Here is a 57,671-nt window from a genome sequence, read left to right on the forward strand (position 1 = left end):
TGTGGATTGTCACGGCGCGAACCTCGGTGGCAACGTGATGTTCGATGATCCTGCCATCGGTCGGCTTGCGGCGCCGAATCTCACGCTGGGCGGTCGCGGCAAAGAGCTGGAGCCGCGCGATTGGGAACGAGCAGTGCGACACGGTGTACGTCGCGACGGCTTGCCACTTCGCGTGATGCCTGCGCAAGAGTTTACGACGATGGCGGACGACGAACTCGAGGCCATTGCGAGCTACGCTCGCAGCGTGCCCGCGATGACATCGTCGCAGCCGGGCCCGCGGGTTGGGCCCATCATTCGCGCGCTATTCGTCGTGGGGCAGGTGTCGCTGTTGCCGGCCGAGTTGATTGACCATGCGAAGTCGCATGCGCCACACGTGGAGCCGGAGCCGACGGCGAAGTACGGCGAATATCTCGCGATTGGTTGTAGCGGCTGTCACGGCCCAACGTTTTCAGGCGGCAAGATTCCGGGCGGGCCGCCGGGCTGGAAGCCAGCGGCGAACATCACTCCAGCTGGAATCAGCAGATACTCGGAGGTGGACTTCATCCGTGTACTCCGCGAGGGGAAGCGGCCTGATGGGTCAGCCGTGGATTCGCTGATGCCGTGGCGATTGACGAAGTCGATGACGGATGTTGAATTGAAGGCCGTATACGCGTATCTCAAGACGGTGCCTGCCAAGGCCTACGGCGGGAGATAGCAACCATTCGCGATGGGGAGGCGGCGATGCGTCGCACGCTGAGTGTTCTGGGACTCACGCTGTTCTCTCTGTCGCTGACTGGCGCCGAGTCGGCAAGGCCGGCTGCTCGTTTCTTCCTCCCGGCAATCGTGATTCTTCGCGGCGAAGGACTGAAGGCGCCCGTAGTTCTGAATCATGCGGGAGCGATGCTGATGAACCTGTCCAAGGACACCATCGCCATCGTCTACCAATCGCTGAAACCGTACGCGCCGAACTCAGCGGCCGCAGTGCGACGCCGGCGTTTTGTCGACGTCGCCGAGTTCATGGGGCCGGAGTTCATGTCCTATCCGACCGGAACCCTGCCGCCGTTGGAGAAGGCGACTCACGTCTCGCGCATCTATCTGCCCGCAGGCGAGGATCCCGCGCTGTGGGACCGTCCAATCGTTGTATTCAACCGCGACAATACGCCGTTCTACGAATTGGGCGAACCCGCCATGCGCGCGCTCGAAGCACGCGGCCTCAAACTCCGCTTACCGTCACATCCGAACGGCTAGGACTCCAATCAGGGCGCCGACTCCAACCACGCCGGCCACCTTCGTCATTCGCTCCTTCCACGACGAGTCGCTGGGTGGATGGACCTTGGGTTTTGTCCAGATGACAATGCTTCCACACCCGGTGATCGTGCCTCCGGGCTGTGCAACACCGCCCAATCCCGTGCTGAATTGCGGCGGAACCGCCACTCCGACGTAAATCTCGATGCCTGCCACCTCGTCGGGGTTGGCGAAATTGTCGATCTCATCCGCCGAGAGTGAATACATGTAACTCCCGTTGAGATAGACGGCCGGCGAGCAGCGCGCGTCAAACGTCCCGCGCATCGAGATGGTTCCATCACGATCCGTCTCGAGTCCCGGCACCATTCGGAAAAGGTCAGACGTCCTCAGCGGATTCCGCTTGGCAATGTCTGCCTCGGTCAGGAATCGTCCCATGCCGCTCGACCGTCGGCGTTGTTCGAAACCACGCATGTTGAGATCGACGCTCCGTGACGACGAGATCCTCACCGTGTCCAGCACGGCCTTCATCGTCGCCAGCGCAATGCGAACAGGCGCCGCACCCGAAACGACATCGACTGCTTCGTGATCTGGGAAGTAGCCCACTGCGCGAACGTTGAGCATCCGTGTCCCGGCCGGCACGTCTACGAGTGTCCATTCACCGCGCTCATTCGCGCGAGCCTGCGGCCCGTTGAAAATGCTTACTTGAGCTCCGGCCAGTGGCCGCCCGCCCTCGCTAGCGACGATGACGCCGCTCAAACGACCGCGGTTCGCGGCGCTGGTGTCATGTGCGGCTCCAAGGTATAGATCGCGTCGCAACAAACCCGTCGACGGAATCGGCACGTCGACGACATCCGTACTATCCGCGCCGCGACTTGCCATGAGCGCGATCGTTCCTGCGTTCGGAATATCACAGACAACGAACCAACCACTCGTTGTCGTCGTTGCGTCGAGGTGCGCAGTTCGGCTTCCGATCGTCTTCAGCCCGATCGCGAACTCACGCCACTGCACTGTCACCGTCGCTCCAGCCACCGGCGCTCGGCCACTCGCATCGCCTACGACGCCGATGACGAATGCACCCGAGTCCGCGGCGGATCGCGAGCCGCAGACGGCTGTACGTATCCGCCCCGCTGACGGAATCGCCAAGTCGGCACGCACAGGCCGATCACCACTCACCGACACCTCATGCATCGTCGGTGCAAGGCCGAGTGAATCGAGCAGCGGATGGAGAAACGCGATCATATACCGGCCGACGGGGACATCGGCAAATGCGAACTGCCCCAATGAATCGGAGGAGACGGTGTTGCCGAATCGGCCAAGGCTGTCCGATGCGACGAGTTGGACGAGAGCGCCGGCGAGCGGCGCTCGTGCTACGCTGTCGTAGACGACGCCACTGACCGTCGCCTTCGACAGTCGACCCTTGATGTCGGGAGCCTGTGCCGAAGACGTTCGCGCGAGCAGGGCGACACAGATGATAATTAGAATTCGCATATGCCGATCCACTGACAGCCAGAGAATGGATACGACAACATATTACAAACCTCACAAAGCGTGAGAGGCTCGACCCTCACGACTCGAAAGCCGCCCTCCCGAACCACCAGCGCGCGCCATGGGCTTCACGCCCCGGTTCTGGCGAAGCACCCGGGCCAAGTGCGCCGCCCCCCACCGGCCGCCGGTAGGAGCACGTCTACGCCGTCGGATTTCAATGGAGGCGCATAAATCCCGCGGGGTGGAAGGCGCATTCAGGAAACTTGGTGTTATCTCGCCGCCTACGGCCAAGTCAGACTCGTAGGCGACAATGGAAACCTCTCTTACCGCCCCGCGCGGTATACAAAGCACACGGATCACGAACCTCGATGCCGCTCGCGGCGCCGCGATGGTTCTCGTGTGCCTGTCGCATTTCACCCAGGTGTACCTGGAACGGACGGCTTTCGGAGATTCCGGCGTCGTCCCGTACTTCTATGACATCGGGATGATTGCGTCGCCCACCTTCGTGGTGGTCAGCGGCACCATTCTTGGGCTCCTGTACTCCGTCAAACGCGCGAGCTTCGCCAGGCTCCGCCTCAAGCTGCTCGACCGAGCGCTCTTTCTGTTGACGGTGGCCCATGTGCTGATCGCGTGCTCGCGCCTCGCGTACCAGCAGCACCCGATCGACGCACTACGAATGACGTTCATGACTGATGCGATCGCGGTCAGCGTCATTGCCGGCTCGCTGCTCATCACGCAGACATCGCGCGTGATGCGATGCTTCCTCGGCCTGTTCTGTTTTGGCTTTGCCTGGCGCCTTCTCAGTTCCTGGACGCCAACGGACATGGCCGTCGAATTGCTCAGAGAGCTTTTGGTCGGTGGGTCGCCGCTTCGCGTTCTCACCTATGCCGTACCGGTTCTCCCCTGGTTCGGTGTCTATATCGCATGCACGGCGTTCGGAGAGTACCTCGGCGATCTCTATCGGGCCAACGACATCAAGGGTGTCGAGCGCGCGCTGCTCGCCTGCGGCGGTGCCGCCATCGCCGTGTCGTTCATCGTTTACAAGCTCAAGTGGATCGTTACCGATGCCGTTCGCGGCGATCCACAAGACGCAGCGCTGTGGAAGATGTTCTTCTCGCCGTGGTCAAAGCTGCCGCCTGGACCCGAGTACGTGCTCTTCTTCGGCGGGATCGGGATGGTGATGCTCTGGGCCGTCACGTTCATCGACCATCGATCGCGCTTCGTCTGGCTCACGCGTCAAGCAGCGACTCTCGGCCGAAGCTCGCTCGCCGTTTTCACGTTTCAGTTCTACGTGTTCTACACGTTCCTCGCCGCATTGCACCTGCCGAAGACGTCATTCTGGCCGCTGATCTTCGTTGCATGCGTGGGAGTGATTCTCGTTTTCGCGCGCTGGTGGGACCGCAACGGTCTCAATCGCTTTCTCACGGTGGGCCTGGAACGTCTGCCACCAGTCCGGGCTTGGGCTCATGATTCTGCACCCGCTACTCAGTAGTTCGGCGCGTGGCCTCGCTGGCATCAGTGTCGGCGCATGGCTTCTGCTTGTTGGCACCGGCGTATCCAGTATCCAGTCAGCAATCGCCGGCATTGGTCGTAACAGACCTGCGCGCTCGTTATCGCAGACACGATCAAACGCTCAGTTCGCTGAGCAAGCGCAACCGGGACTCGTGAGTGTGATCATCCCGACATACAATCGGGAACACATCCTCAGCCGTGCAATCGACGCGGCGCTCGCGCAGACCTATCCCGACATTCAAGTCGTCGTGGCCGACGATGGATCGACCGACAACACACGTGCGCTCGTCGAGAAGTACGGTTCACGCGTGACGTATGTACGTCAGGAAAACGCCGGCGTATCGGCGGCACGTAACTTCGGAATACGACACGCGCGCGGCGAGTTCATCGCCTTTCTGGATTCCGACGACAGTTGGCAGCCGTGGAAGGTCGAAGCGCAGGTATCCGCCCTCACGCGTCACGGCGATGCGGGCGTCGTCTGGACGGACATGTCCGCCACGGACGAAATCGGCAACGTCATACGCGAGCGATATCTACGCACGATGTACTCGGCGTACGACTCCGTGCGGATCGAAGACATCCTCGCGACCGTGGACACACTTGGCGCGTTGACGACGAATGCGCCGAGCGTGCTTGCGACGTCATCGGTGCGCGAGGGCGATCTGTTCAGCGCCATTCTGCTCGGCAATCTGTTGCACACGTCCACGGTGCTCATGCGTCGATCACGCCTCGAGTTGACAGGTGGCTTCGACGAATCGTTCGCTCGCACGGGCGAAGACTACGAGTTCTACGTGCGCCTGTGCTCCGCGGGTCCGGTGCTGTTCATCGACGCACCGTCCGTGGCATATCGAGTCGGAGCGGCCGACCAGCTCACTCGTCCATCGATGACGCTGGAAATGGCGCGCAACAATCTGCGCACCGTGCAGAAGTGGATTCCGGAATCTGCGGCGCACATCGATCTCAAACCGCAGATCGTCCAGCGTCGTTTCGCGGAGTCGCTCGCTTGGGTTGGTGAAGCCGAGCTCGATGTTGGCAATCGCGGCCAGGCCGCTCGCCGGCTCTGGCAGAGCCTGGTGACACTTCCTCGTTTCGATCGCCGCGTCGCACTGCTCGGCGTCAGCGTGCTTCCTCGCGCATTGACTGATCGCCTGCGTGCCGCGCGGCGCGCTCTGTCATAAGCAACGCGCGCGCGTAACACGCATTCGCGCGCAGGTCAGGTCGCGCTGCCGCTCACGTCCGAGCCGCAAACCGTCCCGCTGAGCGACTTGGCGCCCTGCGGTGTTACCGTCACGGTGTAATCGAGCGTGCAGCTTCCGCCGGTCCACGTGAATGTGCCGCCAGCTTTCCATACGAAGTTTGACGACAGAGCATTGTTCGTGAACGACGCAGCAAACGTGTACGTGTAGCTGCCGTCGGTCGTGATCGTTCGCTGACCAGTCGACACGTTGCACTTCGCCGCAGCAACAGTGACGGAACCGGACCTCGTTCCCGTTCCCGCCGAATTCACGTCATTCGTAAAGACGTAACTTCCGGTGAGAGTGCCGCCGCCTGAGCACGTCGCATTGATGGTCGCGGAAACGGTGGGTACCGTCGCGGACGACTGTGCCGACGGCGTCGTCGATGATGACGGTGTTTGAGATCCGACCGCTGCGGCAATATTGCCGAAGAGCGCAGAGGCGACCACGCGCGCTTCCGCCGGCGACAGAGAATTCGAGTTGGAAGGACTCGTCGAGTCGCTGCTGCAAGCCGTTACGGCTCCGAGAGCGAGAACAGCGAGACCGCAGGATGCATGTGAAAATCGGCGCATATCGAAACCCGGCGTTGAAGAAGCTCTGCCGCTCGCGTTCGAACGGCGTAACGCCGGGTTACTGAAGCAAGAAGCCCGCCGACTCGGCTTCTACCGTGTGATGATGATCACACTGCGACTTCGCATGCAGCATCGGTGCATGAGAATACTACTGCTACTTCGTGCTGCACTCAGCCTTGGTCGCAAGCCATTTCATTGCTGCCGCAACAACCGCGTCATCCGTCGCCGGATATGACGCGATGGCAATGGGTTGATCCGGTGGAATGCGCAGCGAATAGCGAGCGCCATTGCGATCAGTATCCACTGAGATCGTCAGCACGAGCACCGCGCCATCGGGAAGACGATAGCCTGCGTTGCCTGTGGCCACGCCGTACGTAGCAGCGCCAAAACTCCTTGCTCGTGTCAGTCCGCGAAACGCCAGCGCAACCGCTTCACCGGAACTCGCAGTCAGTGAATCCGTCAGAATCGCGACCGGCGGATTCGGATGTCGCAGCACGTAGAATGGCTGACTCGGTGCTGCGAGTATCAGTCGCTCGCCGCTTGGTTCGACGTAACCCGCCATGCCCTTGCTGTAGTACCACGGCTTGGACACACTGTCTGCATCGACGAAGGCGCCGACACGCTCGTCGTCTCCGAGAAGTGGCCCAATGCCGGCGAGCATCGGCCACATGTTGCCGCCGAGATTGTGCCGAACGTCAACGATCCACCCGCACGGCGCGCTCGCGTCCACTGTTCGCACGCCGGCTTGCAGTGCGTCGACAAAGTCGCTCGCATTCGCTCCGCGCGGCGGGCTGTATGATGGAACGTGAATGTATCCATACCGCCCGTCGAGCACCTCCGCGCCGATCGAATCGATTGGATGTCCGGCGATGAACGAAGACGTGCCCAACGCCGCCGTTGGTCCAATGAGCGTGGTCGCCGGAAGAATGAGAGAACTATGACGATCGCCGAGTGCGCCAAGCGCGACCTTGATTGCGGCGTACGTTTCCGCCGGCACGATCGCGTTCGCTGCCATGACATGCGCGTTGGCGCGGATTGAATCCCACTTCACGCGACGACGATAGAACGCCTGCGTCTGCATGAGCGTAATAGCGCTGTCGAGATACGCACGCGCGGCAGCGCGAGCCTCTGGCGGTGATGCGGCAGGCGCAGGGCTGTCAGAACTGCAGGCCGCTACGGCGACCATGGGCGCGAACACGACGCGACGCCACCACGCGCGAAGCGTGGAGGCGATGCGGCCTGATCGTCGTGCTGTCAGTAAATCGTTCACGGTTGCGCGTTGTCGCCGCGGTAGGGGCTGGCCAGAGTATGCCTAACTGCGCGCGACTACCGCAAGGCGCTACGTCACGTCGCTATTCGGCGCGCAGCACTGTGTTTGGGTCCGCTCGGGTCGCGCGCAAAGCGGGCATCGCGCTCGCCGCCCCAGCGACACATAGTAAGAGAACGCTCACGCTGGCAAGCACGACCGGATCGCGGGCCGATTGTTGGAAGAGTAGCGGCTGAATCCAACGCGAGGCGCCGACTGCGAGTACGGCACCAGCACCCACGCCGAGAGTGGCCAGGCGGAGGCCTTCGCCAACGACGAGACGGATGACATCTGCACTCTGGGCGCCTAGTGCGATGCGCACACCTAGTTCGTGCATCCGTTGCGCCACCATGTAGGCAATCACTCCATACAATCCCACCGACGCAACAACGAGCGCCAGGACGCCAAACGCGACGAACATCGTCGCACCGACCTCCCAAGAGCGACGTTGCACGTCTAGCAGGTTCGTCATGGGTTGAACGGTGATGTACTGCTGGCCAGGCATCGCCGCCTGCAACGCGCGCCGAACGCCTTCGACCACGGCGTCGGGGCGCTGGTGCATACGCAACACGAGTAGCGATCCACCCTCGGTCGGCGCTTGTTCCATCGGCAGATAAAAGCGGAGTCGCTGATCGGCAACAGGATCATGCACCGCATCCTCAGCGATGCCAACGACGGTGCTGCACGGCATGGTGTCGGCTCCTGCTTGGATGCACTGGCCCAATGCTTCGCGTCCAGGCCAGAGCGTGCGCGCCATGCTTTCGCTGATGACGACGACGGGCGGGGCACCGACGATATCGCCAGTCGTGAACGAGCGACCGCGAAGGATGCGTGTTCCGATCGCGCTGAAATAGTCCGCACTCGCGGTCTGATAGGTAAACCGGCCGAGCTTGGCGACCGAGTCGATGCCAGGAACCACAAGCGGCATCGTCGACGTGCCCTCGAGTGGGACGTTGCTGACGAACGCCGCCGTCTCCACACCTGGAATGGCGCGCGCAACGTCGAGCAAGCGCCGACGGAACGCAACGCGCTCCGGTGTTGTCATCTGTGCGCCGCGCCGCTGCCATCGCGCCATCAACACCGGGTTCACGTCGTACCCTAGATGCATGTCGCGGACACGATCGAGACTACGGACGAACAGTCCTGCACCCACCAGCAACGCCACGGACAGTGCTCCCTGAATGACCAGCAGAGACGAACGCAATCGCGAGCGCTGATATGTGCTCTCGCGCATGCCAGCCTTGAGCGTACTCGTGACGTTGCTGCGCCCAGCGAGAAGCACCGGCGCAATGCTCGTCACGGCTGCGGCGATCATCGCGGCGCCAAGCGCCACGGCAAGCGTTCGCCAGTCGATGCCCACATCGAGCGACGTTGCTTCCGGAAGCACGAGGCGACGAATGGCCGTGCTTCCCCACGCGGTGATCGCGATTCCCAGCGCGCAGCCGATCAGCGACAGGACGAGACTCTCTGTCAGCGACTGCGCGATCAATCGACCGCGACTCACGCCGAGTGCAAGTCGCAACGCCGTCTCTCTCCGACGACGCAGCGCACGAGCGAGAAAGAGATTCGCTACGTTCGAGCACGCGATGAGCAACACGATCACGGCAACGCCCGTGACCCAGGACAGTGTTCGTGCCTCGAGACCTGGGTACGGTCCGGCCGCCGTCTTGAGCGCTCCGGCGACGGCAACTGGGCGCGTCTTATCCTTGGGTGGCATCCACGAGTGAATCACGCGCGCCGCGTCGCGACTCCCGATGTACGCGAGCGTCAAGTCGGCGTTGGCTTGTGCCATCGTCACGCCTGGCTTCAGGCGCACCATCATCTCGGCCCAGTCCCACGTGTATCGCCGCCAGTATTCGACCGACGATCCACCCGGCTGATGACCGCCGTACGTCGTGATCGGCACGAACACCGTTGGTGCACTCCCGTCGGCGACTCCAGTAAATCCGTCGGGCGCCACGCCAATGATCGTGCAGAGAAAGTTGTCGACCTGAATCGATTCGCCTCTAACGTCGCGACCGCCGAATTCTGCTTTCCAGAACGCGAAACTCAGTACCGCCACCTGCGCACCACTTGGCGTGGTGTCTTCGGCCGCGACGAAATAGCGGCCGAGCACCGGGCGGGCATTAAAGAAGTCGAAATAGCTGGCGGACACCGCGGCGATGGGTCGTTCGCGCGACGCCTCGCCGCTCCCAACCGCAACCGTGACGGGAACGAAGGCCGCCGCCTGCGAGAACGATGTCGTTCCGTTCTTCAGATCGAGATATCGCGCGTAGGGGAACGACTCACGCGCGTTCAACCGCATTGCGCCCGGAATGCGAAGATAGACGCGCCGCGCCGTTCCAGGATCGCGGAGGTAGCGGTACGGCCGGAACATCAGCTGGTCGATGACATTGAACATCGCCGCATTGGCGCCGATGCCGAGACCGAGGGTCAGCACGACGGCGGCGGTAAAGCCGGGCGACCGCCGGAGGCCGCGAAGCGCATAGCGCGCGTCGTGCAGGAGGTGTTCGCCGAAGCGGCTGAGGAGCTCGCGCATGCGTCCGGTGTGAGAGAAACCGTCGACGAATGGACAGTCGGTCGGTCGGGCTGGTTTGAATAGGTCTTGACTTAACTACTGTGTTAATTAACATGATAGTTAAATGACTCTCCTCGACTCGACCTTCGCCGCACTCGCCGACCCCACCCGGCGCGCTATCCTCAGCCGGCTCGCCGACGGCGACGCCACCGTTGGCGAGCTTGCCGCGCCGTTCTCGGTATCACTGCCAGCTATCTCTCGACACCTCAAGGTGTTGGAGGATGCCGACCTCATCGAACGAGAGAGAGAAGGGAAGCATCGCCGCTGTCGCCTCAAAGCTGCGCCGCTAAAGGCGGCAGCCGACCACCTCGACCACTACGCCCGCTTTTGGAGCGGCGCGTTCGATCGACTCGACGCACACCTCAAGAAGAATCCTGAGAGGAAAAAGCCATGATTGCGACCACCGCACCCGCCGACATCACTGTTCTGGAGATCACCCGCCTGTTCGACGCTCCGCCCGAGTTCGTGTTCGATGCGTGGACGGTGCGTGAGCAATGGGAGAGTTGGATCGGTCCCGAAGGCATCGACTGCCAAGTGCCCCATCTCGACGCGCGCGTCGGCGGCCGCTACAAGGTCATCATGCATCTCACCGACGGTCGGATCGTCCCCGTCGTCGGCACGTTTCGGGAGGTCGATCGGCCGAAGCGATTGGCATTCACGTGGACGTGGGAGGGCGAAACGACCGACGAGAACGACACGCTCGTCACCCTAACCTTTCGCGACCTCGGCGGGAAAACCGAACTGACGCTACGTCACGAGGGTCTGCGCACCATCGAGAATCGCGACAGTCACGGCAAGGGCTGGAACAGCGCGCTCAACAAGCTCGCCGCATATCTCGTCAAGTAAAAGCATCACGGAGTTCGTAGTTAGCTTTCGAACATGAAAACTCTCGGACTCATCGGTGGAACGAGTTGGATCTCGACGATCGAATATTATCGTTTGCTCAACGAGCGAATCAATGAACGGCTCGGCGGGCTGAACTTTGCCCGCTGTGTCGTTTATTCGCTCAACTATGCCGACATCGCTGAGATCAACAAGCGTCAGGATTGGGACGCGATGTTCGAGCTGGTTGGCAGCGCCGCAGAAGGTGTTCGTAACGCCGGTGCCGAAGCAATTCTGCTGGGCGCGAACACCATTCACCTCGTGGCTGAGCGAGTCGAGGATCGCGTGAAGGTTCCGGTGATTCACATCGCCGACGCAACAGCGCGGGCCATTCGCGCTGCCGGTCTCGATCGCGTGACGCTGCTCGGCACGCGATACACGATGGAGAAGGAATTCTTCAAGAGCCGACTCACCGCTCACGGGATCACGGCGGTGATTCCGAACGACGACGAGCGCGCCTTCATTCACGCGACGATCTTCGACGAACTGGGGAAGGGAATCTTTCTGCCCGAGTCGAAGTCTCGGTATCTCGAGATCATCGATCGCCTCGTCGCCGATGGCGCACAGGGCGCAATTCTCGGCTGCACCGAGATTCCGCTACTACTCAACCAGAGCGACACCTCTGTTCCGGTGTTCGACACGACGTCGCTTCACGTCGACGCCGCGGTCGAGTTCGCCCTGGCCTAGTCGTTCAATTCTGCAGCGACCACGTGATGGCGAATCGGTTGTCGCCGAGTGGCATCACGTTGGTCCCGAGTAGAAACTGATCGAGCTTGGAACGGCGATGGCTGTGCGCGTAGTGCACGACCTTGGTGCCGATCAACGTTCCGACGAACGCGCCAGACGCGATGTCGCTCGCCCAGTGCTGGTTGAGGTACACTCGCGTAATGCCGGGTACGAGCGCAGCGCCGAAGAGAAGCGGGCCCGCGTACCACGTAGCACTGGGGTTTCGTTCGCGGATTTCACCGAAGAGCGACGCCGCTGTTGCGAATGCCGACGACGAATGGAGTGAGGGAAACGACCGCTCGTCGAAGTGGGTGAATCCGCCCCAGAAGTGGAAGACGAACGCGTCGTTGGCGGTTACCCGCGGCCGCGACCGTCCGATTGGTCCGCGGATGACTTCGCTGACGACATCGGTCAGCACCAGCGACTGTGTCGCGTGGAGTCCGATGTCGGCCACGGTTTTCATCCGGCCCAGCCGACCGACGCCATAAGTAGCCAGGGCGCCGAGGGTGAGCGGCGTTTCATTGATGTGCGTGAGCCAGTCGACGGTGGACCGACGCGTGGTGCCGCCCTGAACCGTTGGTGACTGTGCCCAGTGTGCGATCCGCTCATCGAATGGGGCGATCGCGAGGGTTCCGGCGATTGCAAACCCGGTCAGGACAGCGTCGCGTCGAGTAAAGAAAGTCTTGTCAACGTGGCCGGAGTCGTTGTAGGGAACCGGGAGCTTGTCTTGGGCGTACGAGACACTGATCGGGGCAACCTGGAGCAATGTCAAAACCAGGCTGGCGAGCGGCAAACGCGTAGTAGTCATTGCGATGCCAGCCGTAGCACGAAACGCTCCAATGGCGAGGGATGGGTCGTGGACTCAACCGCCACAGCCTGAGCGCCTTACAACGTCGGCCCGCTTTCGCGCGTACTTCAGGTTGTAAGCACGAGGCGGCGCCCCCCGTCCGGGGGCGCCGTTTTGCTTCCCCCTGACCAGAGCGACACCGGCCCGTAGCTTAGTTCCATATAGTATGCACGCCCCGTCGGGTGAGACCGGCGCCCCCCACCAAACTCTTTGTCACCAATGTCTTTTCGCCGTATTTCGCTCTTCATTGTCGCGACGACGACCGTCGCGTGTCAGGCCAAATCGGCGGCAGTTGTCGAGCTGCCGACCACGACCGTCACGCGCGGTGATATTGCCGTTCGCGTTCAAGCGACCGGCGTCGTCGAGCCTATCAATCCCGTCGACATCAAGTCGAAGGCGGGTGGTGCGGTCATTCAGGAGCCTGTCGAAGTCGGAACCATCGTCAAGAAGGGTGATCTCCTCGCGCAGATCGATCCGCGCGACGTGAAGAACAAGTTCGATCAAGCCATTGCCGACGACGTTGTGTCGTCCGCTGGTCTCGAGCGCGCGATCCGCGATCGTGCGCGCAAGGACTCGCTCTTCAAGTACCGCGTCATCACGGCCGCCGCGAACGACAGCACGAAGTCGACGTATACGGCAGCTATCTCCGACCTCATTTCGAAGCGCGCGGCCCTCGACCTCGCCCGACAGGGACTCGAGGACGCAACCGTCAAGGCGCCGATCGGTGGCACCATCGTTTCGCGTCCGGTCACGCAGGGTCAGATCATTACCGCGGCAACAGCGGCCAACGGTGGCACCACGCTCATGAGCATCGCCGATCTTGGTCGGGTGCGCATGCGCGTGACGATCGACGAAGTGGAAATGGGCAACGTTCGCATCAACCTGCCCGCGACCGTGGCAGTCGACGCGTTCTCCGGTCGCAATTTCGACGGCATTCTCGAAAAGATCGAACCGCAGGCCGTCGTGACGCAGGGCGTCACGTTCTTCCCAGTGGAAGTGAGCATCAGCAACAAGGAAGGCCTGCTCATGCCGGGAATGAACGGCGAGGTGACGGTCAAAGCCGCGGACCTCAAGAACGTTCTGCAGGTACCGATTGATGCGATCCGCGCGACGAACGAGCTTGCACCGGTGTCGCGCATGTTCGGCCTGTCCGTCGACACGCTTGGCGCGTTGCTTCGTCGCGATCTCGTTTCGACCGAAGGCAAGACGGGAATTCCGGGGCGGTACGTCGTGATCGAGCTGCCCAACAAGACATATGAAATGCGCCTGATCAAGACCGGACCGACCGACCTCAAGGTCGCGCAGGTTCTCGACGGTCTGAAGGAAGGCGACAAGGTAGTTACCCTCGGCGCAGTGCTCGCGGCGAAGCCAGAAATTCCGCCGAAGCTCATGATCGCCGACAACATGAAGCGCGGCGCTGTCGTGTCCCGTGCCACTCAGGCTGGCGAAGCAGCGCCGCCAGCATCACAGCCGAAGCAGGCAGCCAAGCCAGCTCAGTTGGGGAAGGCAAAGAAACCGTGAAGCGAAGGGCGCACGCAATCGCGATCGTAGCGGCGTGGGCAGTTGCGTGTAGACACGCCCCGCCGTCGATCGACGGTGTTGCGCCTACACCGGCCTCATCCAGTACGAAGTGGACTCCATCGCCGAGCGTCGTTCGCGCCGCTCGGCTCGACACTGCGGGAACGACCGTGCTGCCCGATTCGATCGCGCGCCGGCTCACCCTCCCCGAGATTGTCGATCTTGCGCTGAGAAATAGCCCGGCGACGAAAACGTCGTGGGCACAGGCGCGCTCTGCGGCCGATGCATACGGCTCGAGCCAAGGTCGGCTGTATCCGAATCTTTCCGCGGGCTTAGGCCTCACTCGCCAACTCGCGGCGCCCATTCCGGGTCGTCCCGGTCAGGAGCGTGTGCAGGTCGGGCCTTCTCTAAACCTCGCGTACACCGTGCTCGACTTCGGTGGTCGCTCCGGTTCGATCGACGTGGCGCGACAGAACGCGATTGCTGCCGACCTCACGCACAACACGACCGTCGAGAACACAATTCTCCAGGTCGAGACAGCTGCGTTCGGTTACCTGTCCACGCGTGCGCAACGTGACGCGGCCAAGGCGACGCTCGACGAAGCCACCAAATCGCTGGACGTCGCCAACGAGCGTCACCGCGTCGGCCTCGCGACGATCGCTGATGTGCTGCAGGCGCGTACGGCCAGATCGCAAGCCGAGCTTCAGTTGCAGACGCTCGAAGGACTGCTGCTTGTGACGCGCGGCGGGCTCGCCGTGGCCATGGGCCTTCCGGCGAATACCACGTTCGACGTTCCCGACGTGCCGGCAACTGATTCGGTGCATTTCGTCGTCGAGTCGGTCGACACGTTGATCGAAGTGGCGGTCCGCAACCGCCCGGAGCTGGCAACGGCGCGCGCGCAGGCCGCGGCGGCGCAGTCGCAGATCAAGGTCGCCAGATCGGCCTATCTACCGTCGCTGTCCCTCAGCGCGACGGGCGCCTCGAACAGCTCGAATGTTGCAGGTTACGCTGGACGAACCTATCTCCTCAATTTTGGCGTACAGGTTCCGGTATTCACCGGATTTTCAAACCAGTACGACGAACAGGCGGCCAACGAGCAGTATCAAGCAGCACTCGCTCGCTCGACGGCCGCCAAGCAACAGGTCATTCAACAGGTGTTCACCGCGTACTACACGCTTCGCACGTCCACCGATCGCGTTCGCACGTCGCGCGATTTATTGGCCAGCGCCACGCAATCGGAAACGGTTGCGCGCGAGCGATATCGTGAAGGCGTCGGAAACATCGTTGACCTGTTGATCGCGCAGAGCGCGTTGGCCAATGCCCGAGCGCAGTCGGTTGATGCGCGCTGGGAATGGCGATCGGCGCTCGCGCAGCTCGCGCATGACGTTGGCGTTCTCAACGCGCGCGGCGACACTTCCTTTGCCCCGCTCACCCCGGCCCCCAACATTCGGCCGGAAAGATGATGATTCGTATATCAACGTTCGCTCTCATTGGAACCGCTGCGGCTGGTGTCGCCTGCTCCAAGCCCAACGTCCAACAAACTCCATCCATACCGGTACGGACTGCGTCAGTCACGAAGATCTCGGCGCCGGTCAACATCGTTGCGAATGGCGTCGTCGAGCCAGTGCAGACGGTGGCCATTCAAGCACAAGTCGGTGGTACACTGGACGAAGTCACGTTCAAAGAAGGTGACGACGTAACCGCCGGTCAGGTGTTGTTTCGAATTGATCCGCGCCCGTTCGAAGCGGCGTTGCGACAAGCCGAGGCAGCACTGGCGCGCGACGATGCTCAGGCGAAAAACGCGCAGCGCGATGCCGAGCGGTATAAGGCACTCGTCGAAAAGGACTACGTGACGAAGTCGCAGGCCGATCAGGCCGACGCTGCCGCCACTGCGTCTCAGGCCACGGTGCTTTCGAGCCGCGCGGCCGTCGACAACGCCAAGCTGAATCTGAACTACACGACCATCCGTGCGCCGATTTCTGGCCGCACCGGCCGGCTGTTGGTGCGCCAGGGAAATCTGGTTCGTCCCAACTCCGACGGACTCGTGGTGATCAATCAGCTGCGCCCAATTCGCATTCGTTTTCCAGTCGGGCAGCGCGACTTCCCGGCACTGCAGCGCCGGAGTGCGCGCGGCAGCGTTCCCGTCCGTGTGACCACCGCGGATAGCGGCCGTGTCGACGAAACCGGAACGATGGCATTTCTCGACAACGCCGTCGATTCGCTCACTGGGACTGTGACCGCAAAGGCGAGCTTTGCGAATTCGGCGAATGGTCTGTGGCCCGGCGAGTACGTCACTGTGACGGTTCAGCTGGACGTTGAGCCGGGCGCAATCGCGGTTCCCACGCGCGCTGTGCTCGCCGGTCAGCAGGGCAACTACGTCTTCGTGATCGACAACGCCAAAGTCGCCAAAGTTCGGCCGATCACGGTTGGGCGTTCGCTCGGCGACATCACGACGATCAACAAAGGGCTGGAAGTCGGCGAGCAAGTTGTCATCGATGGACAGTCACGGTTGACCCCGAACGTCAAGGTCGACGTGAAGCAGGTGGGAAAATGAACCTTTCCGAACTGTTCATTCGACGGCCGGTCACGACCGTACTCGTGATGCTGGGCATTCTCTTTTTCGGCATCACGTCGTACCGCCATTTGCCGGTCAGTGATCTACCGACGGTCGATTTCCCAACGATCACCGTGAATGCGAGTCTGCCGGGCGCGAGCCCGGAGACGATGGCCTCCGCGGTTGCAACTCCGCTCGAAAAACAGTTCTCGACGATCGCCGGTATCGACAACATGACGTCGTCGTCGAACCTTGGCTCGACGGCGATCACGATTCAGTTCACGCTCGATCGCAATATCGACGCGGCGGCGCAGGACGTTCAGGCGATGATTGCCAAGACGCTGCGCAATCTGCCGCCAGGCATCATTCCGCCGTCGTACCAGAAAACGAATCCCGCCGACCAGCCGATCATCTACTACGGCTTCACGTCGGACCTGATGCCGATCTCGGACCTCGATGAGTACGCCGAGTCATTCATGGCGCAGCGCATCTCGATGGTGCCGGGTGTCGCGCAGGTGAACGTGTATGGATCGGCAAAATACGCCGTTCGAGTGCAGCTCGACCCGAATGCCCTCGCCCAGCGCAAGATCGGCATCGACGAAGTCGCGGCGGCGATCGATCAGCAAAACGTCAATCTGCCGACGGGCATCCTCAACGGCCCGAACAAGACGTACACCGTTCAGGCAAACGGCCAGTATCGCGATGCGGCCGGCTTTCGAAAGCTGACGGTCACCTACCGCAACGGATCGCCTGTGCATCTCGGCGATCTCGGCGAAGTACTCGACGACGTGCAGAACAATCGCGCCGCGGCCTGGTACAGCGGCACGCGCGGAGTGATCCTCGCCGTGCAGCGCCAGCCTGGCACGAACACCGTTGCCGTCGCCGACGCGGTCAACGAGCTGATGACGTCGCTGCAAAAGCAGATTCCTGCGACGATCAACATGACGTTGATGTACGACAAGTCGCAGTCGATTCGCGAATCAGTGGCCGACGTGAAGTTCACCCTCGTGCTGACGCTGTTCCTCGTCATCGCGGTGATCTTCCTCTTCCTGCGCAACGTCTCGGCGACGCTCATTCCGAGTCTGTCGCTGCCGATCTCCGTCATCGGCACGTTCGCGGTGATGGACGTGCTGGGCTACAGCCTGGACAATCTGTCGTTGATGGCGTTGACGCTCGCCGTCGGATTCGTAGTCGACGACGCGATCGTCATGCTCGAGAACATCGTCCGTCACATGGAGATGGGTAAGCCACCGATGCGCGCCGCGATGGATGGCGCTGCGGAAGTTGGCTTCACGATTCTCTCGATGACGATCTCGCTCACGGCCGTCTTCATTCCGATTCTGTTCCTGGGTGGCATCGTCGGGCGGTTGTTCCACGAGTTCGCGGTCGTCATCGCGGTGTCGATCCTCGTGTCGGGCTTCGTGTCGCTGACGCTCACGCCAATGCTATCCAGCCGCTTCCTGCGGCCGCACGAGCACGACGAGAAGCACGGCCGGATGTACAACGCCACCGAGGCGGCGTACACGTGGATGCTCAAGATCTACGAGGGCAGCCTTAGCTGGGTGATGGACCATCGCAAGACGACCATGGCGTTCTCGGCGCTCATTCTCGCTGGGACGGTCGGACTGTTCATGGTCATTCCCAAAGGCTTCATCCCGAGTCAGGACATCGGTCAGATGTTCGCGACGACGGAGACCGCGCAGGGAACGTCGTTCGACGACATGATCATGCACCAGAAGCAGATCGCCGATATCATCCTCGCCGATTCGAATATTGCGGGCTTCATGTCGGCGGTCGGTGGAAGCACGACCATCTCCGGTTCGAACCAGGGACGTCTGTTCATCGGCCTCAAGGATCGCGACCATCGTGTCGGGGTCGATGACATCATCAAGGAGTTGCGCCCCAAGTTCGCGAAGGTGCCCGGCATCGTCGTGTACATGCAGAATCCGCCGGCGATTCAGATCGGTGGTCGGCCGTCGAAGAGTCTGTATCAATTCACGATGCAGAGCTCTGACGTCGAGACGTTGTATCCGGCGGCGAATCAGCTCGTAGACGAAGCGCGAAAGTCGCCGTACATGCAGGACGTGACGAGCGATCTTCAGCTCGGCAATCCACAGGCGAGCGTCAACATCGATCGCGAGCGGGCCGCGTCGCTCGGTATCACGGCCAAGCAGATCGAGAACGCGCTGTACAACGCGTACGGATCGGGACAGGTATCGACGATCTATACGCCGAACAACGAGTACTGGGTGGTCATGGAGCTCCTGCCGCAGTATCAGCTGGATCTCTCGGCCATGAACCTTCTATACGTGCGCGCGAATACTGGAGCGCTCGTCCCATTGAGCGCGGTCGCCAGCATCACGCAGACGGCCGGCGCGCTGAGCGTCAACCACTCGGGGCAGCTGCCATCTGTGACGCTGTCGTTCAACCTTCGACCCGGCGTCGCGCTGGGCCAGGCAACGGCCGATGTTCAGAAAATCGCCGATCGAGTTCTTCCGGCATCGGTCAGTACCGGCTTCTCCGGAACGGCGCAGGCGTTCCAATCGACGCAAGCGGGAATGCTCGCGCTGCTCGGAATCGCCATCTTCGTGATCTACGTTGTGCTCGGCGTGCTGTACGAGAGCTTCATTCACCCGATCACGATTCTCTCTGGCCTTCCGTTCGCAGCATTCGGCGCGCTCCTGTCGCTCCTGATCTTCAAGATCGACCTGAGCGTCTACGCATTCGTCGGCATCATCCTTCTCGTCGGTCTCGTGAAGAAGAACGCGATCATGATGATCGACTTCGCGGTCGAGTCGGAACGCAGTGAAGGTCGCGCGCCGGCTGACGCGATCGTTCACGCGTGCTTGATTCGTTTCCGCCCAATCATGATGACGACGATGGCGGCGCTCATGGGTACGCTGCCCATCGCGATGGGCAGTGGTGCTGGCGCAGAGTCACGACGCCCACTCGGTGTTGCGGTCGTCGGCGGATTGGCATTCTCGCAGTTCATCACGCTGTACGTAACGCCGGTGGTGTACACGTACATGGATTCGTTCAATCGCAGCCTGACGAACTGGTTCGGCCGGTTTGGGCGCAAGCGTAACGAACAGTCGTCGCACCCGGTTCCCGCGGGCGTGTCGGCTGGCAACACTGGCGCGGTGGCGATGGACGGCCGTGTCGCGACGTCGAGCGGAGACGCGGCGGACTGATCATCGGAGACGAGGCGCGGTAGGCACCGGACTTTGGCAATTCACGTCGTCCTCGTCCACCCCGAGATCCATTGGAACACCGGCAACGCGGGACGAACCTGTCTCGCGGCCGGTGCAACCCTGCATCTGATCGAACCGCTTGGCTTCTCGCTCGACGAGCGTGAGGTCAAGCGTGCTGGCCTCGACTACTGGGAGCACGTGGACGTGCGCGTGTGGCCGAGTTGGGAGACGTTCGAGGCCGAACTGCCAGCACTCGGCGAGCCGTACTTTTTCTCGACGAAGGCGACCAAACTGCTCTGGGACGCGCCGCTGGGCGCCCCGGATCGGGTCGTGCTGATCTTCGGACGGGAGACCGGCGGATTGCCAGCCGAGTTGCACGAGCGATATCGCGATCGCTTCGTCGCGATGCCGATTCTGTCGCCGCGTGTGCGGTCGCTCAACCTTTCGACGAGCGTGGGCATAGCCGTCTACGAAGTACTCCGGCAGCGTCGGCCAACGGCGGACTGACTGAGTTTAGCTCTCGCCGATTCGGACGTGTATCTTGGCGATGAGAGAAATGTCGCTTCATACACGCACCGCAGATCGCAATGGCTGGCTGGCAGGTCGATTTCTACCTCGTTCCTCGGCGCGCGCTCGCCGCGTCGGCGCCAAAGACGCGTCCGGAGTTGAGCTCGAGCGATTGGTGGGAAGGCACAGCGTTTCCGTCGGACTATCGGAAACGGTTGACCTCTGTCGCGTCAGCGGAGGGGACGTCCGCCAATGGCGTCGAATCGTGGGGACCTGAAGACGGCAATCGCATCGACGTCTGGTTCGATGGCAAGCGCGTGAGCCGCGTGGTTGTGCGCGTGGACGTCCGACGCCTCGATTCGAGATTTGGCGCGGCGCTCCTGGATTTTGTGCGACTCGCGGATGCCGTGTTGGTCCGCAGCGATGGCCTCATTCTCCAGCCGACGATTGGTGCATACGCCGGAGCGCTGCGCAATTCCGAAGCGTGGAAGTTCTCCAACGATCCTGCGGCGTTCCTCGCGTCACAGCCTGACGAAGACGAGGACGAAGGCTAGCCCACCATTCGTCCACGAGGGGACTTTATGAGCGAGGGAGATGAACTGCGCGATGGACTTCATTGGCGCACTCGCCTGATCCAGAGCGGCGCGAGCGCTCCGGAAGGCTTTCATGCGCTTGCTCCAGCAATCCACCGCGGCTCGACGGTCGTCTTCGACCGCCTTGCCGACGCGAGCGACGATTGGCACGCGAGCGCGGGGTACACCTATGGACTCTATGGAACGCCCACGACGCTCGAACTCGGGGCGAGGGTGGCCGAACTCGAACGCGCCAAGCACACGTTCATCGTGCCGGGTGGGCAGGCGGCCATCGCGCTGATCTACTTCGCGTACTGCAAGGCGGGATCGCACGCGCTCGTACCGGAGAGTGCGTACGGTCCGAATCGCGAACTGGCTCGCGGCCTTCTTGCTGGGCTAGGAATCGAAGTCGAGCGGTATGATCCCATGCTCGGTGACCACATCGCCGATTTGATTCGCGACAATACCACACTGATCTGGTGCGAGAGTCCTGGATCCATCACGATGGAGATTCAGGACGTTCCCGCGATCGTTCGCGCCGCTCACGCGCGAGGTGTTGCCGTGGCAATCGACAACACCTATGCGGCCGGTGTGCTGTTCGACGCTTTCGCCGCGGGAGTCGACGTGAGCATGCAGGCGCTGACGAAGTACATTGGTGGCCACAGCGACCTGCTGCTGGGAAGTGTCTCGGTCAACAGCGATGAGACATACGAACGTGTGGGTCGAACACATCGGCTGATCGGGATGGCTGTGTCGCCCGACGACTGCTCACTCGCGTTGCGTGGGCTGCAGACGTTGGGCGTGCGCCTCGATCGTCTCGAGAAAAACACGCTCGCCGTTGCCGAATGGTTGGCGGCGCGACCTGAAGTGCAGCTGGTGCTGCACCCGGCGTTCCCGAGCTGTCCGGGTCACGATGTATGGCGGCGCGACTTCAGCGGATCGGCGAGCATATTCTCGATCGTGCTCACCGAGGACTGGAATCGAGCTCGCATCGAGCGCTTTGTCGACGCGCTCGAGCGGTTCAAAATCGGGTATAGCTGGGGAGGTGTCGCCAGTCTGGTCATGGCGTACCCGCACCTGTATCGTCGCCAGCGACACTATGACAATCGCGTGGTGCGGTTGAACGTCGGCCTCGAGGAACCGTGCGATCTGATCGACGATCTCGCGAGAGCATTTCAACAAGCTGCCGGCTGAACTCGCGCGTCACTCGACTCTCTTCCAGACATGTCACACACGATCAAGGTCATTGCGCTGGGGTTTGGGCTGCTGATTCTGTGCTTGATCGTCGCGCGCTTCGCGAGCGGTCCCGGACAGTCGGACCAGCTGGCGCGTGCGAGTCTGATCTTCATCGCGCTCTGGCTCGTCGGGGCCGGAGTCAACATGTGGATTGGAGTCGCCAAGGCGGGCTACTCTGTTGCCGAAGAAGCTCCGATCTTCCTCGTGGTGTTTGCGATTCCAGCGGCGGTTGCCGTCGCGGCCTGGTGGGTGTTCTCGCACCGCTGAGTCGCCGCGAGTCCTGGCCGCCTTCGGTTCCGATCCAAGCGGAGAATCAACGATGGATGGCGTCGGACGCTCGACTGAACAAATCGAGCTTCATATGAAGAGATTTTACACGCTCCTGGCGCTGATTGCGCCTGCGCACGATTGATGACGCTGCGCGAACTCCTTACGCTGGTATTGTCGCTGGCTGTGTCGTCGGCATGTATTCGCGCCGCGAATAGCCCCGTGCCAGTCCGCGCGTGGCCTAGCGCCGACTCGACGCCAGTGCACGACTCGTTCACCATACAATCGTCGGTGCTGGGCGAGCCGCGCCGAATCAACGTCTATGTGCCGCCGCGGTACCGCTCGTCGAATGGTAGAAATACCGATCCACTACCCGTGCTCTACATGCCGGACGGTGGCCTCGGCGAAGATTTCCCTCACGTCGTCAACACGGCCGACTCACTCATCATCGTCCGCGCCATCCGCCCCGTGATTGTCGTCGGCGTGCCGAACACAGAGCGCCGCCGCGATCTCACGGGACCGACTCGGGTTTCATCGGACAGTACGATCGCGCCACGAATCGGCGGCTCCGCGAAGTTCCGGCGCTTTCTGCGGGACGAGTTGATGCCAGAGGTGGAACGCCGCTATCGCACGACGCGTGAACGCGGGATCGTCGGTGAATCGCTGGCCGGGCTGTTCGTTCTGGAGACGTTTCTCGACGAACCATCGCTGTTTACGCATTACATCGCACTTGATCCGAGCGTGTGGTGGAACGCCGGATCGCTCATCGACTCGGCGGCGCCACGATTGGCCGCGTTCGAGCGCGCGCCGCGAACGCTATACTTCGCCGGCTCGCAGGAGCCGAGCACTTCGGTCGGCACGACGCGACTCGCCGAATTGCTTCGAGCGGCACCGCCGCCCGGTCTCCGGTGGCGATATGAGCCGCGGCCGGATCTCACGCACGCGAACATCTTTCGTGCGCTCAAACCAGCTGCGCTAGTCGAAGCGTTCCGCTGAGCCTCTGGTCGCAATCTCGTCGAGCAGGCGATATTCGCGAGTCGCCGCGTAAGCAAATTCCTCGTGCTGCGAAAGGTCGAGCCCACGCGCTTCGTCCTCAGCGCGCACGCGCAAACCGATCGTCGCGTCGATCGCTTTCAGGATTACCGCAGTCAACGCGGCCGAATAGAGCAGCGGAGCGACCGCGCCAAGCGCCTGCTTTCCGAGCTGGGCAGCATTGCCCGCAAGCAAACCATTCGCGCCGGCGGAATTGATCGCTGTAGTGGCGAAGACGCCGGTGAGTAGCGCGCCAATCAGGCCACCAACCCCGTGCACGCCGACGACGTCGAGTGAGTCGTCATACGTGCCGAGCTTCACCTTGAGGTGGCAGGCACCAAAGCACACCACGCCGGCGATGGCGCCAATGATCAGCGCCGAAATCGGCGTGACGTAGCCAGATGCTGGCGTTATCGCGACAAGGCCGGCGACGGCACCGCCCGCGGCGCCCATGACCGACGGCGCACCGCGAACGCGCCATTCGGTGAGCATCCACGTGAGCGTCGCTGCCGCTGCCGCGGTATTGGTAGCGACGAATGCGCTCGTCGCGAGACTTCCCGCACCCAGCGCGCTACCGGCATTGAACCCGAACCATCCGAACCAGAGTAGCCCCGCACCAGTGATCGTGAGCGGAAGGTTGTGTGGCACCATGCGGCTCTCTCCCCATCCGGTTCGGCTCCCGATGATCAGCACGGCAACCAACGCCGAGACGCCGGATGTGAGATGCACGACAGTTCCGCCGGCGAAATCGATCGCGCCAATGTTCCGGAGCCACCCGCCATCGGCCCACACCCAATGCGCGACAGGATCGTAGACGAACGTCGTCCAGGCAACGGCGAAGACGATGTACGCCGAAAATTTCATGCGTTCGGCAAATGCGCCGGTGATGAGGGCAGGCGCGATGATCGCGAACATCAGCTGGAACATCATGAACGCCTGATGCGGGACGGTTGGCGCGTAGGCGACGGGCTCGAGTCCGACACCGCGAAGTCCAGCCCACTCCAGCCCACCGATCACGCCACCTTTGTCCGGTCCAAAGGCGAGACTATACCCGAACAACACCCACTGCACGCTGATCAGCGCCATGCAGATGAAGCTGTGCATGATGGTGGTGAGTGCATTCTTCTTCTGCACCATCCCGCCATAGAAGAGGGCTAGGCCTGGCGTGGTCATCATGAGCACCAGCGCGGCGCTGAACAACACCCACGCCGTGTCGCCGGTATCGATGCGACTCGCGGATACTTGCGCGTGCACCAGTGTCGGTACGGTGAGATTGAACTGTGCGATCGCCATTGAGCTTAGATCCGATGGGGGCGAGTACAACCGGCGGGGAAGGACGGGCGCCGAGTGAATTGGCGGCGGAAATCGACGACCATTCTGATCATGACGCAAGCCCTGCCGGCGCGACATATTCTCTCTATGAGAAACGCCCTCGTCGCCGTACTCCTACTCGCCGCCTGCACACACGCGCCGGCGTCTTCGTCCGCTTCGTCCCCAGCCTCGTCGACCACGTCGACGGTCCGGCCAGGCATCGAGGTGTTCGTCGCCGATGTTCCGGCCGCGCTGCGCGGCAAGCGGGTCGGTCTCATCACCAACCACACGGGCATCGATCGCGCTCGACGGCCTGACATCGACCTGATCGCGCATCACAAGGATCTAAAGCTCGTTGCGCTACTCGCACCGGAGCACGGCATTCGCGGAACGGTTGCTGACGGCGAACAGATCGTAGATGAAGTCGATCCGAGTACGGGCGTTCCGATCTACTCGCTGTATCTCTCCGAGGATCATGGGCCATCGCCGGCGATGCTGAAAGACGTCGACGTGCTGGTGTATGATCTCCAGGAAGTCGGTGGGCGCACGTGGACATATGTATCGACCATGGCGTTGGCGATGCAGGCCGCAAAGCGAAAGGGAATTCCCTTCGTGGTGCTCGATCGACCGAATCCGATCGGCGGTGAGATTGTCGAAGGAGCGGTGCTCGATCCCAAGTTCAAGTCGTTCGTCGGGATGTATTCGATTCCCGCGCGCCACGGCATGACTGTCGGAGAGCTTGCGAAGATGTTCAATGAGAGATTTGGCATTGGCGCCGATCTCATCGTCATTCGCGCATCGAATTGGCGTCGGCGTCAGTGGTTCGACGAAACGGGTCTGCCCTGGGTGAATCCGTCGCCCAACCTGCGGTCACTCGCGGCCCTCACGAGCTATCCAGGCTCCGTCTACTTCGAAGGGACGACGTTGAGCGAGGGCAGGGGAACGGACCGCCCATTCGAGCAGGTCGGTGCTCCGTGGCTGAACGCCGAGCGGGTGGCGCGTGTGATGAACGAGAAGCGGTTGCCCGGCGTTCGCTTCGAGGCAATCGCTATGTCGGTCGCGCCAACTGCAGCGAAGCACAAAGGCCAGACCATTCCCGCAATTCGGTTCGTCATCACCGACCGGAATGCGTATCGGCCAGTGAGGACTTCACTGTTGTTGATCGACGAAGTCCGTCGCGAACACCCGCGGGATTTCGCATGGACGGGAACGATCGATCGTCTCACGGGCTCGGACAAAGTACGGCTGGCGATCGAAAGCGGTCGGCTTCCCGCGCTGCTCGATGAGTGGGATCGGGAAGCCGCCGATTTTCGAGAGAACCGGAAGCCATTCCTACTCTACTGACCGGCTTCCACTAACCGTGCTGTCGTAGCGGCGTGTGTTACGGCGCGCCGCTGATGTTCTGTTCTCGCCGGATCGAGGCGTCAGCGCTGCGGCGCGCCCCGTGCGCCCCTTCGGCGAACTCTTCAATCATCTTTCGATTGAACGCCGGAATGTCATCCGGCTTCCGGCTCGTGACGAGTCCGGCGTCCGCTGCCACTTCGCGATCGACCCAGTCGCCTCCGGCGTTTCGTATGTCGGTGCGAAGCGACGGCCATGATGTGACGGTACGGTTACGTACAAGATCGGCCTCGACGAGCAGCCACGGACCATGACAGATAGCTGCGATCGGCTTTCCGGCGTTCGCAATCTGTTTCACGAAGCGCACAGCTGCCTCGTTGATGCGAAGTCGGTCGGGGCTCACCACGCCGCCGGGTAGGAGCAGCGCGTCAAAGTTGTCGGCGTTCGCACGCTCGAGGGGAAGATCGACCTGTAGTTCGTCGCCCCAGTGGTCGTGCTGCCACGCTCTGATGCGATCCGCGTTGGGTGAGACGAGGATCGTCTTTGCGCCAGCGGCATCCAACGCTTTGCGCGTTTCCGTGAGCTCGACTTGTTCAACACCATCCGTCGCGAGGATCGCGACGCGTCGTCCGCCAAGATTCTGAGCCATGTGTACACCTGTCGAAAAAGAGATTCGACAGACGCCGCAAGCGTTGGGCCGCCATGAGCATTTTTTAACACGAACTCGGCCGTGGCTATATCGCCACGGCCAAGCTCGAAGTTACCCAAGCTTCGGTCGTTCGAGATGCCACTTTGTGTTGCTCTGATACTTGTGCGACACCGCGAGGATGATGTCGTCGTGGTAAAGATTTCCAGCGATCTGCGTGCAAATCGGTTGTGGGTTCAACGCCGGTGCGGGCGCCGCTGCAGCGGTTGAATCTCCGCCACGTCCGCGGCCACCACGTCCGCCGCCGCCTCCACCACCACCAAATCCGCCAGCGCGAATACCAAACGCCATTTGCACCACCGCAACCGGATGTCCGGTCTGCGCATGCACGCCAGTGTCGGCGGCGCCGACATAGAGATCGATGTCCTTGAGGTAATCCTGCCACGCGACGATCAACATCTGACGACGGCGCTGCGAGTTGATGAAGTCCATCGCTGTCGGTGTGCGACCCGGTACCCAACGATTGAGCTGACCGCCATGATCATCCGGCGCGTTGCCGCGGCCGCCGCGCCCGCCAGCAGCCGCGCTATCCGCGCCGCGTCCCGCCGGCGTCACGCCCGGAGCTCCGCCGCCACCACCACCACCACCCGCGCGACCGTAGTTCGTCAGCACCGTCGCCATGTCCATTCCCAACTCCTTCGCCTTCATCTGCACGTATGAGTCGAATGCCGCCGCTGACTCAGCGTTCAGCCCGCCCTGACTGCCGCCAACAGTTGGCGGCTCACCAATCTCCTTCGGCTTCGCGCCGAGTTCTTTGAGCTTGTCGATGAAGGCCGGGAAATTCGGATCAGGGTTCTGCTGATTCTGTGGCCGAACACCAATGCGCAGATTCGCGAGGTTGATGTTCGAATTGAAATGGAACGGCATCGTGATCGAGCCAGGATCTTTCTCATCCGCGCCGTGAATCACGTTGAACACCATCGCCGCATCTTCCGCCGTGCGCGTGATCGGTCCAACACGATCCTGCGACCACGCGAGCACCATCCCGCCATACCGACTCACTCGGCCGAAGGTTGGCCGCAGCGCACTGAGTCCGCACGTCGTCGCTGGCGACACGATTGAACCCGAGGTCTCGGTGCCGATACCGAACGCGACGCATCCTGCCGCGGTCGCCGATGCAGGACCGGCCGAGGATCCGCTCGAGCTCTGACTGAGATTCCAAGGATTCTTCGTGCTGCCTCGGAACCACACTCCGCCTTGCGCGAACTGGCCTGTCGAAAGCTTTGCGATCAGTACAGCGCCAGCATTTCGCAAACGGACAACGACTTCGGAGTCTTCATCGATCACGCGATTTTCGAAGTCTGCGGCGCCCCATGTCGTCGGCGTTCCCTTCACGGCGAAGAGATCCTTCACACCCCACGGAATCCCGTGCAGCGGGCCGCGATACTTTCCAGCCTTCAGCTCGGCGTCCATCGCCGCCGCGTCGGCCAGCGCGCGATCTTCCAGGATCGTCACCGCGCAAAAGAGCGTTGGATTCAGCTTCTTGAGCCGCTCGAGATAGATCTTCGTGATGCGCGTCGACGTCAGCTTTCCCGCCTTGATCGCCGCCGCCAATCGATGTGCGGGGAGGAACGCAATGTCCTCGTCGTTCGACGGGAGCTGCGCGGTTCCCCACGGCTGGATGTTGAACGAGCTTGGCGCACCCGTTCCCCACGCGAACGGCTGACGGGCGAAGGCCGACATGCCTTTCTCACGATATGTCTTTTCGAGCAACGCACCCGTTCCACCCGGATAGGGTTGGAAGCTCCACGACACCGCTTCCATGTTGTCGAGCGGGACAGGAGGCGCGGCGTTCTGGCCACCCTGACCTCCGCGACCGCCGCCGCCACCACCACTAGTGCCCTGAGCCAGAGTCTTCGCGCTGAAGCCGAAGGTCGTGGCTGCCGCTGCCGTCAGCGACAGGAACACGAACCTGCGCCGATCGAGGTCGCTGGCGAACTGCATATCGCCAGCAATCGACTCGGCTTCGGCCTGGGCCTGGTCCAGCAAATCCAGCTCGTCATACTTGTTGTGCATGATGATGGCTCCGAAAGGAATTCTGCGGGGCAGCGACGCTCAGAACTACGACACGACGACCACGACCGCAACCACCTCGAAATGAGCGAACCGCCGAATTTCCCCGACTGGATCGAGCCCATGGCGGCGACACTCACTCAAGAGCGATTTAGCGGTCCCGAATGGACCTTCGAACGGAAGCTCGACGGCATTCGGCTCGTGGCGTTCAGGCAGGGGAACGACGTGCGGCTGTTTTCGCGAACGCACCTGCCCAAGTCCGTGCCTTCGGTCGCCAACGCGATCGCCGAGCTGCCCGTGACCGACGTCGTACTCGACGGGGAACTCACGTGGGACGCTGGGATCGTGGAGTATCACGTCTTCGATGTCGTGTGGCTCGACGGGCGCGACCTGACCGGCCTTCCCCTCACGGAACGCCGCGCCATTCTCGATTCGCTACCACTTCGCGTCCCGGTCGTTCGTGTACCCGCGATGATGGACGCCGAACCCTGGGAGCGCGCGCGCATCGAAGGCTGGGAGGGGGTGATCGCGAAGCGACTCGATTCGCCGTATGAGCAGAAGCGGTCTAAGCACTGGCTCAAAATGAAGTGCGAGACGTCGCAGGATTTTGTCGTCGGCGGTTTCACCGACCCACAGGGGGCACGAGCCGGGCTTGGCGCACTCCTCGTTGGCTACTTTGAAGGCGACGATTTTGTCTTTGCCGGTAAGGTCGGTACGGGCCTCGATACAAAAATGCTCATGGAACTTCGCGCACGCCTCGACGCACTCGAGATGACGGAGACGCCGTTCACGAAAGCCACGGGGCTCCCACGCGTGCGAGCGCATTGGGTCAAGCCGGAGATCGTCGTGCACGTCGCCTTCATCGAATGGACGGTGCACAGCAAGCTGCGCCACTCGAGATTACTCGCTGAGCGCCCCGATCGATCTGCGCGCGACGTGGTGCGTGAATCATGACCGACGCGTCGGTGGCCATTTCACATCCGGAGAAGGTGATGTTTCCGGACGACGGAATCACCAAAGGCGAGCTCGCCGAGTATTACGCGCGCATTTCGCCGCTCATGCTGCCGCACATCGCAGGGCGACCTGTCACGATGGAGCGATTTCATCGAGGCATTGGCGAGAAGGGCTTCTTCCAAAAGAACGTCGACAAAGGTCCGAAGTGGCTCGAGCGAGTCACAGTTCCGAAGAAAGACGGCGTCGTGAACTATCCTGTAATCACCGACGAGCGCGGGCTGCTCTGGCTCGCCAATCAGAATTGCATCACGCCACACGTGTGGGTGTCGCGTGTGCCGCGACTTCTGTATCCGGATCTCTGTCTGTTCGATCTCGATCCGCTGGACGATGACGCAGACGCCCTTCGCAACGCCGCACTCCTCGTCCGCGACGTACTGGCCGAACTCGGTTGCCCGAGTTGGGTGAAGACGTCTGGGTCGAAGGGCTTTCACGTTGCCGTTCCGCTCGACGGAAGCGCCGACGCTGGCCGTGTGGCGCGTTTTGCGCATGCCGTTGGACTCGCTCTCGTGCGCCGCGATCCTGCACATCTCACACAAGAATTCTATAAATCCGATCGCGGAGGACGTATCCTCGTCGATACCGGTCGCAACGAGTTTGGGGCGACGTACGCGGCAACATATGCTGTTCGGCCGAAGCCGGGAGCGCCCGTGTCGGCACCGTGCACTTGGGAGGAAGTCGAGAGTGGGCGCGCTGCACCACAGACGTTCACGCTCAGAACGATGGCGCGCCGAATCGACGAGGTTGGCGATCTCTGGGCTGACATCTATCAAGGCGCAGTCTCACTACCAGAACATCCGTAGAACCATGCCTCAATTGCGCGTCACGTACATCGGCGGCCCAACCGCGATCCTCGAGTTGAACGGTTTGCGTTTTCTTACCGATCCGACGCTCGATCCCGCGCCAACCGACTATCCGACCGCCGTCTACACACTGCACAAGACGCAGTCACCCGCAGTCGACGCAAACGACATCGGGACCATCGACGCAGTTTTGCTCAGCCACGATCATCATTTCGACAATCTCGATCACGCTGGGCGCGCGATGCTGGCCAAAGCCCGCACGGTGATCACGACGAAAGCAGGAGCCGAACGACTTGGTGGAAACGCCGTTGGACTGGCAGCGTGGGAATCGATCGAGTTGCGTTCGACCACTGGTTCCATGGTGAGCATTACTGCAACGCCGGCGCGTCACGGTCCGCCAGACGGCGATCGCGGACCCGTCATTGGATTCGTGCTCGAGAGTTCGGAGAAGTCAGATCCCGTCGTGTATGTCTCCGGCGACACGGTATGGTACGACGGCGTCGCCGAGGTAGGCCGTCGGTTCGATGTCGATGTCGCAGTGCTCAATCTTGGCGCCGCTCGCGTCGCCGTCGCTGGACCGCACGATCTGACATTCAACGCGGACGAAGCGGTAACGCTTGCGGTCGCTTGGCCAAGGTCAACGATCGTCCCGCTGCATTTCGAAGGATGGACTCACTTCACGGAAGGCGCCGCCGAGGTGAAGGCGACCTTCGAAGCTGCGGGACTTGGCGATCGGATCCGCTGGCCCGCGCCCGGCGAGCCCGCGCAGTTCGGCGCGGAGCCTGCATGATGTGATCGCATGCCAGTCGAGACGGCGGCAAACACACGCCGGCACACGATCCTCCAGCGCCTAAAAGTCGAGACCGCGGATCTTCACGCGAGGCTCGACGCATCGCTTCCGCTGACTGGCGATCGCATCTCGCGCGATGGCTACGTGCGATCGCTGGCTGGTCTGCGCGACGCCATGCACGCGATCGAGACCCGGCTTCAAGCGCACGCCGCGTCGCTCGCTCGGTACGGATACGTCCTCGATGAACGATCGAAAATCGCTTTGCTCGATGACGACCTTCATTGGTTTGGAGAGCACTCTGAACTTGTAACGCTGAGCGAACTCAGGCTTCCGAACGCTGCGGCCGCGTTCGCGGCAGTGTACGTCATCGAAGGTGCGACGCTCGGCGGGCAGATCATCGTCCGCCACGTGTGCGACGCACTCGATCTGTCGCCGCCGAACGGATGCCGGTTCTTCACCGGCAACGGCGTGGAAACCGGCGCGATGTGGCGACGAACATGCGCCTCGATCACCAACTTCGTCGAATCCGCCGGACCCGACTCCGGCTCGGCTGATGAAATGGTCGCGGCCGCGCGCGCGACTTTCGCGTTCTTCGAGGCGGCGCTGGCGAGTCGACTGAACGAGCACGCCTAAAAACGAAGAAGGTTCCGCAACCATGACTCGTGTCAGCGGCGTCAGCTCGTTCGTCGATCCTCGCACTCCGATCGACCTCACGAACTGCGACCGCGAGCCAATTCACATTCCGGGTGCGATTCAACCACACGGCGTGTTGCTCGGTTGGGATGAGGGAAAGGACTCGATCATTGTGGCGAGCGCCAATGCAACCACGGCGTTCGGAATTCAGAAGGGTGGTCTGATTGGGCGATCGCTTCGAGACGCGCTTGGTGTCGCCGCGAGCGACGCGATTCGCGCGGCTTTGGGACGACACGAAGCTCGCCATGAGACGACCGCGCAGTTGCCCAGCGGAGATGGGTGGCTTGCCGGCGAGCGAACAGATATCTGCGTCTACCGAAGCGGTGGGCTCGTCGTGCTCGAGTTCGAACGCGGTGATCCATCCAGCGAGCTCACACCGGCGATGTTTCGCGACGTCGTACGCGATACGCTGGTCCACATCGAACATGCAAATACGCTCATCGGTCTCGCGGCGCAGATCGCCGAGCAAATGCGGCGGATCACAGAGTTCGATCGCGTGTGGGTCTATCGATTTCATGAAGACTGGCACGGCGAGATCATCGGCGAATCGAAGCGCGAAGGAATCGAACCGTGGCTCGGATTGCACTATCCAGCATCAGACATTCCCGCGCAGGCGCGAGCGCTGTTTCTCCGAAACTGGGTGCGGTCGATCCCGGACATATCGTTCACGCCCGTCCCGATTCTTCCTGAGATAAACCCGCTCACGCATGAACCACTCGACCTCAGTCTGTCCGTCCTGCGCAGTGTGTCGCCGATTCACGTTCAGTATCTGAAGAACATGGGCGTCACGGCGAGTCTGGTGATCTCACTTATTCACCGTGGCGAGCTCTGGGGACTCATCTCGGGACACCACTACTCAGGGCCGAAGCCCGTATCGTACGCCACGCGTACGCTGTGTGAATTCCTCGCGCAGGCTCTATCGCTGCAGACCGGGTTGGCGGAGGATGTGGAGGATCGCGATCGCGCGCTGGCCGTTCGCGCTGTAGAGACAACGCTGGCCGAGCGCCTCGGTCAAACGACCGATTACCACGACGCACTCACCTCCGGCTCGCCGAATCTACTCGACCTTACCCGTGCCGGCGGCGCCGCAGTGTACGAGGCCGATTCGATCCGAACCGTCGGCGCCACGCCGACGCGCGAACAGTTGTCCGACCTTGCGGCCTGGCTCACGGCGCGGCGGACCGACGTATTTCACACGACCGCGCTCGCCACGCACTTCCCGCCGGCGTCGGCGTATGCCGATATCGCGAGCGGCCTCCTCGCCGTGTCCCTTTCTTCGTCGCGGCCCAAATACATCCTGTGGTTCCGACCGGAGAGCAAGCAAAAGATCTCGTGGGGCGGGGATCCGAATAAGGCCGTCGAAATCGATCGCGAAGGCGCCCCCAGGCTCTCTCCGCGCGGGAGCTTCGCATTGTGGGAGGCAGAGCGACGTGGCAAGTCTGCACCGTGGGAAACCGCTGAAATCGACGCGGCAGTCGATCTGAGACGGAGCGCATTGGATGTGTTGTTACGTCGCGCGGAGGAGCTAGGCGAGCTCAATGCTGAACTCGAGGCGGCCAACGAAGATCTCGAACGATCCGCCGTGGAACTCGGAGCGCAAGCAGATGAGTTGCTTCAGCAGCGCACGGAGCGCGAAGTGCTGCTTCAGCGCGAACGCGAGGCGCGGGCGGACGCCGAGAGTGCCAATCGCGCGAAGGCGGATTTCCTCAAGATGATGTCGCACGAACTGCGCACGCCGCTCAACGCCATCGGGGGATATGCAGAAATCATTGCCCTCGGCGCGCGCGGACCAACGACCGAGCTGCAGCTCGCCGACCTCGAGCGAATTCAGCGCAACCAGCGCCACTTGTTAGGGATCGTCAATAGCATTCTGAATTTTGCCAAAGTCGAGGCGGGCGAAATTCAGCTCGACCTGCGTCGCACGGACATCCGCGCGATCGTCAAAGACATCGGTGCGCTGACCATGCCGCAGATCACCAAGAAGCAGGTCGCGTTCGAGCTTCTGCCAGGCGACGAGCCTCTGATGGCCAGCATCGACACCGAGCGCGCAAACCAGATCGTGCTCAATCTTCTGTCGAACGCGATCAAGTTTACGCCGGAGGGCGGACGTATCATCGTCAGCGCTGCTCCTCGCGGTGACGATGTTGTGATCGAAGTAACTGATACCGGCCGCGGGATACCGACCGAGAAACTCGAGTCGATCTTCGATCCATTCGTGCAGATCGATCGCAGTGCCACGGCGCGTGGCGAAGAAGGACTCGGGCTCGGGCTGGCGATCAGTCGCGACCTCGCGCGCAAGATGCACGGTGATCTCACTGCAGTGAGCGAGATCGGACACGGTTCGACCTTCACGCTCCGGCTACCGCGCGCCGACTAGAAGACCGCTAGACCGTGGTCAGCTCTTCTTCTTCGACGTCCGCCTCGATCGTCACATCGCTTTGCACTGGCGCGACGCGTCGACGGTTCCACGCAAGGAAGCGGCGAAGCGCGAGCGTCATACCCGTGACGCCAAGAACCACAGCAGCGAACGAAACGAGTCCGGCAATCGTCTGACCGAACACGCCGAGTACTTCGCCGGTGTGCGCAAAGCGCATGATCGAGCGCCATCGTCGTCCGGTGCTCTGCGCCGCGAAGGGCTCGTAGCGCACGCTGGCGCCCGTCGCGCGATCGAGCACGAGCTGTGTGCGAAGCTGCGGCTGCCCACCCGTGCCTTCGTCGATCGAGAGCGTGATCGTCTTCGCGGTCGCTTTGGGCAGCGTCGCGCTGATGGTCGTCCACTCGGGAGACTGACGTCGTGCGCTGGCGACGAGTGAATCGAGCGGGATCGACGCGACGGCGACTTCGGGTTCGCGACGTTGGCCATTTCCTTCACCACGACCACCGCCGCCGTTGGCACCTGGCGCTGCCGCCACAGGTGGCGCCTCGCCGGCAGCGCGGTACACGAGATCGCCCGCCCATCTATAGGAAATGACGACGCCGGACAGAACGATCACGAACAGCGGAACCGCGCTCCAGAATCCGAGCACGTTGTGCCAGTTGAAGTCGCGCGCCTTACCCGAGAGTCCACGTCGAAACACAGTCACGTTGCGCACGGCAACGCGCGTCCATTTACGCGGCCACCAGAGATAGAACCCGCTGACGACGAGAAAGAGAAAGATCAGGTTGGACGCGCCGCTGATCATTCGGCCGAGCGCGCGCTTGTCGCCTGTTGCGCCGATTGTGCGATGCCATGCGGTCATGCTGCGAAAGAACGCGCGCACGTCCTTCGATCCTTCGCCGAGCAGTGTGCCGGTGTAGACGTTCACGAGCTCGCGCCGATCGCGTCCGAAGGTCATTTCCGCGGGGGCATCCGGTCGCGCGCGAAGCGTAATCGCAGTCGGCGCCATGCCAGCGGAATCGGTCGCTCGGCGCACCAGCTCGTCGACGCCGAGTCGTGGCGCGGCGACGGACGGCGGTCCGGCATTCACCGCTCGACGATCGGCCCACGCGGTGATCTGCTTTTGATAGGCGAGGAGCGTTCCCGTCGCCGACATGATGATCACAACGATGGCGGCGGTGAGACCGGCCGCGAGGTGGCACCAGAAGAGGATCTTTCGAAACAGCTTCATCGTCGGTCGGGTTGGTCGACAGGGCTGGTTGGAAGCAGCCGTCAACGTACACAGCAATCCAGAGTCATTCAATCGGGATTCCTTCCGATTTCAGGGCGACCTGGCGTAACCCACGCACTGACTTACGCTTTGGCGCCGAACGAAAGGTCGTTTCTCGAGCCGGGATCGATGCGACGCTCAGGGAAGCGATGGTCCCGTCTGGCGACGAAGCCAAGACGGCGTAGATATACGGTCATATGATGACCCCTGCGACCCGTCGCCTGTCGGGAAAACTCGCGCTCACCGGCGCCAGCGCTGGGATCGGAGCCGCCACCCACGCTCTCATCCGTGAAGGCGCGGACCTTCTGCTCGCATGAACGCGGCGCGGCGGCTCGTTCTGTCACTCGTCGCTGTAGTGCCGGCGATCGCCGGAGCGCAGACGAAGCAGATCGTCTTCCTAGCCGGGACGAAAGACCACGGCGTCGTCGGTCGCCACGAGTACGAAAAGGATCTTCGCTCGCTCGCCTATTCACTCGATCACTCTTCGAACGTGCACGGTGTCACGACGAAGATCGTCGTTGGACGAATCGCGCAGGACCTGAGCGATGTGAAGGGCGCGTCCGTGATCGTTATCGAGAGCAGCTCTGAGCGCGATGCACGCGAGACGCATCCGCTCTTTCCTCCGGATCCAACGACGAATCATACGTCGTACGACGCTGCGACAACCGCGTACCTGAAGTCGCTCGATTCACTCATCAAGACGGGTGTTGGCGTCGTGATTCTGCACTATGCGAGCTGGGTCGAGAACTGGATGGCGCGCGGATACTACGTTGATTGGACGGGCGGATTGTGGGTGCAGATGATTTCAAAGAATCCAAATGATCGTTGGTCGATCGCCCTACAGAACGACTCGCATCCGGTGCTACGCGGCGTAAAGCCCTGGACATATCGCGATGAAATCTTCTCGCGGTACTTCCTTCCGGACGATCCGCGCCGAACCAACCTGCTCGTTGGCACACCAGCCACGTCGCCGATCGGACCGCAGGTTGTGTCGTGGGCGTATCAGCGTGCCGATGGCGGGCGAGGGCTTGTCTTTGGCGGTGCCGATTATCACGAGAACATGCAGCTCGAAGATTTCCGACGCTTCCTGTTGAACGGAATCATCTGGGCGGCTGGAATCGATGTGCCGACCGGCGGCGTTCAGTCACCCACGCCGCCGGACGAACCGTGAGTGTGCGTCGAATCGTCGCGACCGTGACAGTTGTCGCGAGTGCCATTGGCTGTCGAGGAAGTCAGGGCGCGAGCAGCAACATGCCCGCTTCGTCGCCACCGCCTCGGCGCTCCTGGGCCGACTACGGCGGAGGCACTGATCAGTCGAGGTTCGTGGCACTCGATCAGATCACGAAGGCCAACGTCGGCAAGCTCGCCATCAAGTGGATCTATTCGACTGCCGACAGCACGGCATATCAGTTCAATCCGATCATCGTCGATAGCGTGATGTACGTGATGGCGAAGGACAATTCGCTCGTCGCGCTCAACGCAGCTACCGGTCGCGAGCTTTGGATTCACGCGAATCTGCGCGGCGTTGCGCGACGCGGGATGAACTATTGGGAGAGCGTCGATCGTCGCGATCGCCGGTTGCTCTTCACGCTCGGCAGCACGCTTCAGGCAATCGACGCTACGACCGGAAAGTCCATTCTCAGTTTTGGAACGAACGGTGTCGTGGATCTGCGGGAGGGTCTCGATCGTGACCCCTCAACGATCCTGCGCGTCCAGTCCGCCACGCCTGGTGCGCTGTTCGACAACTTGCTCATGCTCGGCTCCGCGACAGGCGAAGACTATTTCTCCACGCCGGGACATGTTCGCGCCTACGACGTCATCACCGGGAAGATTGCGTGGACATTCCACACGATTCCGCAGCCTGGTGAGTACGGCTATGACACGTGGCCCAAGGACGCCTACAAGTACATCGGTGGCGTGAACACCTGGGGCGAGATCAGCGTCGATACGAAACGCGGCATCGCCTACTTTCCTGTCGGATCGGCGACGTACGACTACTACGGCGCCGATCGCGCCGGCAGCGATTTATTCAGCACGAGTCTCGTCGCGCTCGATGCGCGTACGGGCAAGCGAGTCTGGCACTTCCAGCTCGTGCACCATGACTTGTGGGACTACGATCCGACGGCGGCGCCGCAGCTCGTCACCGTTCAGCACGACGGTAAGCTCGTCGACGCGGTGGCTCAGGCGACCAAACAGGGTTTTCTGTTCGTGTTCGATCGCGTCACTGGGAAACCGCTCTGGCCAATCGAGGAACGTCCTGTTCCGCCGAGCGACGTCCCGGGTGAACACGCGTGGCCGACGCAGCCATTTCCGACCGTGCTGCCGCCATTCGCCCGTCAATCACTGACGGCGAAAGATCTCACGCCGTTCTTTCTCACCGAGGCCGAGCGCGCGACGTGGACACGTCGCATCGATGCGGCGCGAAAGGGAATGTTCACGCCGCCGTCGCTGACGCAGGAAACCATTGCGATTCCGGGCGCGGTTGGTGGGGCGAACTGGGGAAATACAGCGTCCGATCCGGCACACGGAATGGTCTACATTCTCAATCAGGACTTTCCGTCGTTCTATCATCTCGAGCGTCAGTCATCGCGCAATCGACCTGACGTCGCGCAGCAGGCGGGCGCCGGATCGTCGCGCGGTGCCGACGCGTATGTGCGCGAGTGCAGCGATTGTCACGGGACACGCGGCGCGGGCGGCGCCGGTCCGAGCATCACAGGAATCGGATCACGGATGAACCTCGGCGATTTCCGCGCGATCGTCGGCATGGGTGGATCGCAGATGCCGGCGTTTCCTCACGTCGACGAAACGTCGATCCGAGATATTTACGCCTACCTCGGTGGCGGGGCGAATCTGCAGTTCCTTCCCGTTCCGCAGCGCGCGACAGCGCCGAGCGGTCCGGTGGTCGAAAGCGGCGGCGCGCCCGGCGTTCCGTCGCAAAGCGAAAGCGGACGCAATCGCGAGCCAGCGACATATCCCGCGGGCGTAACAGTGACGGAACGCTATACGACCGACTACGGCCTGGGCCATCCGTACATCATGGCGCCGCCCTGGTCGACGCTCACTGCGTACGACCTCAATCGCGGAACAATCAGATGGAAAGTCCCCATCGGCCAGGACATCATGGCCGCGAAGGAGGGTGGAAAGAACACGGGTGTTCCGCGCGGCACGCAGCGCAACGGCATGATCGTCACACCGACCGGATTGGTGTTTGCCACGGCGAAGGACGGCCATGTCTACGCGTTCGACGCGCAGAGTGGCGACGTGCTATGGTCGGGACAGTTGCCCATGGGTACGGAGGGGCTGCCATCAATGTACGAGGCCGGCGGTCGACAGTATCTCGTCGTCAATGCCACGACGCCGCTTACATGGGGCAAAAAGTCGCGCGAAGGCGGCATCGGCGCGACGGGTCCACGGGGGGCGGGTGGCTACGTCGTGTTCGGTCTGCCATGAGTATTATCATATGAGCGTTCAAATCGATCGACGCGAATTCCTTGGCGTGATCGCCGCTTCTCTCGTCCTGCCTAGCGTCGTCGCGAGAAGCAATCGGCTCATCGTCGGACACACCGGCATCACGTGGGGCTACGCGCCGCAGAACGCCGAGGCGGCGATTCGCGACGTCGCGAGCCTCGGTTACCGTGCATTCGAGTCGTTCGGTAGTGTAATGGACTGGTGGGAAACGCGAGGCGGACTCAAAGCTCAGCTCGATCGGGCCGGCGTTCCGCTGCAGTCGGCGTACTGCCCATTCGAGCTCACCGATTTGTCGAAGCGTGGTGAGAATGTCGCAAATGCCACGCGATGGGGAAAACTGATTCGGTCATGCGGTGGCAGCGTTGCGGTCGTCGGGCCGAATACTGTAGCGCGGCCGGGTTTCGACATGTCCAAGTCGCGCGCGCAAATCGTCTCTGCGCTCAACGATATCGGTCGAGCGCTCGCGGATGCCGGCGTCGTCGGCGTGCTGCATCCGCATACGGGAAGCTGCGTGCAGTCACGGGACGACGTGTACGCTGTGATGGATGCAGTCGACACGCGCGTGATCATGCTTGGGCCGGACGTTGGCGAACTGACCGCCGCCGGCGCCGATCCGTTGCCGATCATTCGTGATTTTCTACCGGTGATTCGACACGCGCATCTGAAGGACTACGATGGTGGCAAGACACACGACGGCTATTGTGCGCTCGGCGGAGGACGCGTGAATCTCGCGGCGGTGGTTGCTGAGCTCGAGAAATCGACGGCCGACATTGCACTGATGGTGGAACTCAACCCGTCTGCAACACCAGGCGATGGAGCAGCGCTCGAAACGGCGCGCACCGCCAAGTCGTATCTGAGAACGCTAGGCTACGCGTTTAGTCGTTAGGCGTTTCCGCTGTCGTGGGTGACTGCAGTTCTAATAGAACTGCAGCAGAGGAAAGCTGGGACGGTCAGCCGGCAAACGAATGCCACAGGCAAGTTTGCCGTAGCCACCGCGCGCGGAAAATTGACGCGCGCGACCTGAGGCGTACCTTCTTCTACGACCCTCACCGTTCCCACCCTCTCAGTTGCAGGAGCGCCATCATGGCACGCAGGACCCTCCTGACTATCCCCGCCGCGCTGCCGATCGCATTCGCGGCAGCGTTTGCACAATCGCCCAATCCGGGCGGCCCGCCGGGGGCGCCGCTCGCCGACTACGCGCTAACCAACGTCCGCATCGTCACGGCTCCTGGCAAAGTGATCGAACGCGGGACCGTTCTCACACACGACGGCCGCATCGCCGCCGTCGGAGCGCAGGTGAACATTCCAGCCGGCGTGGTCCGCATGGACCTCGCGGGCCATACGGTCTTTCCAGGTCTGATCGACGCGGCCACCAGCATCGGACTGCCAAGTCCCACCCGCGCCGTTGCGCCGGCAAGCACCGACGCCGCCGCTGGCCGAGGACGCGGTGGTGGTCGCGGTGCCGCTCCAGCCGGTGGTCGCGGCGGGGCCGCCGCAACACCGGCGCCGCCAGTCGTGCTGCCCGAGCTCGACGCGAGCGCCGAGGCGGCCGACATGTTCACGCCGACGGCTGACGAACTGATTGCTTTCCGCGCCGGCGGTATCACGACGGTCGGACTCGTGTTCAACGGCGGCCTCTTTCCCGGACAGATCGGCGCTGCGCTCACGGGAACCCGCGACGAGTCGCGCATGGCACTTCGCGCCTCGGCCGCGCAGGAGGTTTCGTTCGGCACCAAGCGGGGCGGCTATCCAAGCACCGGCATCGGCGCCTATGCGTTCATTCGCCAGGCGTACATCGACGCGCAGTACGAGGCGCGACTCGACAAAGCGATGAAGGCCGGCACGCCCGGTGCACGCCCGTCGAACGATCCATTCAGCCGGGCGCTGATGCCAGCGGCCGGAAACGAGATGCCGTCGTGGTTTCTTGCGTCAACCGAACGAGAACTCACGCGGGTCGCGGAGATCTCGAAGGAGTTGGGGATCAAGGGTCCCGTGGTTGTCGGCGCGCGTGAAGCCTATCGCTCCGTTCCGACGTTGAAGGCGAGTGCCGCGACGGCGGTTGTCAGTCTCGAATGGCCGATCGCGGATTCGGTGACGGGCCACGAATTCCTGGTCACGGGTTCCGGCCGAGGCGATCCGAAGGCGACGATCGTCGATCCGGCGGTGACCGAAGTCAAGGCGAATGCGGCAACGCTGGCGAAAGCCGGAGTGCCCGTCGCGCTCGCATCCTTTGGCGGCGCGAGCGGCACGACCTTCCGCGATCGCGTGCGTGCGACGATCGAAGCGGGCATGAGCCCGGACGATGCGCTTCGTGCGACCACCGTGACGCCCGCCGCGCTGCTCGGGATCACCTCTGCCGTCGGCACGATCGAAGTCGGCAAACTCGCCAACCTCGTGGTCGTGAGCGGCAACGATCTATTCGCCAGCGGCACTCCGATCAAACACGTTTTCATCGAGGGACGCCTCTACTAGAGGAATCTCATATGCGCATACATAACCTGAGAACGCGTGCGGCGATCGCCGGTGCGGCGGCGCTGCTGGTACCGGCCCTGGTGGCCGCGCAGGACGTCGCGATTCGCAACGCGACCATCATTACGATCAGCAACGGCGATATCCAGAATGCCAACATCGTCGTTCGAAACGGCAAGATCACGGCGGTCGGTCGCAACGCGGCCATTCCACAGGGCATTCGCGTCATCGACGGCACTGGCAAGTTCGTCATGCCAGGCATCATCGACGCGCACTCGCACGCCGCGTTGGAAAACGGCATCAACGAGGGCAGCGAATCGGTGACGCCAGAAGTTCAGGTGCAGCTCAAGAACGATGATCCGGTGATCTACCGCGCGCTCGCCGGAGGCGTCACGGCGGCGAATCTGTTGCACGGCAGCGCCAACACCATCGGGGGCCAGTCGCGCATCATCAAGATGCGTTGGGGCATGCCTGCGGACTCGATGTACTTCAAAGGCGCATTTCGCATCGTCAAGTTCGCACTCGGCGAGAATGTCACTCGCGCCAGCTCGACGGCGGATCCGGAAGATCGTCGCTTCCCGATGACGCGCATGGGTGTCGATTTCACCCTGCGGTATTGGTTCACGAAGGCGAAGGAATACGACAAGGAGTGGACGGACTATCGCGCCACGGCGAAGACGAATCCGAACGCGATTCCTCCGCGTCGTGATCTCAGACTCGAAGCGCTGACGGAAATTTTGCACGGCGATCTCAAGGTGCACGCGCACAGCTATCGCGCTGACGAGATCCTCATGCTGATTCGAGTCGCCGACGAGTTTGGGTTCAAGATTCACACCTTCCAGCACGTGCTCGAGGGCTACAAGGTCGCCGACGAAATCGCGAAGCACGGTGCCATGGCGTCGACCTTCGCTGACATGTGGGCGTACAAAGTCGAAGCCTGGGATGCGATTCCGTACAACATGGCACTGATGACGGAACGCGGCGTCATCGTGTCGGTGAATTCGGATTCCGATGAGCGCATTCGCCGCCTGTATCAGGAAGCGGGTGTCGGTGTTCGCTACGGCAACATGCCAGTGAACGAAGCGCTGAAGATGATCACGCTCAATCCGGCGAAGCAGCTCGGCGTCGACAAGATGGTCGGAACGCTCGACGTCGGTAAAGACGGTGATATCGCCGTCTTCTCGGCGCATCCATTCGCGCCGGCTGCGATGGTCGAGTACACGATCATCGACGGCAAGGTGTACTTCGATCGCAACGATGCGAGCACGCTGCGAAAGGTTGCAGCCGCGCCGGGAGGCGATCGATGATTCGCAACATTCGACAGGTCGCAGCAACACTGACCGCGGCGTTCGTATTCCCTGCGATCGGCGTGGCGCAGTCGTCGCCCGGTCCCGATGGGACGTACCTCATTCGCGGCGGCACAGTTGTGACGGGAACCGGCGAGCGTCTCGCGAATACGAGTATTCTCATTCGCAATGGCCGGATCGCCCAGCTGGGCACGAACATCTCCGTGACGAATGACGTCAAAGTCGTGGATGCAACGGGCAAGTTCGTGTATCCCGGTATGGTCGATAGCTACACTGGTATTGGGCTACAGGAGATTGGTGGCGTCCAGACAATGAGCATGCGGAGCGAGATGGGTCAGTTCAATCCGCATCTCCGCGCGCTGGTCGCGCTCAACATCGAGAGTGAACTGCTCGGCGTGACGCGCATGAACGGCGTAACGTCTGTGCTCTCGGCGCCGACCGGTGGTTCGATCAGCGGTCAGGCCGCGCTGATCAACACCGCTGGCTGGACGTGGGAAGACATCGCCGTGCGTCGTTCAGCGGCAATGATCATCAACCTTCCTGGCGGTGGGCGTGGGGGTCGTGGTGGCGGCGGTGGCGGACGGGGTGGTCGCGGCGGTGGTGCCGCCGAGAGCGGAATGGCCGCGACGGAATTGGACAACTTCATGCAGGCGTCCAAGGACTACGACACGCGTCGCGCAGCCGGCTCCGGGAAGGTCGATCTGTTGTATGAATCGATGCGGCCGCTGTTCGCCAAGGAGATTCCAGCAATCATTGGCGCGAACGGTGAAGCCGCCATTCGCGAAGCGATCGCCTTCGGCGACAAGTGGAATATCCGCGTCGTGATTCAGGGTGGCTCTCAGGCGTACAAGGTGCGCACGCTGCTCGCGCAGAAGAACGTGCCCGTCATTCTGAGTTCGTTGCAGGCGGCGCCGGGCTTCAACACGACTTACGACGAGATCTACGCACAGCCTGGTCTCTTGAACGAGGCCGGTGTGAAGTTCGCATTTTCGACTGGTGCGGGCGCCAACGCCCGGCACGTGCCGTTCCACGCGGCGCTGGCGGTGGCGTATGGACTACCGGAAGATGCGGCGATCAAGGCGCTCACGATTTGGCCCGCCGAAATCTTTGGCGCGGAAAAAGACATCGGTTCGATCGCGCAGGGCAAGTTGGCGAACCTGTTCATCTCTAGTGGCGATCCGCTCGATCTGCGGTCGCAGATCAGCGAGGTGTTCATCAAGGGACGTCAAACGCCGGACGACGATCGCCATAGCCGGCTGTACCTGAAGTACAAAGCACGGCCGCTGCCCCGAACGACGCCGTAAGGGGTCGGAAGTTCATAAAGATTCTGATGACAGGAGCGTGTCACGCCGCGAGACTCTTGCGATGTGACACGCTTCGTGTTTCGCTGAACGATGCCGACTGAATCCGAGATTCTCGCGTACTACGCTGCGCGGGCGAATGAGTATGAAAAAGTCTATGCGAAGCCTGAGCGACAGCGCGATCTTCGCGATCTACAGCGACTCGTTCCGGCGTATTTGGACAGGCGGCGTGTGCTCGAGGTCGCATGTGGCACAGGGTATTGGACACGGCTCATTGCCCAGCGGGCGACGGCGATTACCGGCGTCGATCTCTCGCCCGAAGTCCTTGCCGTGGCACGCACTCATCAACCGGTGGCGACGCCAGCAACTTTTGTCGTCGGCGACGCGTACGCCCTCGATAAGGTCGAGGGAACGTTCGACGCGGCATTCGTCGGCTTCTGGTGGTCACACGTACTCCGTGATGAAGTCGACCGCTTTCTCGTCAACCTGCATCGGCGGCTGCCCGCTGGAGCTCAGGTGTTGATACTCGACAATCGGTACGTTCACGGGAGCAACTCACCGATCACGAGAACCGACGAGCGTGGGAATACGTATCAGCGTCGCGCGCTGGATAGCGGCGCCGAGTATGAGGTGCTCAAGAACTTTCCGTCGCGCGTGGAGCTGCGCACTGCTATCGCAACCACGGGCGGGACCAACATCGCCATTCACGAGCTAGAATATTTCTGGTACACTGCGTACAAGGTGGCGTGACCAGAGAGAAGTAGTCGCCGGGATCGGCGCATGGCTTGGGCGCCGTTCTGGTCGTTCCGTCGTCGCCGAGCGCGTCGGTGTTGAATGGGCGAATCGACGCACTTGCGGCGTTTGTAGGCAGGGTATAGCCTCCCGACGGATCGCTCATTCCAATATTGGAATGAGTGCCTGGCGGCAACGCACCAAGGCCAGCGATTCAGCCGAAGATGAGTATCTCAGTATGCCGCTAAGCGTCTGGACCGTCGGCCACTCAACGCATTCGGCCGAAGAATTCGTTGCGATCCTGCGAAGCCACGAAATCGAGCTCATTGTAGACGTTCGCCGTTTCCCGGGGTCGCGCCGGCTTCCCCAGTTTGCGAGCGCCGCGCTCGAAGCGGAGCTTGCCCAGGCGTCGATCGCGTATCGCTGGATTCCCGCGCTCGGTGGTCGTCGCCGCCCGGATCCGGAATCGGTCAACCTCGGTTGGCGCCATAGCGCCTTCCGCGCCTACGCCGACCACATTGCGACCGAAGAATTCGCCGAAGGACTCTTCGAGCTCTTGATGCTGGCCCGCGGCGTTCGGACGGCGATCATGTGCGCAGAAGTCTTGTGGTGGCGGTGCCACCGTCGAATCATCGCCGACGTCCTGACCTCGCTCGGTGTGTCCGTTTTTCATATCCGCACCGAGTCCGCCGCGGAGGAACACCATCTCGCCCCTCCCGCCAAGCTCGTTCGTGGTCGGTTGACCTACGCCGTCCACTAGCCGATCCACGCTCCAGCCCGGAAGTTGTAGCATCGCATCCGGCCTGGAGAACGCTCCATGAACACGCGCATAGACAGCACGCGACCAGAGTTGACGACGTTTCTTGGTCTCACCTTCGCGTTGAGCGCCGTCTTCTGGTGGCTCATCATCTCGGCCGGCAGCCTCGGCGCGCATGGCGGTGCATATGTGTTCGCGCTCATGTGGTCGCCCGGAGTCAGTGCACTCCTCACGCGCCTCATCTTTCAGCGCAACGTCCGTGGGGAGGGTTGGCGACTCGGCGCACCGCGTTGGCTCGCACTCGCGTATCTCCTTCCGCTTGCTTACGCGATTCCCGCGTATGGCTTCGTGTGGCTCGCGAAGCTTGGCGGTGTCGACTTCACGCGCTTCAACACGAGCATCCTGACGTTCGTCGTACTCGGTTCAATTCAGAGCTTGGTGTCGGCGACTGGCGAAGAGTTGGGTTGGCGTGGCTTCCTCGTGCCGACGCTCGCGCGGACGATGCCCCTCGGTCGTGTCGCCCTGATCAGCGGCGCCATCTGGGCCGCATGGCACGTTCCGCTCATCGCGTTTGCCGACTACAACTCGGGAACGCCGACATGGTATGCTGTCACCTGCTTCGCGATCATGGTCGTGTCGCTTGCACTGCCACTCGCCTGGCTTCGGCTGCGATCCGGAAGCGTATGGCCGGCCGCGATTCTGCACGCGTCGCACAACCTGTGGGTGCAAGGTTTCTTCGATCGTGTAACTGTCGACACTGGACCAACGCGCTGGCTGACCGGTGAATTCGGCGCAGCGCTCGCAGTCACCATCGGGGTGACGGGGTTTGTGTTCTGGCGCTCGCGACGCGCAGTCGATACAGAAACGCTCATCGCTGCACCGTCGTCGGCTGCGTTTTCCAATCCCGCGATGGGATAGGCCGCGGCACACGCACGAACCATGGATCCTCTCTCAGATGTGCTACGCGCCGTCCGGCTCACCGGCGCGTTCTTCTATCACGTCAAAGCTGCGGCGCCGTGGTCCGTTCTGACTGAAGCGGCGCGCGAGTTGACGCCGCGCATTCTGCCCGACGCCGAGCATCTAATTTCATATCATGTACTCATCTCAGGTACGTGCTGGGGTGGGCTCGACGGCGAAGAACAGGTGCAGATGCAGCCAGGAGACGTGCTCGTATTTCCTCACGGCGACTCACACCTGATGTCGAGTGCCAATGGATTCAAGCTCGACGAACGCGCGAGTACGGCGCCGAAGAAATTTCCTGAAACTGTCTTCGTAGGGCCGGACGTTCAGCACGACACGACCTTCGTCTGCGGCTTTCTGGGCTGCGATGCGCGCCCGTTCAATCCACTCATTGCGTCACTTCCGCGACGGATGCTTGTGCGCGGTGCCGCAGGTGGCTGGCTGTCTCAATTCCCGCGACAGGCGGTGGCCGAGTCGCACGCGGCGCGCGTGGGTAGCGAGACGATGCTCACGCGAATGGCCGAGCTCATGTTCATCGAAGTCATTCGGCATCACGTCGAGCATCTATCGCCACAGCAAGCAGGATGGCTCGGCGGACTTCGCGATCCGATTGTCGGTCCTGCGCTCTCGGTGCTGCACGAACGGCCGGCGCATTCGTGGACACTTGCCGAACTCGCGCGAACTATTGCGACATCACGCACCGTGCTCGCGGAGCGATTCTCGACGATGGTCGGCGTGTCACCGATGCTGTACCTGACGCGCTGGCGTCTGCAGCTCGCGGCTGAGAAGCTCGCAAAGAGCTCAGCGAAAGTGGCGACCGTGGGCGAGGAGGTGGGCTACGAGTCGGAGGCCGCGTTCAGCCGTGCGTTCAAACGCGAAACCGGACTGTCGCCTGCCGCGTGGAGGCAGAAGCGTCAGTCCGGCTGAGGAATTCCGAGCGTTCGTGCCGAACTAGGTGCCGGGGATCTTCGCGCCCGGCGGAGCGAACACATCGACGGCGACGCTAAACGTTCGCCCTTCTGTCGGCTGAAGCGCGCCGACGCCCACGACATGTCGCGTGACCTCTTCGCCCTTTTCGTTCTTGATCAGAACGACGACCGAATACTCCCACGCCTCGCCCACGTTCGGGTGATGGATGGTGCTTTCGATCTTGAGCGGAGAAAACGTGGGGACGGCCCGCGCCGCCGCCCCCGGTTCGAATCGCAGGTACTTCTTACACGCCGGACAAATGGCCGCGCTTTCGAGGATCGTTGCCCGACAATGAGGGCAGGACCGCGTCGTACCTGGAGCCGACTGCCGAACTGGACTCACGACGCCAAGCCGTTCCCAACCGCGCGCGGCTTGATCTGAAGTTCATCGCCCCAACCGAATTCCGACCGACCGCGCATGCGCGATCCCGCGGCAACGGTGAGCGTACCAGCCTTGAGGTCGCCATTGAGAACGCCCGTGGCGAGCAGCTCGACGCGTGACGCGCTATCGATGTTGCCTTCCACTTCGCCGCCGATGATGACGGAGTTCGCGCGAACGCTACCGGTGAGTTTGGCGCCGGCATCGATCGTGAGATCGCCCTGAATGTGAACGTCGCCCTTGAAGCGACCGGCGAGACGGACGTGTCCGTTGCCCTCGATTTTGCCCTCGATCGTGATGTCCGCCGCGATCACCGACTCACGCGTGTCATGCGCCGACGTGCGACGCGGTACGCTTGGGGTCGGGGTCGTCATCGGGTCCGCGAACGTTTCGGGCTCTTTCTTGAGAACGGGCTCGGGTGTCATCGTCGTCGCGTCCTTTTTAGGGGGGGCTTGTTCCTTCCAGAGTGCCATCGTCCTACTCCCTGTTGAAGTGCCGTTGCAGCGGTAGCATATACGGCTGCGCTCGCACACGCGCTGTCAGGTGCGTCACTATTTCTGAAACGCTCGACGCCGACAACGACGCATCGACTACGAATCGCGCAACACGAGGGAACTCAGCAGCATGGAACTACCCGTCAATCCGCCAATCCTTCCGATGCTCGCCAAGCTCGTCAATGAGCTGCCGCCCGGCGACGACTGGATCTTCGAACCAAAGTGGGACGGCTTCCGCACGCTCGTGTTTCGAGATGGTGACGATCTCTTCGTCCAAAGCCGCGACGAGAAGCCGCTCGGCCGCTATTTCCCGGAGCTCGCAGGGCCGTTGCTCGATCAACTTCCGGAGCGCTGCGTGCTCGATGGCGAGATCGCGATCGTAAGCAAGAACGGGCTCGACTTTGACGCCTTACAAATGCGCCTCCACCCAGCGGAATCGCGGGTGAAGATGCTTGCCGAGCAGATTCCTGCATCCGTCGTGTTCTTCGATCTACTCGCGCTTGGCGACGTCGATCTCCGCGGCGCGCCGTTCTCCGATCGACGTTCGGCGCTCGAGTCGCTGCTCGCCGACGCGGCAGCGCCGCTTCATCTCACTCCCGCAACGCGCGATCGCGACGTTGCCGCAGACTGGTTCAGCCGATTCGAGGGCGCCGGACTCGACGGTGTGATGGCGAAGCGAGAGTCCGGTCTGTACGAGCCGAATAAACGGACGATGCTGAAAGTGAAGCACGAGCGGGACTGCGACTGCGTCGTCGGTGGTTTCCGATGGCACAAGAGCGGGAAGGGAACCGCGATTGGCTCGCTGCTCCTCGGTCTATTCAACAGCGACGGCAAACTCGAACACGTCGGTGTGTGCTCGAGCTTCACCGACGCCAAGCGTCGCGAGCTCGTCGAGTTTCTCGAACCGTATCGCGAAAACGCGCTTAAAGGACATCCATGGAAGGCATGGTCAGAAGCCGAAACAGACGCGGAGGCGGCGCCGCGTCGGAAGCCAGGCGGCGGTAGCCGATGGAGTCAGGGGAAGGATCTATCGTGGGAACCGCTTCGGCCGGAGCTGGTCGTCCAGGTGGCGTACGACCACATGCAGGGCACGCGCTTCCGTCACACCGCGCAGTTCCGCCGTTGGCGAACCGACAAGGATCCGCGCGACTGCACTTTTGCTCAGCTCGAAGTCGTAGCCGCGCAGGAAATTGCCGAGCTCTTTTCCACGGGCCGCTAGTCGTCGCTCTTCTTTTTGCGCTTCGCGCGAGACGGAGCGACGCGTGTGCCTTCGTCCTTGGCTTTTCGAAAGTGCGGCGGCCAGGGCGCGTCACCGAGTCCTTGGGCTTCGTCACGCGCGGCAAGTTCGAGCAGTTGATCGAGTGAACCTCGCGCCGCGTCCATGTCGGCGTGCGGATCGCCAATCGTCGCAAAGCGTGACGGAACGGTGAACACAGTAAAGTCAGCTGGTTCGCACGCTGGCACTTCGTCCCAACGCAGCGGCGTCGACACACGTGCATCGGGAAGCGGTCTCACGGAATATGCCGAGCAGGTGGTGCGGTCCTTGGCGTTTTGATTGTAGTCGAGAAAGACGCCGTGTCGCTCTTCCTTCCACCACTTCGACGTAGCGATCGACGGCGCGCGCCGTTCGATCTCGCGCGAGAACGCGAGCGCAGCCCGGCGGACTTCGGTGAATGACCAACGCTGCTCGATGCGTACGTTGACGTGGATGCCGCGCGAGCCGCTCGTCTTCGGCCAACCGGTCAATCCGAGTTCTTCCAACAACGCTTTCGCTTCCATCGCAACGCGGCGAACGTCGTTCCATTCCACGCCCGGTCCCGGGTCGAGATCGATACGCAACTCGTCCGGATGATCGAGGTCGTCGGCGCGCACGGCGTGCGGATGCAACTCGATGCAGCCGAGGTTCACGACCCACGCGAGTCCCACGGTGTCGTCGACGACCAGCTCTTCGGCAGTTCGACCCGATGGAAAGGACAGTGTGACGGTGCGCAGCCACTCGGGTCGCTTGTCCGGCGCGCGCTTCTGATAGAACGGCTCGCCCTCTGCGCCATCCACAAATCGCTTGAGCACCAGCGGGCGATTTCGGATTCCAGCGATCGCGCCCGGCGAGACGGACAGATAGTACTGCACGAGCTCGAGCTTGGAGAGCTTGGCGTCGCGTGAGAAATACGGCTTGTCCGGATTGCTGATCCGGACTTCGTGACCGTCGATCTCGAGGACCTCCGCTGTATCCGCCATGTCGTTCTCGGGCAAACTAGAGAATACTCATGGCAGCTTCGCAGTACCCGTTTTCTGATCGAACGTGCTTCCGGCGGGCAACACGTGCATGCGGAGACCTGCGGCGCCAAGCACGTGCGCTGATGCTGGAGTGATCTGCGCTGAACGCGCGTCGTAGATCGTCACGGCGCTCGCGCCAGCGACACGCCACGGTCCCGTTGGTCCAACGATGAGTGCCGTCGATTCGTCGATACCGACGCCGAGGTGTGGCGCGCGCTCGAGGACGAGGCTGATGAGTCGGTTGGCGCGCTTCCGTCGGAGAAAGTGCTGGTCGATGATCGCGCTCTTGATCAGCGCGAAGCCCGAATCGGTGATGACGTTCTCGCGAGCGATCGTCATGTAGGCAGTCGTCGTGTCGCGACGATCGCCGCCAGGGTGACGCTCATCGCCGGTGATCATGATCTGCGACATCACCGCCGCGCCGGCCGACGTTCCGCCAACTACGCCGCCGCGCTGATAGAGGGCATGAATGGCGGTCTCGGTCTTCGTACCACGAAGGACGCCGGTGAGCTTCACCTGGTCGCCACCGCCGAACCACACACCAGTCATGCCGTCGAGCAGTTTGGCGACCGAGTCGGTGGACGCCTGCTCGCGTGTCACCCAGATGTTCTGCGCGTCGACGCCGAGCGCGCGAAGGTCGGCAACCTTTTCGTCGCCACTCGCCTTGCCGTCCTCACTCGCTTGGGCGAACACGGCGATCTTGGCGTGGCCGCGACCACCGGCGAGGTCGACGAACTGCTGAACGAGCGCGGGCGGCTGCGGTCCACCGCCGACGATCATCAACGTGCCGCGCGGGGCGGGCGCGGTTTGGGCGTGTGTCGGCGCAGTAAAAAGCGCGGCGACGGCGAACGCGAGAGGCAGGCGACGAAGATGCATCGATTGGGCGGGGTTGAGAAGAACAGCCAGGGCGTCTGAACACTGTTGCGAGGTACGCGTTGGTTCAAGGTAGACGGTTGCCGCATGCTCGCATTCCATCAACACTTGATTGAATCAAATGTTGAGTGTACGATGGGCCGTATGACGACTCGAGAGCTCGAACTCCTCCAAGGGACGCTGGACGTCCTGGTTCTCCGCGCGCTGTCATGGGGAACGATGCATGGCTACGCGGTTGCACGCTTCATTCGCCAGGGATCAGAGGGCACGTTCAAGGTCCTGGACGGCGCGCTCTACACTGCGCTCCACCGTATGGAAGAGCGTGGCTGGGTCGAGGCCGAGTGGGGAATGTCGGAGAAAAAGAAGCGCGCCAAATTCTATCGACTCACCGCTGCAGGCCGACGCGCGTTACGCTCCGAAACTGAATCGTGGAACGACTACGTCGCCGCAGTCGGCCGGGTGATGACCGCGAAGTTGGAGGCTGGAACCATATGAGCGTGCAACGCGATATCGACGCCGAGCTGCGCTTCCACTTCGACGCGCGAATCGAGGAGCTCGTCGGACAGGGCCGCTCGCGCGCCGAGGCTCGCATGCAGGCGATCTCGGAATTCGGCGACGTGAATGACGTGCGCGCAAACCTCCGGCAAATCGGGCATCGCGTTGCTCGAAAGCGAAGTCGCGCCGACCTCCTCGCGGGGCTGATGCAAGACGTCTTCTACGCCGCACGTTCGCTCCGTCGCTCGCCGGCCGTGTCGCTCACCATCATCGCGACGCTCGCGCTCGGACTCGGCGTCAACGCGGCGATGTTCTCGTTGCTCGACGTGATCTTTGTGCGGCCGCCGGTTGGTATCGCACACCCAGAATCGCTCCGACGCGTGTGGTCGGAGCGTCGCTATACGACCGGCGTGGAGTTCGGGAGAGGGTACGACTACTCGAGCTACGCGGCGCTGGCCAAGACTTTCGAGGGTCAGGCGCAAACGACGATTTATCATCATCCGAGCATGCGAAAGCTCGGACGCGGAGAGAATGCGCCGACAGCGTCCGTTGCTGGTGCGGCCGCGAGTTATTTCTCGGTGCTGGGCGTCAAGCCGCAACTCGGGCGCTTCTACGCGGCCGACGAAGATCGCGTCGACGTCGCTACAAAAGTCGCCGTCGTCTCCGACGCGTTTTGGAAGCGAGAGCTCGGTGGACGACCGACGGCAATCGGCGAACAGATCGACATTGGCAACGAGAAATTCACGATCATTGGTGTGACACCTCCGCGTTTCAGCGGCACGGAGCTCGAAGCCACGGATATCTGGATGCCGATCGCCGGATCACTTGGAGATCGGTCGCTCGGAAAGCGTCCGTGGTGGCAGAATCCGAATGTGAACGGATTCCAGGTTGTCGCGCGGCTTCTGCCGAACGCACGTGAAGGTGAGCTCGTGCAGCGTGCAACGATTGCGTTGCGTGGCCCGGGGGTTGGTTGGGGTCGTGACACGCTGACGGTTGCGGCTTTCGGCTCGATCGTCGCAGCGCGCGGCCCAGGCAACCTCGCTCCGGAAATGCGCGTTGCCACTCGGCTCGCCGGCGTCGCGATCATCGTGCTCCTCATCGCACTCGCGAACGTGGTAAATCTGTTGCTCGCTCGGGCCGTGAAGCGACGTCGCGAGATCGCCGTTCGACTCGCGCTCGGTGTGTCGCGCTCTCGGCTCGTTCGCATGTTGATCACGGAGAGCGTGCTGCTCGCCGTCGTTGCAACGGTGGCGGCGCTTGTTGCGGCGCTGTGGGGCGGCGCACTGCTTCGACGTTTGCTCATGCCGGAGATTCACTTCGCCGAGTCGCCGCTGCACTGGCGGGTGTTGCTCTTTGCGCTTGGTGCGGCGGTGATCGTTGGAGCAATTGCCGGATTGATCCCCGCGCAGCAGTCAGCGTCGCCCGACCTCGCCAATGCGCTCAAGAGCGGTTCGCGCGACGGCGTGATGCACCGCTCGCGGCTTCGGAGCGCTCTGGTGATGTGTCAGGCGGCGCTCTCGGTCGTGCTCCTTGTGGGCGCAGTGCTGTTCGTCCGCAGTCTGCGCAACGTCAAGGCGCACGACATCGGTTACTCGGTAGATCGACTCGCCTTCGCCGACATCACGTACGACACGAGAGACTCAGCGCGCGATGCAACGATGCCGACGCGCCTGCGCGCGCTCGAGACGCGGATCGCCGCTATTCCTGGCGTCGAGCGCGTGGCGTTTACGTCGATGCGGCCGAAGTGGGGAATGACGTGGGTCGACCATTTCTATGCGGACATCGATACGACAGGCAGAAAGATGCCGGACGGGTTCTTCACGGCGGTGTCGACCGGCTACTTCGAGACAATTGGAACGAAGGTCATCCAGGGGCGTGGTTTCGATCAGCGTGACGCGACTGGTCCGTTCACGCTGGTGGTGAACAAGGCGATGGCCGACGCGCTCTGGCCACGTGAGAATCCGATCGGTCGCTGCGTGCGGTTCAATACGCCCACCGATCCATGTGCGACGGTCATTGGCGTCGTGCAGACCGCGCTGCTCAACTCGCTGAACGAGCCGCCGCGACCGCACTTCTATATGACGCTCGATCATCCGCCGACGCGCACGTGGGGCGCATCGGACATCATCATGCGCGGTGCGCCATCGCAGCTGGGAGCAATCCAGGTTGCGGCGGGAAAACTGCTTCGCGCCGAATTCCCCGGTGGCGTACCAAAGCTGACGACGATGTCGAACGCCATGGAGCCCGAGTATCGCCCGTGGCAGCTTGGCGCGACGCTATTCACGTTGTTCGGCGTTCTCGCGCTGATTGTTGCCGGCATTGGTATCTACAGCACCGTGTCGTACGCGGTGACGCAACGGACACATGAGTTCGGCGTGCGAGTCGCCCTCGGTGCGCGGGCGAGTGACGTCCTGCGCCAGGTGTTGGGCGAAGGTCTGCGGACAGTCGCCGTTGGAGTTGTGATAGGAATACTCATGGCCCTCGCCGCGGGCCGTCTCGTGGCGTCGTTGCTGTACGGCATCGCCCCGAACGATCCGTCGGCGATGGTCATTGTAGCGGTTGTACTCCTGACCATCGCGGCGCTTGCAGCGTTGTTGCCCGCATGGCGCGCCGCAAACGCTGACCCAGTCGCAGCGCTTCGCGCCGACTGACATCGCCAGCCCCGGCGCGGCGTAGTGGCCGCCGCGCCTGAGGGGCTTTCGAGAACTTAAACATTCATTTGGGACCAGCAGGTTGATCGCACGCATGGATCGGCCTGGAAGCGTGATCGCGCGAGATATGCGCACGCGCGAATCGTCGCGCGGCGTGGCCGATGGAAGTCGCTGCGTTCGCGGATCGCGCGAATCGTGTGACCGATCGGCACTTTCGCGCTGTTTCCTCACTAAGCATTCTTAGCCAGCCTAGCTTTGCCGATGCTGGCCGTTTTGCGACTGCTAGGAAAAAGAACGTCCTTCCACCATTAGGGACCCCATCATGAGAGTTTCCCACCCCTCATGGCTAACGGTCCGACCCGCGCGAGCAATAGCGTTGCTCGCGCTAGTCGTACTGCCCGGCCTTGCTGCTGCACAACAAGCGACTGTGAGTGGTCGCGTCGCCGCGGAGGCGACAAGCGAGCCGCTTCCCGAGGCACGCGTCTTCCTCGTCGGCACCACGCTGAACGTTGCGACTGGTCCGGATGGCCGGTACACGCTTCGAGGAGTGCCAAATGGCACGGCGGAAGTGCGCGTCATCCGCGTTGGATATCAGGAACAGAAGAAAGCCATCACCGTAACAACCGGAGCATCGGTGACGCTGGACTTCACGATGAAGCAGGCCATCGTGCAGCTGCAGGAGATCGTGACGACGGCGACGGGCCAGCAGCGCCGCGTCGAAATCGGTAACACCATCTCGACGATTGCTGACGTGAATCGGCGCGTCGAAGAAACTCCTGTCACGAACATCGGCGACCTGCTCGTCGGGAAGGCTCCCGGCGTCGTGGTGCTCCCCGGTGCAATGACGGGAACGGCTCCGGTCATCCGCATTCGCGGCGTCAGCTCGCTGTCGCTGAGCAATGCGCCCATCTGGGTCGTTGACGGTGTGCGATTCAACGCAGGATCGTTCAGCGCCGTGGGCGCTGGCGGAACGATGTCGAACGGAACCAACCTCGCGGGTCTGAACCCCGACGACATCGAAGACATCGAGATCGTGAAGGGTCCGTCGGCGGCAACGCTGTATGGAACCGACGCGTCGAACGGCGTGATCGTCGTGACCACGAAGAAAGGTCGCGCCGGCAACGCGCGGTGGACGTGGTTCGGTGAGGGCGGTGCGATTCAGGATAAGGCGCACTATCCCGACACGTACGCCATCTGGGGACACCGTCCTGCGGCGCCGACCACGCAGATTCGCTGCCTTCTTCGCGAACTCCCTGGCGGAACGTGCGTCAAGGACAGCGTCACGTCGCTGAACATCATCAATCGCTCGGACCTCACGCCGCTGAGCACTGGACATCGCGATCAGTACGGCATGCAGGTGAGCGGTGGATCGGAGACGATGCGCTACTTCGTCAGCGGCGATCTGCAGAACGAGATCGGCCCAATCAAGATGCCCGAGATTGAAAACGCCCGCTTCGACGCCGCGAAGACGGCGATTCGCGACGAGTGGAAGTATCCGGAAGCGCTGCAGGGCCAGACGGTTCGCGCCAACCTCTCGGCGTCGCCGAACTCGCAGTTCGACCTGAACGTTGCCGCCGGTTTCGTAAAGTTGAATCAGCGTTTTGCTGAGACCGACAACAACTTCAACAGCGTGTTCTACCAGTCGATGATGAGCCCGGGCTTTGTTGGCGCCGGCCTTGGCAACACTGGCAAGGATTCACGCGGCCAGAATCTGTACGGCAACAACTCGTTCACGTACGGCGACATCTTCCAGCGCCTCGCGCGTGAAGACGTTCAGCGTCTCACGAGCAGCATCCAGGCGGCGTGGCGTCCGTTCTCCTGGTGGCAGAACGACGGAACCGTCGGCATGGACCTCGGTAGCCGCTACAGCTATGCGCTGTGCCGGTTCGGCGAGTGCCCGGATTTCTCGCAGTGGCGCCTTGGAAACGTTTCCGACCGTCACCGTCTCGATCGCAACTTCTCGGTGAAGCTCACGAGCAACGCGACGTGGCAGGCCCGCAACTGGTTGAACCTCAAGACCACGGTTGGCGCGGACTACACGAACCAGGAAAACGAGTCGTCGAACGCATCGGGCACGCAGCTTCCGCCTGGTGCACAGTCGGTGACTCAGGCAGCTGTCACGACGGGTAGCGCCACGCTGCCGTCGGCCGACAAAACGCTCGGCTACTACGCGCAGGAGCAGGCAACGTTCCGCGATCGCATGTTCCTCACGGTTGCGCTCCGTACTGACCAGAACAGCGCGTTCGGTTCGAGTGCGAACAGCATCACGTATCCGAAGGCCAGCCTTTCGTGGATTCTCTCCGACGAAAGCTTCTTCCCGCGATTCGATTGGCTCAACCAGTTCCGTCTACGCGCCGCGTATGGACAGTCCGGCGTTCAGCCGCGCTCGACCGATGCGTTCGTGACGTTCACGGCGCCGGTAGTGAGCGTGAATGGAACCGACTCGCCGGGCCTGCGCGCGAATTCGCTCGGCAACTCCTCGCTCAAGCCTGAAACGACCAGCGAATTCGAGGGCGGCTTCGAAACGCGAGTACTGAACGGCCGAGTGAACCTCGACGTGACGTACTACTCGAAGAGCACGAAGGATGCGCTGTTCGACGTTGCGATTCCGCCGTCGTCTGCCGCATCGGCCACGACGGTTCGTCAGAACCTTGCCGCTGTGAAGAACACCGGCATCGAAGCGACGATCACGACGAGCGTCATTTCATCGCGACGTCTCGGTTGGGATGTCACGCTGAGCGCGTCGCACAACGACAACAAGACCCTCTCGCTCGGCAAGGATGCTACGGGCAAGACGGTGTTCGTGAATGGCACGGGCGCGAACCGTGACTCGCTCGGCTACCCGGTGCGTGGCTTCTTCTATCGCACGTACACGTATGCCGATTCGAACTCCGACGGCATCATCATTCCGACGGAAGTGACGGTCAATCCGAACTTCGAATACGTCGGCTCGTCGATCCCGAAGGACATCTTCTCGGTTT

General features: G+C 62.2%; 49 protein-coding genes (2 of these 49 running past the window's edge). 36 read left to right on the forward strand and 13 right to left on the reverse strand.

The features are described 5' to 3' along the window. Together AC6H4Z_RS01010 and AC6H4Z_RS01015 are read left to right on the forward strand one after the other, a co-directional pair. Positions 1-694: the 3' portion of a c-type cytochrome gene (locus AC6H4Z_RS01010; protein ID WP_497544867.1), read on the forward strand. 197 nt of this gene lie to the left of the window's left edge; the window shows 694 of its 891 coding nt (coding positions 198-891); its start codon lies beyond the left edge, outside the window; the stop codon is at positions 692-694. A 26-nt stretch (positions 695-720) separates the two neighbouring features. After that, complete coding sequence (locus tag AC6H4Z_RS01015) at positions 721-1,227, forward strand: hypothetical protein (protein ID WP_497544868.1); 507 nt, start codon at positions 721-723, stop codon at positions 1,225-1,227. Here AC6H4Z_RS01015 and AC6H4Z_RS01020 read toward each other — a convergent pair. Further along, complete coding sequence (locus tag AC6H4Z_RS01020; protein ID WP_497544869.1) at positions 1,210-2,712, reverse strand: MSCRAMM family protein; 1,503 nt, start codon at positions 2,710-2,712, stop codon at positions 1,210-1,212. The genes AC6H4Z_RS01015 and AC6H4Z_RS01020 overlap by 18 nt on opposite strands. 307 nt (positions 2,713-3,019) lie before the next feature. Here AC6H4Z_RS01020 and AC6H4Z_RS01025 point away from each other — a divergent pair, with 307 nt between their 5' ends. Together AC6H4Z_RS01025 and AC6H4Z_RS01030 are read left to right on the forward strand one after the other, a co-directional pair. Further along, positions 3,020-4,201 (forward strand): heparan-alpha-glucosaminide N-acetyltransferase domain-containing protein, encoded by a 1,182-nt coding sequence (locus AC6H4Z_RS01025; protein WP_497544870.1) that lies wholly within the window; start codon positions 3,020-3,022, stop codon positions 4,199-4,201. After that, positions 4,176-5,399, forward strand: coding sequence for a glycosyltransferase (locus AC6H4Z_RS01030; protein WP_497544871.1), 1,224 nt, complete (start codon positions 4,176-4,178; stop codon positions 5,397-5,399). The genes AC6H4Z_RS01025 and AC6H4Z_RS01030 overlap by 26 nt, the downstream gene beginning before the upstream one ends. Before the next feature lie 35 nt (positions 5,400-5,434). On the opposite strand, the gene AC6H4Z_RS01035 is transcribed toward AC6H4Z_RS01030, so the two are convergent. The 3 genes from AC6H4Z_RS01035 to AC6H4Z_RS01045 form a co-directional block, all read right to left on the reverse strand. Beyond that, a complete protein-coding gene (locus AC6H4Z_RS01035) occupies positions 5,435-5,905 on the reverse strand; it encodes a hypothetical protein (protein WP_497544872.1) in 471 nt (156 codons plus the stop codon). A gap of 277 nt (positions 5,906-6,182) precedes the next feature. Further along, complete coding sequence (locus AC6H4Z_RS01040) at positions 6,183-7,298, reverse strand: S41 family peptidase (protein ID WP_497544873.1); 1,116 nt, start codon at positions 7,296-7,298, stop codon at positions 6,183-6,185. An 82-nt stretch (positions 7,299-7,380) separates the two neighbouring features. Continuing rightward, on the reverse strand, positions 7,381-9,873 hold the full coding sequence (locus AC6H4Z_RS01045) for an ABC transporter permease (RefSeq protein WP_497544874.1): 2,493 nt from the start codon (positions 9,871-9,873) through the stop codon (positions 7,381-7,383). Positions 9,874-9,976: 103 nt separating this feature from the next. Here AC6H4Z_RS01045 and AC6H4Z_RS01050 point away from each other — a divergent pair, with 103 nt between their 5' ends. Genes AC6H4Z_RS01050 through AC6H4Z_RS01060 form a run of 3 tightly spaced genes read left to right on the forward strand, consistent with a single transcriptional unit; the run spans position 9,977 to position 11,481 of the window. Continuing rightward, positions 9,977-10,306 carry an ArsR/SmtB family transcription factor gene (locus tag AC6H4Z_RS01050; protein WP_497544875.1) on the forward strand — a complete coding sequence of 110 codons (330 nt, stop codon included), beginning with the start codon at positions 9,977-9,979 and terminating at the stop codon, positions 10,304-10,306. Beyond that, entirely contained in the window at positions 10,303-10,758 is a 456-nt protein-coding gene (locus tag AC6H4Z_RS01055; protein ID WP_497544876.1) for an SRPBCC family protein, read from the forward strand. Before AC6H4Z_RS01050 ends, AC6H4Z_RS01055 begins: the two co-directional genes overlap by 4 nt. 33 nt (positions 10,759-10,791) lie before the next feature. Further along, a complete protein-coding gene (locus tag AC6H4Z_RS01060; protein ID WP_497544877.1) occupies positions 10,792-11,481 on the forward strand; it encodes an aspartate/glutamate racemase family protein in 690 nt (229 codons plus the stop codon). Between the two features lie 4 nt (positions 11,482-11,485). Here AC6H4Z_RS01060 and AC6H4Z_RS01065 read toward each other — a convergent pair whose 3' ends face one another. Beyond that, the gene (locus AC6H4Z_RS01065) at positions 11,486-12,328 is read right to left on the reverse strand and encodes a phosphatase PAP2 family protein (protein WP_497544878.1); all 843 of its coding nucleotides are present in this window, start codon (positions 12,326-12,328) and stop codon (positions 11,486-11,488) included. 258 nt (positions 12,329-12,586) lie between these two features. On the opposite strand from AC6H4Z_RS01065, the gene AC6H4Z_RS01070 reads away from it, so the two are divergent. The 9 genes from AC6H4Z_RS01070 to AC6H4Z_RS01110 all read left to right on the forward strand — a co-directional run bounded on the left by AC6H4Z_RS01070 (position 12,587) and on the right by AC6H4Z_RS01110 (position 23,208). Continuing rightward, positions 12,587-13,888 (forward strand): efflux RND transporter periplasmic adaptor subunit, encoded by a 1,302-nt coding sequence (locus AC6H4Z_RS01070; protein WP_497544879.1) that lies wholly within the window; start codon positions 12,587-12,589, stop codon positions 13,886-13,888. After that, entirely contained in the window at positions 13,885-15,348 is a 1,464-nt protein-coding gene (locus AC6H4Z_RS01075; protein WP_497544880.1) for a TolC family protein, read from the forward strand. Before AC6H4Z_RS01070 ends, AC6H4Z_RS01075 begins: the two co-directional genes overlap by 4 nt. After that, positions 15,348-16,439 (forward strand): efflux RND transporter periplasmic adaptor subunit, encoded by a 1,092-nt coding sequence (locus tag AC6H4Z_RS01080; protein ID WP_497544881.1) that lies wholly within the window; start codon positions 15,348-15,350, stop codon positions 16,437-16,439. The genes AC6H4Z_RS01075 and AC6H4Z_RS01080 overlap by 1 nt, the downstream gene beginning before the upstream one ends. Next, complete coding sequence (locus AC6H4Z_RS01085; protein WP_497544882.1) at positions 16,436-19,630, forward strand: efflux RND transporter permease subunit; 3,195 nt, start codon at positions 16,436-16,438, stop codon at positions 19,628-19,630. The genes AC6H4Z_RS01080 and AC6H4Z_RS01085 overlap by 4 nt, the downstream gene beginning before the upstream one ends. 33 nt (positions 19,631-19,663) lie before the next feature. Then, on the forward strand, positions 19,664-20,137 hold the full coding sequence (locus AC6H4Z_RS01090) for a tRNA (cytidine(34)-2'-O)-methyltransferase (protein ID WP_497544883.1): 474 nt from the start codon (positions 19,664-19,666) through the stop codon (positions 20,135-20,137). Positions 20,138-20,217: 80 nt separating this feature from the next. Continuing rightward, positions 20,218-20,691, forward strand: a complete 474-nt coding sequence (locus AC6H4Z_RS01095; RefSeq protein WP_497544884.1) for a hypothetical protein — start codon at positions 20,218-20,220, stop codon at positions 20,689-20,691. A 27-nt stretch (positions 20,692-20,718) separates the two neighbouring features. Beyond that, the gene (locus AC6H4Z_RS01100) at positions 20,719-21,903 is read left to right on the forward strand and encodes a cystathionine beta-lyase (RefSeq protein ID WP_497544885.1); all 1,185 of its coding nucleotides are present in this window, start codon (positions 20,719-20,721) and stop codon (positions 21,901-21,903) included. Between the two features lie 30 nt (positions 21,904-21,933). Then, entirely contained in the window at positions 21,934-22,212 is a 279-nt protein-coding gene (locus AC6H4Z_RS01105) for a hypothetical protein (RefSeq protein WP_497544886.1), read from the forward strand. Between the two features lie 144 nt (positions 22,213-22,356). After that, on the forward strand, positions 22,357-23,208 hold the full coding sequence (locus tag AC6H4Z_RS01110) for an alpha/beta hydrolase (RefSeq protein WP_497544887.1): 852 nt from the start codon (positions 22,357-22,359) through the stop codon (positions 23,206-23,208). Here AC6H4Z_RS01110 and AC6H4Z_RS01115 read toward each other — a convergent pair. Next, positions 23,188-24,537: an ammonium transporter gene (locus tag AC6H4Z_RS01115; RefSeq protein ID WP_497544888.1), complete on the reverse strand. Its 1,350-nt coding sequence runs from the start codon at positions 24,535-24,537 to the stop codon at positions 23,188-23,190. The two genes, AC6H4Z_RS01110 and AC6H4Z_RS01115, sit on opposite strands and share 21 nt — an antisense overlap. 126 nt (positions 24,538-24,663) lie before the next feature. Between AC6H4Z_RS01115 and AC6H4Z_RS01120 the strand changes: the two genes are divergently transcribed. After that, a complete protein-coding gene (locus tag AC6H4Z_RS01120) occupies positions 24,664-25,899 on the forward strand; it encodes an exo-beta-N-acetylmuramidase NamZ family protein (protein ID WP_497544889.1) in 1,236 nt (411 codons plus the stop codon). A 37-nt stretch (positions 25,900-25,936) separates the two neighbouring features. On the opposite strand, the gene AC6H4Z_RS01125 is transcribed toward AC6H4Z_RS01120, so the two are convergent. Both AC6H4Z_RS01125 and AC6H4Z_RS01130 read right to left on the reverse strand, forming a co-directional pair. After that, a complete protein-coding gene (locus AC6H4Z_RS01125; RefSeq protein ID WP_497544890.1) occupies positions 25,937-26,545 on the reverse strand; it encodes a type 1 glutamine amidotransferase domain-containing protein in 609 nt (202 codons plus the stop codon). Between the two features lie 111 nt (positions 26,546-26,656). Continuing rightward, positions 26,657-28,618 (reverse strand): amidase, encoded by a 1,962-nt coding sequence (locus tag AC6H4Z_RS01130; RefSeq protein ID WP_497544891.1) that lies wholly within the window; start codon positions 28,616-28,618, stop codon positions 26,657-26,659. 81 nt (positions 28,619-28,699) lie between these two features. Here AC6H4Z_RS01130 and AC6H4Z_RS01135 point away from each other — a divergent pair, with 81 nt between their 5' ends. Genes AC6H4Z_RS01135 through AC6H4Z_RS01155 form a run of 5 tightly spaced genes read left to right on the forward strand, consistent with a single transcriptional unit; the run spans position 28,700 to position 34,289 of the window. After that, a complete protein-coding gene (locus tag AC6H4Z_RS01135; protein WP_497544892.1) occupies positions 28,700-29,569 on the forward strand; it encodes an ATP dependent DNA ligase in 870 nt (289 codons plus the stop codon). After that, positions 29,566-30,429 carry a non-homologous end-joining DNA ligase gene (gene ligD / locus AC6H4Z_RS01140; RefSeq protein WP_497544893.1) on the forward strand — a complete coding sequence of 288 codons (864 nt, stop codon included), beginning with the start codon at positions 29,566-29,568 and terminating at the stop codon, positions 30,427-30,429. Before AC6H4Z_RS01135 ends, ligD (AC6H4Z_RS01140) begins: the two co-directional genes overlap by 4 nt. Before the next feature lie 4 nt (positions 30,430-30,433). Then, positions 30,434-31,219: an MBL fold metallo-hydrolase gene (locus AC6H4Z_RS01145; protein WP_497544894.1), complete on the forward strand. Its 786-nt coding sequence runs from the start codon at positions 30,434-30,436 to the stop codon at positions 31,217-31,219. Positions 31,220-31,228: 9 nt separating this feature from the next. After that, positions 31,229-31,852, forward strand: a complete 624-nt coding sequence (locus AC6H4Z_RS01150; protein ID WP_497544895.1) for a biliverdin-producing heme oxygenase — start codon at positions 31,229-31,231, stop codon at positions 31,850-31,852. Positions 31,853-31,874: 22 nt separating this feature from the next. After that, positions 31,875-34,289 (forward strand): ATP-binding protein, encoded by a 2,415-nt coding sequence (locus tag AC6H4Z_RS01155; protein WP_497544896.1) that lies wholly within the window; start codon positions 31,875-31,877, stop codon positions 34,287-34,289. Positions 34,290-34,296: 7 nt separating this feature from the next. Here the strand turns inward: AC6H4Z_RS01155 and AC6H4Z_RS01160 are convergent, their stop codons facing one another. Next, positions 34,297-35,520, reverse strand: a complete 1,224-nt coding sequence (locus AC6H4Z_RS01160; protein WP_497544897.1) for a PepSY-associated TM helix domain-containing protein — start codon at positions 35,518-35,520, stop codon at positions 34,297-34,299. Positions 35,521-35,872: 352 nt separating this feature from the next. Between AC6H4Z_RS01160 and AC6H4Z_RS01165 the strand changes: the two genes are divergently transcribed. The 10 genes from AC6H4Z_RS01165 (at position 35,873) to AC6H4Z_RS01210 (ending at position 47,480) form a co-directional block, all read left to right on the forward strand. Then, positions 35,873-36,730, forward strand: coding sequence for a ThuA domain-containing protein (locus AC6H4Z_RS01165; protein ID WP_497544898.1), 858 nt, complete (start codon positions 35,873-35,875; stop codon positions 36,728-36,730). Next, positions 36,727-39,009, forward strand: a complete 2,283-nt coding sequence (locus tag AC6H4Z_RS01170; protein WP_497544899.1) for an outer membrane protein assembly factor BamB family protein — start codon at positions 36,727-36,729, stop codon at positions 39,007-39,009. Before AC6H4Z_RS01165 ends, AC6H4Z_RS01170 begins: the two co-directional genes overlap by 4 nt. A gap of 10 nt (positions 39,010-39,019) precedes the next feature. Beyond that, positions 39,020-39,913 carry a sugar phosphate isomerase/epimerase family protein gene (locus AC6H4Z_RS01175; RefSeq protein ID WP_497544900.1) on the forward strand — a complete coding sequence of 298 codons (894 nt, stop codon included), beginning with the start codon at positions 39,020-39,022 and terminating at the stop codon, positions 39,911-39,913. A gap of 197 nt (positions 39,914-40,110) precedes the next feature. Then, positions 40,111-41,499, forward strand: a complete 1,389-nt coding sequence (locus AC6H4Z_RS01180; protein ID WP_497544901.1) for an amidohydrolase family protein — start codon at positions 40,111-40,113, stop codon at positions 41,497-41,499. A gap of 11 nt (positions 41,500-41,510) precedes the next feature. Further along, positions 41,511-42,803, forward strand: a complete 1,293-nt coding sequence (locus AC6H4Z_RS01185; protein ID WP_497544902.1) for an amidohydrolase family protein — start codon at positions 41,511-41,513, stop codon at positions 42,801-42,803. Beyond that, positions 42,800-44,107, forward strand: coding sequence for an amidohydrolase family protein (locus AC6H4Z_RS01190; protein ID WP_497544903.1), 1,308 nt, complete (start codon positions 42,800-42,802; stop codon positions 44,105-44,107). The genes AC6H4Z_RS01185 and AC6H4Z_RS01190 overlap by 4 nt, the downstream gene beginning before the upstream one ends. A gap of 90 nt (positions 44,108-44,197) precedes the next feature. Next, a complete protein-coding gene (locus tag AC6H4Z_RS01195; RefSeq protein WP_497544904.1) occupies positions 44,198-44,854 on the forward strand; it encodes a class I SAM-dependent methyltransferase in 657 nt (218 codons plus the stop codon). A gap of 160 nt (positions 44,855-45,014) precedes the next feature. Continuing rightward, positions 45,015-45,596, forward strand: a complete 582-nt coding sequence (locus tag AC6H4Z_RS01200) for a DUF488 domain-containing protein (protein ID WP_497544905.1) — start codon at positions 45,015-45,017, stop codon at positions 45,594-45,596. A 57-nt stretch (positions 45,597-45,653) separates the two neighbouring features. Beyond that, positions 45,654-46,511 carry a CPBP family intramembrane glutamic endopeptidase gene (locus AC6H4Z_RS01205; RefSeq protein ID WP_497544906.1) on the forward strand — a complete coding sequence of 286 codons (858 nt, stop codon included), beginning with the start codon at positions 45,654-45,656 and terminating at the stop codon, positions 46,509-46,511. A 21-nt stretch (positions 46,512-46,532) separates the two neighbouring features. Beyond that, positions 46,533-47,480 (forward strand): AraC family transcriptional regulator, encoded by a 948-nt coding sequence (locus AC6H4Z_RS01210; RefSeq protein ID WP_497544907.1) that lies wholly within the window; start codon positions 46,533-46,535, stop codon positions 47,478-47,480. Between the two features lie 24 nt (positions 47,481-47,504). Here the strand turns inward: AC6H4Z_RS01210 and AC6H4Z_RS01215 are convergent, their stop codons facing one another. Together AC6H4Z_RS01215 and AC6H4Z_RS01220 are read right to left on the reverse strand one after the other, a co-directional pair. Further along, entirely contained in the window at positions 47,505-47,864 is a 360-nt protein-coding gene (locus AC6H4Z_RS01215) for a hypothetical protein (protein ID WP_497544908.1), read from the reverse strand. After that, entirely contained in the window at positions 47,861-48,373 is a 513-nt protein-coding gene (locus AC6H4Z_RS01220; RefSeq protein WP_497544909.1) for a bactofilin family protein, read from the reverse strand. Before AC6H4Z_RS01220 ends, AC6H4Z_RS01215 begins: the two co-directional genes overlap by 4 nt. Positions 48,374-48,524: 151 nt before the next feature. Here AC6H4Z_RS01220 and AC6H4Z_RS01225 point away from each other — a divergent pair, with 151 nt between their 5' ends. Next, complete coding sequence (locus tag AC6H4Z_RS01225) at positions 48,525-49,613, forward strand: ATP-dependent DNA ligase (RefSeq protein WP_497544910.1); 1,089 nt, start codon at positions 48,525-48,527, stop codon at positions 49,611-49,613. Here the strand turns inward: AC6H4Z_RS01225 and ligD (AC6H4Z_RS01230) are convergent. Both ligD (AC6H4Z_RS01230) and AC6H4Z_RS01235 read right to left on the reverse strand, forming a co-directional pair. Next, a complete protein-coding gene (gene ligD / locus AC6H4Z_RS01230) occupies positions 49,610-50,632 on the reverse strand; it encodes a non-homologous end-joining DNA ligase (RefSeq protein WP_497544911.1) in 1,023 nt (340 codons plus the stop codon). The genes AC6H4Z_RS01225 and ligD (AC6H4Z_RS01230) overlap by 4 nt on opposite strands. Before the next feature lie 27 nt (positions 50,633-50,659). Then, positions 50,660-51,547 (reverse strand): cyanophycinase, encoded by an 888-nt coding sequence (locus tag AC6H4Z_RS01235; RefSeq protein WP_497544912.1) that lies wholly within the window; start codon positions 51,545-51,547, stop codon positions 50,660-50,662. 141 nt (positions 51,548-51,688) lie between these two features. Here AC6H4Z_RS01235 and AC6H4Z_RS01240 point away from each other — a divergent pair, with 141 nt between their 5' ends. The 3 genes from AC6H4Z_RS01240 to AC6H4Z_RS01250 all read left to right on the forward strand — a co-directional run. After that, entirely contained in the window at positions 51,689-52,039 is a 351-nt protein-coding gene (locus tag AC6H4Z_RS01240; RefSeq protein WP_497544913.1) for a PadR family transcriptional regulator, read from the forward strand. Further along, the gene (locus AC6H4Z_RS01245; RefSeq protein ID WP_497544914.1) at positions 52,036-54,690 is read left to right on the forward strand and encodes an ADOP family duplicated permease; all 2,655 of its coding nucleotides are present in this window, start codon (positions 52,036-52,038) and stop codon (positions 54,688-54,690) included. Before AC6H4Z_RS01240 ends, AC6H4Z_RS01245 begins: the two co-directional genes overlap by 4 nt. A gap of 322 nt (positions 54,691-55,012) precedes the next feature. Continuing rightward, positions 55,013-57,671, forward strand: partial view of a SusC/RagA family TonB-linked outer membrane protein gene (locus AC6H4Z_RS01250; protein ID WP_497544915.1) — the 5' portion only. Its footprint extends 455 nt past the window's final position; the window shows 2,659 of its 3,114 coding nt (coding positions 1-2,659); the start codon lies at positions 55,013-55,015; the stop codon falls past the right edge of the window.

It is taken from the genome of Leucogemmata humicola (assembly GCF_055379415.1).

What these genes read in the sequence shown, in the direction of transcription:
- AC6H4Z_RS01145 (WP_497544894.1), top strand. Translation starts at nt 30,434, where the DNA reads ATGCCTCAATTGCGCGTCACGTACATCGGCGGCCCAACCGCGATCCTC.
- AC6H4Z_RS01100 (WP_497544885.1), top strand. Translation starts at nt 20,719, where the DNA reads ATGAGCGAGGGAGATGAACTGCGCGATGGACTTCATTGGCGCACTCGC.
- AC6H4Z_RS01180 (WP_497544901.1), top strand. Translation starts at nt 40,111, where the DNA reads ATGGCACGCAGGACCCTCCTGACTATCCCCGCCGCGCTGCCGATCGCA.
- AC6H4Z_RS01235 (WP_497544912.1), bottom strand. Translation starts at nt 51,547, where the DNA reads ATGCATCTTCGTCGCCTGCCTCTCGCGTTCGCCGTCGCCGCGCTTTTT.
- AC6H4Z_RS01085 (WP_497544882.1), top strand. Translation starts at nt 16,436, where the DNA reads ATGAACCTTTCCGAACTGTTCATTCGACGGCCGGTCACGACCGTACTC.
- AC6H4Z_RS01240 (WP_497544913.1), top strand. Translation starts at nt 51,689, where the DNA reads ATGACGACTCGAGAGCTCGAACTCCTCCAAGGGACGCTGGACGTCCTG.
- AC6H4Z_RS01080 (WP_497544881.1), top strand. Translation starts at nt 15,348, where the DNA reads ATGATTCGTATATCAACGTTCGCTCTCATTGGAACCGCTGCGGCTGGT.
- AC6H4Z_RS01150 (WP_497544895.1), top strand. Translation starts at nt 31,229, where the DNA reads ATGCCAGTCGAGACGGCGGCAAACACACGCCGGCACACGATCCTCCAG.
- AC6H4Z_RS01030 (WP_497544871.1), top strand. Translation starts at nt 4,176, where the DNA reads ATGATTCTGCACCCGCTACTCAGTAGTTCGGCGCGTGGCCTCGCTGGC.
- AC6H4Z_RS01020 (WP_497544869.1), bottom strand. Translation starts at nt 2,712, where the DNA reads ATGCGAATTCTAATTATCATCTGTGTCGCCCTGCTCGCGCGAACGTCT.
- AC6H4Z_RS01165 (WP_497544898.1), top strand. Translation starts at nt 35,873, where the DNA reads ATGAACGCGGCGCGGCGGCTCGTTCTGTCACTCGTCGCTGTAGTGCCG.
- ligD (WP_497544911.1), bottom strand. Translation starts at nt 50,632, where the DNA reads ATGGCGGATACAGCGGAGGTCCTCGAGATCGACGGTCACGAAGTCCGG.
- AC6H4Z_RS01070 (WP_497544879.1), top strand. Translation starts at nt 12,587, where the DNA reads ATGTCTTTTCGCCGTATTTCGCTCTTCATTGTCGCGACGACGACCGTC.
- AC6H4Z_RS01060 (WP_497544877.1), top strand. Translation starts at nt 10,792, where the DNA reads ATGAAAACTCTCGGACTCATCGGTGGAACGAGTTGGATCTCGACGATC.
- AC6H4Z_RS01210 (WP_497544907.1), top strand. Translation starts at nt 46,533, where the DNA reads ATGGATCCTCTCTCAGATGTGCTACGCGCCGTCCGGCTCACCGGCGCG.
- AC6H4Z_RS01200 (WP_497544905.1), top strand. Translation starts at nt 45,015, where the DNA reads ATGAGTGCCTGGCGGCAACGCACCAAGGCCAGCGATTCAGCCGAAGAT.
- AC6H4Z_RS01185 (WP_497544902.1), top strand. Translation starts at nt 41,511, where the DNA reads ATGCGCATACATAACCTGAGAACGCGTGCGGCGATCGCCGGTGCGGCG.
- AC6H4Z_RS01205 (WP_497544906.1), top strand. Translation starts at nt 45,654, where the DNA reads ATGAACACGCGCATAGACAGCACGCGACCAGAGTTGACGACGTTTCTT.
- AC6H4Z_RS01160 (WP_497544897.1), bottom strand. Translation starts at nt 35,520, where the DNA reads ATGAAGCTGTTTCGAAAGATCCTCTTCTGGTGCCACCTCGCGGCCGGT.
- AC6H4Z_RS01120 (WP_497544889.1), top strand. Translation starts at nt 24,664, where the DNA reads ATGAGAAACGCCCTCGTCGCCGTACTCCTACTCGCCGCCTGCACACAC.
- AC6H4Z_RS01025 (WP_497544870.1), top strand. Translation starts at nt 3,020, where the DNA reads ATGGAAACCTCTCTTACCGCCCCGCGCGGTATACAAAGCACACGGATC.
- AC6H4Z_RS01225 (WP_497544910.1), top strand. Translation starts at nt 48,525, where the DNA reads ATGGAACTACCCGTCAATCCGCCAATCCTTCCGATGCTCGCCAAGCTC.
- AC6H4Z_RS01190 (WP_497544903.1), top strand. Translation starts at nt 42,800, where the DNA reads ATGATTCGCAACATTCGACAGGTCGCAGCAACACTGACCGCGGCGTTC.
- AC6H4Z_RS01095 (WP_497544884.1), top strand. Translation starts at nt 20,218, where the DNA reads ATGGCTGGCTGGCAGGTCGATTTCTACCTCGTTCCTCGGCGCGCGCTC.
- AC6H4Z_RS01115 (WP_497544888.1), bottom strand. Translation starts at nt 24,537, where the DNA reads ATGGCGATCGCACAGTTCAATCTCACCGTACCGACACTGGTGCACGCG.
- AC6H4Z_RS01105 (WP_497544886.1), top strand. Translation starts at nt 21,934, where the DNA reads ATGTCACACACGATCAAGGTCATTGCGCTGGGGTTTGGGCTGCTGATT.
- AC6H4Z_RS01195 (WP_497544904.1), top strand. Translation starts at nt 44,198, where the DNA reads ATGCCGACTGAATCCGAGATTCTCGCGTACTACGCTGCGCGGGCGAAT.
- AC6H4Z_RS01125 (WP_497544890.1), bottom strand. Translation starts at nt 26,545, where the DNA reads ATGGCTCAGAATCTTGGCGGACGACGCGTCGCGATCCTCGCGACGGAT.
- AC6H4Z_RS01110 (WP_497544887.1), top strand. Translation starts at nt 22,357, where the DNA reads ATGACGCTGCGCGAACTCCTTACGCTGGTATTGTCGCTGGCTGTGTCG.
- AC6H4Z_RS01015 (WP_497544868.1), top strand. Translation starts at nt 721, where the DNA reads ATGCGTCGCACGCTGAGTGTTCTGGGACTCACGCTGTTCTCTCTGTCG.
- ligD (WP_497544893.1), top strand. Translation starts at nt 29,566, where the DNA reads ATGACCGACGCGTCGGTGGCCATTTCACATCCGGAGAAGGTGATGTTT.
- AC6H4Z_RS01055 (WP_497544876.1), top strand. Translation starts at nt 10,303, where the DNA reads ATGATTGCGACCACCGCACCCGCCGACATCACTGTTCTGGAGATCACC.
- AC6H4Z_RS01050 (WP_497544875.1), top strand. Translation starts at nt 9,977, where the DNA reads ATGACTCTCCTCGACTCGACCTTCGCCGCACTCGCCGACCCCACCCGG.
- AC6H4Z_RS01045 (WP_497544874.1), bottom strand. Translation starts at nt 9,873, where the DNA reads ATGCGCGAGCTCCTCAGCCGCTTCGGCGAACACCTCCTGCACGACGCG.
- AC6H4Z_RS01065 (WP_497544878.1), bottom strand. Translation starts at nt 12,328, where the DNA reads ATGACTACTACGCGTTTGCCGCTCGCCAGCCTGGTTTTGACATTGCTC.
- AC6H4Z_RS01220 (WP_497544909.1), bottom strand. Translation starts at nt 48,373, where the DNA reads ATGGCACTCTGGAAGGAACAAGCCCCCCCTAAAAAGGACGCGACGACG.
- AC6H4Z_RS01135 (WP_497544892.1), top strand. Translation starts at nt 28,700, where the DNA reads ATGAGCGAACCGCCGAATTTCCCCGACTGGATCGAGCCCATGGCGGCG.
- AC6H4Z_RS01155 (WP_497544896.1), top strand. Translation starts at nt 31,875, where the DNA reads ATGACTCGTGTCAGCGGCGTCAGCTCGTTCGTCGATCCTCGCACTCCG.
- AC6H4Z_RS01130 (WP_497544891.1), bottom strand. Translation starts at nt 28,618, where the DNA reads ATGCACAACAAGTATGACGAGCTGGATTTGCTGGACCAGGCCCAGGCC.
- AC6H4Z_RS01245 (WP_497544914.1), top strand. Translation starts at nt 52,036, where the DNA reads ATGAGCGTGCAACGCGATATCGACGCCGAGCTGCGCTTCCACTTCGAC.
- AC6H4Z_RS01175 (WP_497544900.1), top strand. Translation starts at nt 39,020, where the DNA reads ATGAGCGTTCAAATCGATCGACGCGAATTCCTTGGCGTGATCGCCGCT.